The organism is Streptomyces sp. NPDC103540 (genome assembly GCF_055584445.1).
The window spans coordinates 1-57,671 of the sequence record NZ_JBVJMA010000016.1 but is presented as its reverse complement, the minus strand read 5'-3'; the positions used below and the strand labels follow the sequence as shown (position 1 = coordinate 57,671).

At 73.6% G+C, this 57,671-nt stretch carries 24 protein-coding genes and 1 pseudogene (1 of these 25 running past the window's edge); 8 read left to right on the top strand and 17 right to left on the bottom strand.

All coding sequences use genetic code 11. The features are described 5' to 3' along the window. On the bottom strand, positions 1–314 hold the 5' portion of the coding sequence (locus ACZ6ZI_RS31760; RefSeq protein WP_469526622.1) for an AMP-binding protein. 1,069 nt of this gene lie to the left of the window's left edge; only the first 314 of its 1,383 coding nucleotides appear in the window; the start codon lies at positions 312–314; its stop codon lies off the left edge, out of view. Positions 315–573: 259 nt separating this feature from the next. Continuing rightward, positions 574–1,788 carry an RNA-guided endonuclease InsQ/TnpB family protein gene (locus ACZ6ZI_RS31755; protein WP_469526620.1) on the bottom strand — a complete coding sequence of 405 codons (1,215 nt, stop codon included), beginning with the start codon at positions 1,786–1,788 and terminating at the stop codon, positions 574–576. Positions 1,789–1,931: 143 nt separating this feature from the next. On the opposite strand from ACZ6ZI_RS31755, the gene ACZ6ZI_RS31750 reads away from it, so the two are divergent. After that, entirely contained in the window at positions 1,932–2,423 is a 492-nt protein-coding gene (locus tag ACZ6ZI_RS31750; RefSeq protein ID WP_469526617.1) for an anthrone oxygenase family protein, read from the top strand. 159 nt (positions 2,424–2,582) lie between these two features. Then, positions 2,583–3,968 (top strand): serine hydrolase domain-containing protein, encoded by a 1,386-nt coding sequence (locus tag ACZ6ZI_RS31745; RefSeq protein WP_469526614.1) that lies wholly within the window; start codon positions 2,583–2,585, stop codon positions 3,966–3,968. A 54-nt stretch (positions 3,969–4,022) separates the two neighbouring features. Here ACZ6ZI_RS31745 and gdhA read toward each other — a convergent pair whose 3' ends face one another. The 5 genes from gdhA to ACZ6ZI_RS31720 all read right to left on the bottom strand — a co-directional run bounded on the left by gdhA (position 4,023) and on the right by ACZ6ZI_RS31720 (position 8,663). After that, the gene (gdhA, locus tag ACZ6ZI_RS31740; protein ID WP_469526610.1) at positions 4,023–5,393 is read right to left on the bottom strand and encodes an NADP-specific glutamate dehydrogenase; all 1,371 of its coding nucleotides are present in this window, start codon (positions 5,391–5,393) and stop codon (positions 4,023–4,025) included. A 38-nt stretch (positions 5,394–5,431) separates the two neighbouring features. Further along, positions 5,432–6,034 (bottom strand): NADP(+)-dependent, decarboxylating phosphogluconate dehydrogenase, encoded by a 603-nt coding sequence (locus ACZ6ZI_RS31735; protein WP_469526608.1) that lies wholly within the window; start codon positions 6,032–6,034, stop codon positions 5,432–5,434. Positions 6,035–6,295: 261 nt separating this feature from the next. Continuing rightward, complete coding sequence (locus ACZ6ZI_RS31730) at positions 6,296–7,036, bottom strand: 4'-phosphopantetheinyl transferase family protein (RefSeq protein ID WP_469526606.1); 741 nt, start codon at positions 7,034–7,036, stop codon at positions 6,296–6,298. After that, the gene (locus tag ACZ6ZI_RS31725) at positions 7,033–7,875 is read right to left on the bottom strand and encodes a metallophosphoesterase family protein (RefSeq protein ID WP_469526604.1); all 843 of its coding nucleotides are present in this window, start codon (positions 7,873–7,875) and stop codon (positions 7,033–7,035) included. Before ACZ6ZI_RS31725 ends, ACZ6ZI_RS31730 begins: the two co-directional genes overlap by 4 nt. Further along, on the bottom strand, positions 7,875–8,663 hold the full coding sequence (locus tag ACZ6ZI_RS31720; protein ID WP_363056457.1) for a thioesterase II family protein: 789 nt from the start codon (positions 8,661–8,663) through the stop codon (positions 7,875–7,877). The genes ACZ6ZI_RS31725 and ACZ6ZI_RS31720 overlap by 1 nt, the downstream gene beginning before the upstream one ends. A gap of 463 nt (positions 8,664–9,126) precedes the next feature. On the opposite strand from ACZ6ZI_RS31720, the gene ACZ6ZI_RS31715 reads away from it, so the two are divergent. Next, a complete protein-coding gene (locus ACZ6ZI_RS31715) occupies positions 9,127–10,560 on the top strand; it encodes an APC family permease (protein ID WP_469526603.1) in 1,434 nt (477 codons plus the stop codon). A 105-nt stretch (positions 10,561–10,665) separates the two neighbouring features. Here the strand turns inward: ACZ6ZI_RS31715 and ACZ6ZI_RS31710 are convergent, their stop codons facing one another. The 3 genes from ACZ6ZI_RS31710 to ACZ6ZI_RS31700 all read right to left on the bottom strand — a co-directional run bounded on the left by ACZ6ZI_RS31710 (position 10,666) and on the right by ACZ6ZI_RS31700 (position 13,584). Continuing rightward, complete coding sequence (locus ACZ6ZI_RS31710; protein WP_469526601.1) at positions 10,666–10,965, bottom strand: hypothetical protein; 300 nt, start codon at positions 10,963–10,965, stop codon at positions 10,666–10,668. A gap of 15 nt (positions 10,966–10,980) precedes the next feature. Next, complete coding sequence (locus tag ACZ6ZI_RS31705) at positions 10,981–12,573, bottom strand: acyl-CoA carboxylase subunit beta (protein WP_363056463.1); 1,593 nt, start codon at positions 12,571–12,573, stop codon at positions 10,981–10,983. Positions 12,574–12,738: 165 nt separating this feature from the next. Beyond that, positions 12,739–13,584 (bottom strand): NAD(P)H-binding protein, encoded by an 846-nt coding sequence (locus ACZ6ZI_RS31700; RefSeq protein ID WP_469526598.1) that lies wholly within the window; start codon positions 13,582–13,584, stop codon positions 12,739–12,741. A gap of 147 nt (positions 13,585–13,731) precedes the next feature. Here ACZ6ZI_RS31700 and ACZ6ZI_RS31695 point away from each other — a divergent pair, with 147 nt between their 5' ends. Further along, positions 13,732–14,499, top strand: a complete 768-nt coding sequence (locus ACZ6ZI_RS31695) for an SDR family oxidoreductase (RefSeq protein WP_363056467.1) — start codon at positions 13,732–13,734, stop codon at positions 14,497–14,499. Between the two features lie 211 nt (positions 14,500–14,710). Here ACZ6ZI_RS31695 and ACZ6ZI_RS31690 read toward each other — a convergent pair whose 3' ends face one another. From ACZ6ZI_RS31690 to ACZ6ZI_RS31665, 6 genes are all read right to left on the bottom strand, one after another. Then, on the bottom strand, positions 14,711–16,348 hold the full coding sequence (locus ACZ6ZI_RS31690) for an FAD-binding oxidoreductase (protein ID WP_469526596.1): 1,638 nt from the start codon (positions 16,346–16,348) through the stop codon (positions 14,711–14,713). A 354-nt stretch (positions 16,349–16,702) separates the two neighbouring features. After that, complete coding sequence (locus ACZ6ZI_RS31685; RefSeq protein WP_469526594.1) at positions 16,703–18,367, bottom strand: AfsR/SARP family transcriptional regulator; 1,665 nt, start codon at positions 18,365–18,367, stop codon at positions 16,703–16,705. 362 nt (positions 18,368–18,729) lie between these two features. Next, positions 18,730–20,289 (bottom strand): aspartate aminotransferase family protein, encoded by a 1,560-nt coding sequence (locus ACZ6ZI_RS31680; protein WP_469526592.1) that lies wholly within the window; start codon positions 20,287–20,289, stop codon positions 18,730–18,732. 10 nt (positions 20,290–20,299) lie between these two features. Beyond that, entirely contained in the window at positions 20,300–21,916 is a 1,617-nt protein-coding gene (locus ACZ6ZI_RS31675; protein ID WP_469526589.1) for an MFS transporter, read from the bottom strand. A 35-nt stretch (positions 21,917–21,951) separates the two neighbouring features. Beyond that, entirely contained in the window at positions 21,952–22,797 is an 846-nt protein-coding gene (locus ACZ6ZI_RS31670) for an alpha/beta fold hydrolase (RefSeq protein WP_363056476.1), read from the bottom strand. 2 nt (positions 22,798–22,799) lie between these two features. After that, a complete protein-coding gene (locus ACZ6ZI_RS31665) occupies positions 22,800–24,167 on the bottom strand; it encodes an FAD-dependent oxidoreductase (RefSeq protein ID WP_469526587.1) in 1,368 nt (455 codons plus the stop codon). A gap of 332 nt (positions 24,168–24,499) precedes the next feature. Between ACZ6ZI_RS31665 and ACZ6ZI_RS31660 the strand changes: the two genes are divergently transcribed. The 3 genes and pseudogenes from ACZ6ZI_RS31660 to ACZ6ZI_RS31650 all read left to right on the top strand — a co-directional run bounded on the left by ACZ6ZI_RS31660 (position 24,500) and on the right by ACZ6ZI_RS31650 (position 55,553). Next, positions 24,500–38,245 (top strand): type I polyketide synthase, encoded by a 13,746-nt coding sequence (locus ACZ6ZI_RS31660; protein ID WP_469526585.1) that lies wholly within the window; start codon positions 24,500–24,502, stop codon positions 38,243–38,245. 95 nt (positions 38,246–38,340) lie between these two features. After that, positions 38,341–48,990 (top strand): annotated as a pseudogene (locus ACZ6ZI_RS31655) (SDR family NAD(P)-dependent oxidoreductase); the annotation flags it as partial. A gap of 41 nt (positions 48,991–49,031) precedes the next feature. Further along, on the top strand, positions 49,032–55,553 hold the full coding sequence (locus ACZ6ZI_RS31650; protein ID WP_469526582.1) for a thioester reductase domain-containing protein: 6,522 nt from the start codon (positions 49,032–49,034) through the stop codon (positions 55,551–55,553). Positions 55,554–55,665: 112 nt separating this feature from the next. On the opposite strand, the gene ACZ6ZI_RS31645 is transcribed toward ACZ6ZI_RS31650, so the two are convergent. Beyond that, the gene (locus tag ACZ6ZI_RS31645; RefSeq protein ID WP_469526580.1) at positions 55,666–57,309 is read right to left on the bottom strand and encodes an FAD-binding oxidoreductase; all 1,644 of its coding nucleotides are present in this window, start codon (positions 57,307–57,309) and stop codon (positions 55,666–55,668) included. Positions 57,310–57,534: 225 nt separating this feature from the next. Between ACZ6ZI_RS31645 and ACZ6ZI_RS31640 the strand changes: the two genes are divergently transcribed. Further along, positions 57,535–57,671 (top strand): biotin carboxylase N-terminal domain-containing protein (locus tag ACZ6ZI_RS31640; protein WP_150947481.1); only part of this gene is annotated, 137 nt, incomplete at its 3' end.

Here is a 57,671-nt window from a genome sequence, read left to right as displayed (position 1 = left end):
GCGGGGGCCGGGGCGCGGCGGGCGAAGTCGACGCCCACCTCGACGGCGCCGGAGTCGCGCAGGATGTGCTCGCGTTCGGCGGGGCCCGCGTCGGGGGGCAGCGGGACGCAGGGCACGTGGGCCAGCAGCCCGCCGACGACGGCGGCGACGGTCTCCAGGGAGGCGGTCGCGGTGACGGCGAAGGCGGGGGCTCCCGCGATGTCGGCGGCCACGGCGCCCGCCGCGCCGAGCAGTTCCTCGTACGAGGCGGTGCGGCCGGCGACGGTGATGGCGTCGGCGCGGTCGCCGTACGTCCCGTCCAGGGCGGTCAGCACGCGACAACTCCCTTCCGATGGTGGAGCCCCAGGCTACGCGGACCCCGCCGGAGCCCCGGCCGCGCGGGGGTCGGCGGCGGCGGTGGACGCGGGGCGAGGGCCCGTGTCCGCGAAGGCCCGTGTCCGCGGGGGTTCGCGGGGGTCCGCCGGCCGGAAGCGCCCGTAGGATCGCCCGAAACCACATCGCACGACCGGATTTCGACGACGCGCGGGGGAGCTCCACGTGACTCCTCCCCCTCATGGATGAGGGGGCTTCTCGCTATGCCGGGTTGGCGTCGCGACGGACCAGCCCGGCCCATAGAACGTTGAGAGCGCCCACCGTGTCCGCGTGCGCCTGGTGGTCGCAGCTGACGCAGTGGAACTTGTCCTGTGTGGGCCGGTTCTCCTTGGCGGTGTGCCCGCATTCGGGGCACCGCCGGGAGGTGTTGCGGGGGTCCACAGCGATCACTTCCCGCCCGGCGCTTTCAGCCTTGGCGTTCAGGATCGCGAGGAACACCCCCCATCCGGCATCAGCCATCGAGCGATTCAGGCCGGCCTTCGCGGCGGCCCCGTTGGGCAGGAACATGCCCGGCTGCTCGGGGTCGGGCTTGGGGGCGGGGGCCTTGCTCATGTTGCGGATCTTGAGGTCTTCGTGCGCGATGAAGTCGTGTTCCCGGACCAGGGCAAGCGCGGTCTTGTGAGCGTGGTCCAGGCGCTGACGCCGGACCCTGCCGTGCAGCCTGGCGACCTTCTCGACCGCCCGGCGGTGGTTCGCGGTGCGCTTGTCCCGGCGGACGCGGGGGAACTTGGCGAGTGCCTGCTGTGCGGCGGCGAGCCGGCCGGCGTTGCGGCGGCCGTGGCGCGGGTTGGGTACGAACTCGCCGTTGGAGCCGGCGAGGAACTGGGCTATGCCCATGTCGATGCCGACCACGGACCCGGTCGCGGGCAGCGGCTCGGGCTGGGCCTGCTCGGCGGTAAGCACGACGAACCACTTCCGCCCTTCGCGCTTGACCGACATCGTCTTGACCTTGCCGACCACCGGCCGGTGCCGGTGGACCTTGACGTGCCCGACGCCTTGGAGGCGGACACGGGTAACGGGGTCGTGCGGGGTGGCATCCCAGCGGCAGCCATCGCCGTCCTTGGGGAAGTCCACGGTGTCGAACCGGTTCACGCCCCGAAACCGGGGGTAGCCGGGGGTGTCGCCGGACTTGACCCGGCGGAAGAACGCGGCGAACGCCTTGTCGAGACGGCGAAGCGTCGCCTGCTGCGACGAGAACGACCAACGGCCGTGACGCTCCGGGTCGAACGCCCTGATCTCCTTGAGCTGCGCCGACTGCATCCCGTACTTGATGCTCGTCTTCGAGGCGTGCCGGTAGGCATCCCGACGTTCCTGCAACGCCCCGTTGTAGAGCGAGCAGTGATCGCGGAGCATCTCGCCCAGCGCGATCGTCTGGCCCACGGTGGGCCGCATCAGGAACTTGTACGCACGGATCAACGCGGCCCACCCCCTTCCGACTTCTGCAATCAACCTAGTCGAGGCCACTGACAACGCAGCCGGCTCCGGCGCTCCGCGCCTCCGGGCCAAGGATCGCTTTCACCCCCTGGCTGAAGCCAGGGGTACCCAGCGAAGATCAGAGGATGGAAACGGCACGGTTGGCCTCACTGATCGCGGCGACGATCACCATGGGCCTGGTCAGCGGTCTGTTCTACGGGTTCTCGGTGGCCGTGATGCCCGCCCTGCGCGGCGCGGGCGACCGGACGGTCGTCGAGGTGATGCAGCGCGTCAACGTCTCCATCCTCAACGGCTGGTTCCTGCTCGGCTACCTCGGCGCGCTCGTGTTCACCGGGCTCGCCGTCGGCCTGCACCTGGCGGACGGGGCGCGGGCGGCGCTGTGGCCGCTGGTCGGCGCGTTCGTCGCGTACGTCCTGGCGATGACGGTCACCGGTCTGGTGAACATCCCGCTCAACAACGCGCTGGCACAGGCCGGCCCGCCGGACCGGCTGGCCGACCCGGCGGCGGTCCGCCGCGCCTTCGAGGGGCCGTGGGTACGGGCGAACGTCTGGCGCACGCTGCTGTGCACGCTGGCGACGGGCCTGCTCGCCTGGGCCTCGGTCGTGACGGCGGCGTGAGGGCCGTACCGGTCGAGGCGCCTTCCGCGTAGGCGGGTCCGATCCCGGCGCCCGCCGACCGGGACGTCGCGCGCCCCCCTCTTGCACTTTGTTCAAGTCTTCCCTAACCTCACACTTGAACAAAGTGCAAGCCATCGGGGACCACGGAGGAGCAGCACCATGTCCGAGCAGACGCTGAACGGGTTCGTCCACGCCGCCGCCGAGGAGTTCGGCGTACCGGGCGCGGCCGTGGGGGTGTGGGTGGACGGGCGCGAGCTGTTCGCCTGCCACGGGGTGACGAGCCTGGAGAACCCGCTGCCGGTGGACCGGGACACGATGTTCCTGCTCGGTTCGGTCAGCAAGACGTACACGGCGACCGCCCTCATGCGGCTGGTCGCCGACGGGCGCGTCGAACTCGACGCGCCCGTACGCCGCTACGTGCCGGGGCTGGTCCTCGCGGACGGGGCCGCCGCGGAGCGGATCACCGTCCTGAACCTCCTGAACCACACCTCCGGCCTGGACTGGAACCTCGTCAACGACACCGGCGAGGGCGACGACGCCCTCGCCGCCTTCGTCGCGGAACTGGACGCCCTGGCGCTGATCGCCGAACCCGGCAGCCGGGCCTCGTACAGTCAGGCCGCCTTCAACCTGGCCGGGCGGATCCTGGAGAACGTCACCGGCCTCACCTACGAACGGGCCGTCGCCGCGCTCGTCCTGGAGCCCCTCGGGCTCGCGCACAGCCACTTCGACCCGGCGGTCGTGCTGACCCACCGCTTCGCCGTCGGCCACAACCCGGGCGAGGACGGCTCCCCCGCCGTCGCCCGGCAGTGGAAGGGCACCCGCGCCAACAACCCCGGCGGGGGCATCGCGGGTTCCATCGCCGACCAGCTGCGCTGGGCCCGGTTCCACCTCGGCGACGGCCGGACCGAGGACGGCGAACGCCTGCTGCCCGCCGAGGTGCTGCACGGGATGCGGCGGCCGACGGTGGAGCTGCGCGGCAGCAGCCTCGGGGACGGCTTCGGCATCTGCTGGTTCCTGCGCGAGGTGGACGGGGTGCGCACGATCGGGCACGGCGGCTCGGTCAACGGCCAGTTCGCCGAGCTGCTGATCGTGCCGGAGCGGGGCTTCGCCGTCGCCGTCGCCTCCAACGCGGGCCCGGACGCGGGGCTCCGCTTCAACCAGGCCGTCGTCCGCCGGGTGCTGGAGCACCACCTCGGCCTGGTCGACGCCGACCCCGAACCGTTGCCGTACGACGCGGCGCGGGCGCGGGAGGTCGCGGGGGACTACGCGATCGACGCGATGACGGTGACCATCGCCGCGGACGGGGAGGGGCTGACCCTGGCCGCCGCGATCAAGCCGGAGGTCCGCGCGGCCGCCGGGACGGAACTGCCCCCGGACTACGCCCCCGCCCCCATGGGCCTGCTGCCCGGGGACGGGGACGAGTACGTCGTGCTGGGCGGCGGCCTCTCGGGCCAGCGCGGCTTCTTCACCCGCGACGCCTGCGGCACCATCACCGGCGCCGACCTGGCGGGCCGCCTCTTCCCCCGCACCCGCCCGACGCCGTGACGCCCCCGGGCTCCCGGGCGGCGGCGGACGGGCCGCCGCCCGGGTGGGGGTGGGTCAGATGAGGCCCTGGGCGAGCATGGCGTCCGCGACCCGCTCGAAGCCGGCGATGTTGGCGCCCGTGACGTAGTCGCCCGGGACGCCGTGGCGTTCGGCCGTCTCGTACGCCGTGTCGTGGATGCGGCGCATGACCCCGGCGAGTTCCTCCTCGACCCGGGCGAAGGGCCAGGCCTCGCGGGAGGCGTTCTGGCTCATCTCCAGCGCGCTGGTCGCCACGCCGCCCGCGTTCGCGGCCTTCGCCGGGCCGAAGGCGACCCCGGCCTCGCGCAGGACCCGTACGGCGCCCGGTGTGGTGGGCATGTTGGCGCCCTCGGAGACGGCCTTGACGCCGGCCCGGACCAGGGTGATCGCGTCGGCCTCGGTCAGCTCGTTCTGCGTCGCGGAGGGCAGGGCCACGTCGGTCGGGACGTCCCAGACGCTGCCGCCGGTGACGTAGCGGGCGGAGCCGCCGCGCCGCTGGACGTACTCGCTGACCCGGCCGCGCTCCACCTCCTTGATCTGCTTCAGCAGGGCGAGGTCGAGGCCCTTCTCGTCGACGACGTAGCCGCCGGAGTCGGAGACGGTCAGCACGTGGGCGCCGAGGGCCTGCGCCTTCTCCACCGTGTACAGGGCGACGTTGCCCGAGCCGGAGACGGTGACCTGCTGGCCGGCGAGGTCCTCGCCGCGCTTCTTCAGCATCTCGGAGGTGAAGAGCACGTTGCCGTAGCCGGTGGCCTCGGTGCGGGCGTGCGAGCCGCCCCAGCCGGTGCCCTTGCCGGTGAGGACCCCGGCCTCCCAGCGGTTGGTGATGCGCCGGTACTGGCCGAAGAGGTAGCCGATCTCGCGACCGCCGACGCCGATGTCGCCCGCGGGGACGTCGGTGTGCTCGCCGAGGTGGCGGTGGAGTTCGGTCATGAAGGACTGGCAGAAGCGCATGACCTCCGCGTCGGACCGGCCGCGCGGGTCGAAGTCGCTGCCGCCCTTGCCGCCGCCGATGCCGAGCCCCGTCAGGGCGTTCTTGAAGATCTGCTCGAAGCCGAGGAACTTCACGATGCCGAGGTTGACCGTCGGGTGGAAGCGCAGGCCGCCCTTGTAGGGGCCGAGCGCGCTGTTGAACTCCACCCGGAAGCCGCGGTTGACGTGGACGACGCCCCGGTCGTCCGTCCACGGCACACGGAAGATGATCTGCCGTTCGGGTTCGGCGACGCGCTCCACCATCTTGGCCTCGCGCAGCTCGGGGCGGTCCGCGAAGACCGGGGCGAGCGTCTCGATGACCTCCCGCACGGCCTGGTGGAACTCGGGTTCGCCGGGGTTGCGACGCTGGATGTCCTCCTCCAGCGTGGCGAGCCAGGCGGCCGTGGCGGGGTCCGTGCGGGGTGTCGACGGCATCGTCGGCTACCTCTTCCTCTTCTGCTTCTGCTTCTGCGTCATGCGCCTGATGGTTCGGCTCGATCGGCGGCCCCCAGGGTGGGGAGGGCGCCGGCGCCGTCGGTACGCCCGTCGGTTCGGGTACCGAAGTGGAGGGGTGCGGGAGGTCGCCCGGCCCTGAGCGCATCGTAGGAGGCGAGGGCGGTCGCGAGACAGGGCGCCGGGACGCCGGCCCGCGCGGCGGCGGCCACCACCGTGCGCCAGGAACCCTGGGCCTCGCCGAGGACGCGGACGAGGTCCTCGTCCGCGAGGAGCCCGGCCGCGTCCCGGCCCGAGGCGCGCAGGATCACCGTGGAGGCGTACAGCGCCTGTTCCACCTGTACGGCGAACCGTGCCGCGTCCTCGGGGTGCAGTTCGGTGCGCGCCGGGCCGGGAAGGCGTCGGGCCACGGCGAGCGACTCGGCCGACAGGTACGGGACTCGGGTAGGGGCCTCGACGGTGGGGGGTAGGTCGAGGCGGCCGGCGTTCCAGGTACGGAAGGTGGCCTCGATCGCGGCGGGGTCGAGGCCGACGACGTCGCGCAGCAGGGCGTGGGCCTCGGCGACGAGCCGCGGGTCGGTGCCGTTCGGGGTGACGGTGGGGGTGCCGTCGGGGGCGGGCATTGCTCCGTCAACTCCTGGGCTCGGGGCTCGGGGAGGGCTCGGGTGGCTCGGGGAGGGGCTCTGTGAGGGGGGCGCGCGGGTCCGTGGGTTCGCCGTGCGACCGGGTCTCCGTGCGACCGGGTCGCCGTGCGGTCGGCCCCGTGCGGCCGGGTCGCCGTGCGGCGCGCGGCCCGGGACGTCCGGCTCCCCGGGGGTGGGAGCCGGACGCGGCGGGCGCGGCGGTGCGGGCGGTGCGGGTTCCGCGCGGCCATCGGAATCGTTCTAGGCCCCGCCCACCGTCGGGTCATCGCCCGCCCACCGTCCGGCGGACGGCCCGGGGGCGCTCAGGGCGGGGGTCGGGGCCGGGATGGTGATGGCGGTGACGATGAGGCCGTCGCGCACGAGCCAGCTGCCGTGGAAGGTGTCCAGTCGGACCCCTCCGACGACCGGTCCGGGGACCAGCAATCGGGCCCGGAAGGTGGACCAGGCGGGGTCGACGGTGATCTCGGCGTCCTCGAAGTCCAGCCACCGTCCGGTGAGCGGGTACCAGACCTTGTACACGCTCTCCTTGGCGCTGAACACGAGCCGTTCCCACTGGACGTCGGGCCGTCGGGCGGCGAGCGAGGGCAGCCAGGCGCGTTCCGCCTCCACGGTGACGAGCTCCGCGACGCCGGCGCTGCGCAGGGGCCGGTTGGGTTCGGCGTCGATGCCGATCGCCGCGGCCCGGTCGGCGGGGGCCACGACGGCGGCACGGTAGCCCTCGCAGTGCGTCATGGCGCCGACGAATCCGGCGGGCCAGCGGGGCGCTCCCTTCGGGTCACGCAGGATCGGCGCGGGTTCTGCGCCCAGTTTCCCGAGTGCCTCGTGCGCGCAGCGGCGTACGGTGGCGAACTCCCCGCGCCGGCCCGCCTGGGCTCCTTCGACCAGGAGCGCCTCCTCGGGAAAGAGGTCCGCGAGGGCGCCGGGTTCGTCTCCGAAGGTCTCGACGGCGACGGTGCCGGGTTCCAGCAGTTCCTCGATCACGTTCCCTCCGCCAGGATCCGTACGGCGCCGGCCGGGGCGGCGGCGCGCTGCTTCCACTCCCGCGGGTAGCCGAGGGAGACCTCGTGGTGCGGGATCCCGTCCTGCCGGATCAGGCGGGGGATGTGCAGGTGTCCGTAGACGACGGCCGCGGCGCGGAAGCGCACGGGCCAGTCCTCGGTGGCCTCGGTGCCGCACCACAGGGCGAATTCCGGGAACCGCAGGATCCGGGTGGGTTCGCGGACGAGGGGATAGTGGTTGACGAGGACGGTCGGCAGGTGGTCGGGGATCTCGGCGAGCCGTGCGGCGGTGTGTTCGACGCGTGCCCGGGACCAGGCCTGGCGGCTGGGGTAGGGGTCGGGGTGGAGGTAGAACTCGTCGGTGCACACGACGCCGGCCCGGTCGGCGATCTCCATCGCCTCCTGGTGGGTGCGGGCTCCGGCGGGCCGGAAGCTGTAGTCGTAGAGGAGGAAGAGGGGGGCCACGACGACGGGGCCGCCGACTCCCTCCCACACCGGGTAGGGGTCCTCGGGGGTGGTGACGCCGAGCTTCCGGCAGATTTCGACGAAGTGCAGGTAGCGGGCCTCGCCGCGCAGTTGGACGGGGTCGTCGGGGGTGGTCCACAGTTCGTGGTTGCCCGGTGCCCAGACCACCTTGGCGAAGCGGTCGCGCAGCCGGCCGAGGGTCCACTCGAAGTCCTCGGCGGACTCGCTGACGTCACCGGCGAGCAGCAGCCAGTCCTCTTCCGTCTCGGGCCGCAGGCCGTCGACGATCTTCTTGTTCTCGTCGTGGCGGACGTGCAGGTCGCTGATGGCCAGCAGCCTGCCGGAACCTGTCGGCATCAGGCCGCCCCCAGTGCGTCGACGCGGCCCCGGCGCAGGGCGGCGCGGACGACCGCGGCGACCTGGGGAACGCTCTGGTCGAGGTAGAAGTGTCCGCCGGGCATGATCCGCAGGTCGCTCTCGGCGGTGGTGTGCACCCGCCAGGCGGCGGCGTCCTCGACGGGGACGACGGGGTCGCGGTCGCCGACGAGCACGGTGAAGGGGACGTCCAGGGTCCGGCCGGGCCGCCAGGCGTAGGAGCCTATGGCCTTGTAGTCGGCGCGCAGCGGCGGCATCACCATCTCCAGCAGGTCGGGGTCGTCGAAGACCTTGCCGACCGTGCCGCCGAGCCTGCGGATCATGGCGATCACCTTCTCGTCGGTGTCGAGCCGGTCGCTGGCGCTGCCCAGCGGGGTCGGCGCGAACCGTCCGGAGAGGAAGAGGCGTTCGGGGGCGGGCAGTTCGCGTCGGGCCAGCTCGCGGGCGAGTTCGTAGGCGAGGACGGCGCCCATGCTGTGCCCGAAGAAAGCGTACGGGCGTCGGTCTCCGGGGTGGGTGGTGACTCCGTCGAGTTCGGGGGCGAGTTCGTCGGCGAGCGCGGTGACGAGCCGGTCGATGTCGTCCACCGCGGGTTCCATGCGGCGGTCCTGACGTCCGGGGTACTGGACGGACACCACGTCGAACTCGGGGGTCAGCTCCTGGGACAGCGCCAGGAAGGCGCTGGCCGCGCCGCCCGCGTGGGGGAAGCAGATCAGACGGGTGTCGCTGTCGGGTGCCGGACCGAACCTCCGAAACCAGTCACTGGCCATGTGTCTTCTCTCCTTCAGCGTCTTGTCGACTCGGTTTCCAGGGTCCGTCGAGCCGCTGGACCGGCGGTCGAGGGGTACCGGACGGCAAGTCCAGGCGGCTTGGTCCGGTTGTCGGGGCGCGGTGCGGGAGCGGTACGGCGGTGGTGTGGGGACGGTCCGGTCGTGGTGCGGTCCTGATCAGGGCGGGGTGCGGTTTCGCTCCGGGCGCGGTGCGCCGGCGGTCCAGGGACGGTGGGGGGCGAGGGGGAGGCGGCTGTGGGCGCGCGCGAGCGGGCGGTGGGCGGGGGGTTACCGCGCCGTGAGACGGCCTGGCCAGACTTCATCCGTTTCTCGCCACTCCCCCGACGCTTTTTCCCCTCGCTCCCTTCCGCCCTTGGAGGCGCCTGTCATGTCCACTCCAGACTTGTCCACTCCAGACACTGAGGCCCGGAGACTGACCAGAGGTCAGATCGTCGGCCTCGCCGTGGCCAGCATGATCCCCGCGGTCGGCCTCGCCGCGGTGCCGGCCCTGATGTTCGTCTCGGCCGGGAACGGCAGCTGGCTCGCGGCCCTGCTGTCGGCCGCCGTCACCACCTTCGTCGGCCTGTCGGTCATCACCTTCGCCCGGCGCCACGTCGCGGGCGGCTCGCTCTACTCCTACCTCTCGCTCGTCTTCGGCCCCTGGGCCCGCCTGCTGGCCGCGGCCGCCCTGCTGCTCGGCTACGCCGCGATGATCGCCGGCATCACCATGGTCATCGGCGTCTACGTCGGCAGCTTCCTGCTGTCCCAGGGGTACGCGGGCGGCCTGGAGCTGCCCGTACAGCTCGCCGTGTACGCCGTCGCCCTGCTGATCGCGGTGTTCTTCGCCCGGCGCGGGGTGGACGTGTCGGTGCGCGCCGCCGTGGTGCTGATGGCGGTCGCGATCCCCGTGGTCGCCGTCGTCGTGGTGGCGAGCGCGGGCACAACGGGCCTGCACCTCGGTGAGCAGCTGTCCTTCGAGGGCGGCTTCTCCTTCAGCGGCGTCTTCCAGGGCATGGCGGCCGGGGCCACCTTCCTGATGGGCTTCGAGAGCTGCGCGGCCCTCGCGCAGGAGACCAAGGACCCCAAGCGGGACGTGCCCTTCGCGGTGCTGGGCATCCCGGTGCTGCTCGGCGTGGTCTACCTGCTCGCCACGATCCTCCAGGTGCCCGGCCTGTTCGCCTCGGCGGACAGTCTGGCCCAGGGCATGTCGCCGGCGGCGGCGCTGGCGTTGAACGCCGGTCTGGGCGAGACGTTCGCGAGCGCCACCGACCTGGTGCTGGCCGTCGCGACCTTCGCCGGGCTCATCGGCTTCGTCAACTTCGGCGCCCGCTTCGTGGCCACCCTCTCCGACGACGGCCTGCTGCCGCGCCGGGTCGGACGCCCGGACCCGAAGCACGGTTCGCCCGCGACCGCCGTGGTCACCCTGTCGGTGATCGGCTTCCTGGTGCTCGCCGTCGCGGTGATCGCCTACCCGGAGTCGCTGCTGTCGGTGTACTCGGCGCTGGCGACCCTGATCGTCTACCTGTGGGTGTTCCCCTACGTGCTGATCTGCGCGGCCCACGTGACGCTGCTGGTCCGCGAGCGGGCGCGGCGCCCGCTGTCGTACCTGGCGGCGGTGCTCGGCGCGGCGGCGATGGCCTGGGTCTACCTCAACGGGTGGATCAACCCGCCCGCGGCTCCCGTGGACTCCATGTCCTGGGTGGCGCTGGCCCTGATCGCCGTGACCCTGGTGGCCCTGACGCTCGGTCGGCGTTCCGCCGCCGGCGCCGGCCGCGCGCCGGCCGCCGTACGGCCCGAGGCGGCCGAGGCGGCCGAGGCGGCCGAGGCGGCCGAGGCGGGCGCGCAGGGCGTACCTGCGCCCCGGGCGGCGAGCGACGCGGACCGCGTCCGCGCCTGAGCCCCGGCCCGAGCGCCTGCCGGGGCCGTCGAGGACGGGCCCCGGTCCCACCGCCGTGAGCGGGGGAACCGGGGCCCGGTCGCCGTGCGGGGTGCGGTGCGCGGATCAGGCCGAGTTGCGCCAGGTCGGCTGCGCGCCCGCGGCCCAGGAGGTCGCCGCGCGGCGGCGGGCCGACGAGGGGGTCCAGCGGGCCGCGGCCCGCGCCTGCTCCTCCTCCGCCGCCCGGACCGCCTCGGCGGTGCGGGCCGCGAGGACGGCCGAGAGGACCACCGCGAGGGCGGCCACCTCGTGCGCGTCGGGCGAGCCGCTGGTGATGCGCCAGGCCGGTGCGGAGAGGATCTCCGACGTGGCCCGCTCGTCGGTGTCGCGCGCTGCGCCGCCGACCGCTCGGAGTGCCGTTGCCATCGGGTTTCTCCCTCTCTACTGGGGCTGGTTGCCGTGCTTGCGGCTCGGCAGGGGGGCGTGCTTGCCGCGCAGGACCTCCAGGGCGCCGATCAGCGCCGAGCGGGTCTCCGCCGGGTCGATGACGTCGTCGACGAGGCCGCGCTCGGCCGCGTAGTACGGGTGCATCAGCTCGTCGCGGTACTCGTCGATGCGCGCCGCGCGGGTGGCCTCGGGGTCGTCGGAGGCGGCGATCTCGCGCCGGAAGACGACGTTGGCCGCGCCCTCGGCGCCCATGACCGCGATCTCGTTGATCGGCCAGGCGAGGGCGATGTCGGTGCCGATGGAGCGGGAGTCCATGACGATGTAGGCGCCGCCGTACGCCTTGCGCAGGACCAGCGAGATCCGCGGGACGGTGGCGTTGCAGTAGGCGTAGAGCAGCTTGGCGCCGTGCCGGATCACACCGTTGTGCTCCTGGTCGACGCCGGGCAGGAAGCCGGGCACGTCGACCAGGCTGACCAGCGGGATGTTGAAGGCGTCGCACATCTGCACGAAGCGGGCGGCCTTCTCGGAGGACTCGATGTCGAGGACACCGGCCATGTTCTGCGGCTGGTTGGCGACGATGCCGACGACCTGGCCGCCGAGTCGGGTCAGCGCGCAGATGATGTTCGGCGCCCAGCGCTCGTGGACCTCGAAGAACTCCCCGTGGTCGGAGATCTCCTCGATGACCTTGTGCATGTCGTACGCCCGGTTGGGGTCGGCCGGCACCAGGTCCAGCAGCGACTCCGTACGGCGGTCGTGCGGGTCGTCGGCGGCCTCGGCCGGCGGCAGCTCCCGGTTGTTGGAGGGCAGGTACGACAGCAGGTGGCGGACCTCCTCCAGGCAGTGCTCCTCGTCGTCGTACGCGAAGTGCGCGACGCCGGAGACGGAGGCGTGCACGTCGGCGCCGCCGAGGCCGTCCTGGGTGATCTGCTCGCCGGTGACGGCGGCGACCACGTCGGGGCCGGTGATGAACATCTGCGAGGTGTCGCGGACCATGAACACGAAGTCCGTGAGGGCCGGGGAGTAGGCCGCGCCGCCCGCGCAGGGGCCCATGATCACGCTGATCTGCGGGATCACGCCCGAGTTGCGGACGTTGCGCTGGAAGATGCCGCCGTAGCCGGCCAGCGCGGTGACGCCCTCCTGGATGCGCGCGCCCGCGCCGTCGCAGAGGCCGACGATGGGGGCGCCGGCCTTCTCGGCGAGGTCCATCAGCTTGTGGATCTTCTGGGCGTGCGCCTCGCCGAGGGCGCCGCCGAAGATGCGGAAGTCGTGGGCGTAGGCGAACACCGGGCGGCCGTTGACCTGGCCCCAGCCGGTGACGACGCCGTCGCTGTGCGGCTTCTTGTCCTCCAGGCCGAAGCCCGTGGCGCGGTGCCGGCGGAAGGCCTCGACCTCGGTGAAGGTGCCCTTGTCGAAGAGCAGCTCGATGCGCTCGCGGACGGTGAGCTTGCCCTTCTTCTTCTGCGCCTCGGTCGCCCGCTCGCTGGGACCGGCCTCGACCGCCTCGCGCAGCTCGGAGAGTTCCGCCACCCTCGACGCCATGGTCGCGGCCGCCGGAGGTCCGAGCGGCGCTTCCTCGACGATGCTCATGCTTGTCCTTTCGAAGAGAACTTCCCCCGTCGCGCACGTCAACGCGGCAGACGCAGCACATCCTGGCCAGTCCGGATACAGGTCCCCTCGAACCGCTCTGGAGGAGGGGACCCGCTCCAGGACCGCTCAGGCCCCCGGGAAGTCCTTCGTCGGGCGGACGAGCGCTCAGGCGCGCCAGGCTCCGGCGGCCGCCGCGTCCTTGACGAAGTCCGCGAAGTCGCGGGCGTCACGGCCCAGGGCGCGCCGGACCCCGTCGCTGACCTTGGCCTCGCCGCCGCCGGCGACCGGGTTCAGGGCCGCCGCCCACAGGGTCGCGTCGGGGGCGGAGACCCCCTGGGCGACGAGTTCGGCCACGAACTCCTCGACGGTCAGGGCCGAGTAGACGGCCTTGCGGCCGCCGGCGGCCGCGATGAGGGAGAGCGCCTCGTCGAGCGCGACGGGGCGGGGCCCCGACAGCTCGTAGATCTGCCCGTCGTGGCCGTCCTCGGTCAGCGCGGCGACCGCGACGGCCGCGATGTCCTCGACGTCGATCCAGGTGGCGACGCCGTCGCCCGCGGGCAGCCGCAGCTCGCCGGCGAGGACGCCCTCGTTGAAGAAGCCCTCGTCGAAGTTCTGGGCGAACCAGCCCGGGCGCAGGATGGTCCAGGCGAGGCCGGACTCGCGGACGGCGGCCTCGCCGGCGAGGAAGGCGTCGCTGGTGGAGGGGTCCTCGCCGTAGTAGCCGGGGGTGTCGACGCCGCGCGCCGAGAGCAGCACGAGGCGGCGCACGCCGGCGCGCGCCGCGTGCTCGGTCAGTTCCCGGGTGCGGGGGGCGGTGTCGTTCTGGACGATGTAGACGCCGGAGACGCCCTCCAGGGCGGGGCCCCAGGTGGTCTCGTCGAGCCAGTCGAACCGGGTTTCTCCCTTTCGGGACGCGGACCTGACCGGAATTCCACGCTCCGTGAGTTGGCGCACGACCCGGCGGCCGGTCTTTCCGGTGCCGCCGATAACAAGTACGGGATTCTCGTTCATGTGGCTGATGGTAGATCAGGGAATTGCCGCCAAATACCCGACGATGAGCGTCCGATGACCATCCGGTGGGGCCCCGCGGGCACCATCGCACTTGCGACCCCACTCCGCAGCGGCCGCGTCTGACATAAAGAATCGGGAGCTACCTGAATGACTGCCCTCACGAACAAGACTGCTCTGGTCACCGGTGGCAGCCGGGGCATCGGCCGCGCCATCGCCCAGCGGCTCGGCAAGGAGGGCGCCCTCGTCGCCCTGACGTACTCCAGCGACGAGGCCGCCGCCAAGGAGACCGTCGCCTCGATCGAGGCCGCGGGCGGCCGCGCCTTCGCCTTCCGCTCCGCCCTGGGCGTCGCGGGCGACGCCGACGCCCTGTGGGAGGCCTTCGACGCGGAGATCGGCAAGCACTCCGACACCGCGGGCCTGGACATCCTGGTCAACAACGCCGGCATCGCGGGCCCGGGTCTGATCCACGAGGTCACCGAGGCCGACTACGACAAGGTCTTCGCGATCAACGCCAAGGCTCCCTTCTTCATCATCCAGAAGGGCCTGGAGCGCCTGCGCGACGGCGGCCGCATCATCAACATCTCGTCCGGCGTCACCAAGGTCGCCTTCCCCGGCATGACCTCCTACGCCGCGAGCAAGGGTGCCGTCGAGGTGCTCACCCTGACCCTCGCCCAGACCCTGGGTTCGCGTCAGATCACGGTCAACGCCGTTTCCCCCGGCACCATCGAGACCGACATCCACCCGTGGATGGCCGACCCGGCCGCCAAGGCGCACGCCGCCGGCTTCTCGGTCTTCAACCGCGTCGGTCAGCCGGCCGACGTCGCCGACGTCGTGTCCTTCCTGGCCTCGGACGACTCCCGCTGGGTCACCGGCCAGAACATCGACGTCTCCGGCGGCTCCGGCCTCGGCATCTGACGCGGGGTCCGTCGTCCGCGCACGGTCGGCTCCCCGGGCCGCCGTCTCTCCCCCGCACCGGGGGAGGCGGCGGCCTTCGTCGTGCCCGCGGGGCGTGCCCCCGGACGCCGGTCCGGACACGGGTCGCGGGGTACCGGACGCGGGAAGGCCCCCGGCCCGAGGGGATCGCCCTCGGGCCGGGGGCCCGTCACCGCCGACCGATCGGGAACCGTCAGGTGTTCCGGATCGACAGGGTGTGCCGGAAGATGTTCTTCGGGTCCCACTTGTCCTTGGCGGCCTGGAGGCGGCAGTAGCCGTCCTTGAAGTACAGGTGCTCCCAGCCGACGCCCGAGGTGTTGAGCGCCGGGTCGGCGAGGTCCGCGTCGGCGTAGTTGATGAACGCGCCGTCGTTGACGCCGCCCGGACGCGGGACGCCGCCGGTGCCGGCGTACACGTCGCGGTAGAACTCGCGGATCCACGCGAGGTTGGCCGCGTCCTCCTGGGGGGTGGCCCAGAGGTTGACGAACAGCATCTTGATGACGGAGTCGCGCTGCGCGGTGGCGGTGGCCGAGGAGGCGGGCAGGTTCGCCGCGCCGCCGTACCCGGCGATCTCCACGAGGGCCGCGGAGTTGTTGTAGTCGGTGCGCGTGAGGTGCTTCCAGAACGCCTTGATCTGGTGGTCCGGCATGGCCCGGCGCAGGTAGGCGGACTTGGCCTTGAAGCGGCCCTTGCCCTCGAAGCCGGAGCCGCCGAGGCCCGGCCAGTGCAGGACGTTGTACAGCCAGTCCACGCGCTGGCGGGTGTCGACGCGGTAGGTCAGACCCGTGCCGGCGACGATGGCGGCGAGGTAGTTGTCCAGGAGCGCGTCCGCGTTGGGCAGGGCGGTGTCGATCTGCGAGCTCATCAGGAACTCGCCGGCCAGCTTGTGCCGCGGCTTGATGGCGCTGAACAGCTTCGCGTACGGCGAGGTGGCGGAGGCGTTGTTCTCGTGCCAGGCCGTGAAGTTGCGCAGCAGGCGGGTGAAGGCGGCCTCGGTCATGCCGTTCCAGGAGAAGGCGACCTCGGAGACGATCAGCTCGCGCGGGGCCTTCGGCAGGAGGGTGGCCGGGTCGTTGCCCGTGGCGCCCGGGGTGCGGAACCACCAGCGGGTGACGATGCCGTAGCTGCCGCCGCCGGCGCCGGTGTGCGCCCACCACAGTTCGCGGTTGGGGTCGTTGGCCTCGCGGGTGGCGACGATCTTGCGGGCCACGCCGCCGGCGTCGACGTGCACGATCTCGATGGCGTACAGGTGGTCGACGGTGACGCCGTGCGAGCGGGCCAGCGGGCCGTAGCCACCACCGGGTATGTGGCCGCCGACCGAGACGGTCGGGCAGGTGCCGCCGGGGATCGTGACGCCCCAGTTGTTGTAGAGGGTCTCGTAGACGCTGCCGAGCTGGGCGCCGGCGTCGACGGCGATCGCCCGGCGGGCCGAGTCGTGCGAGATTCCGGTCATGGCCGAAATGTCGATGAGGACGCGGATGTTGGCGTTGCTCGTGAAGTCCTCGTAGCAGTGGCCACCGCTGCGGACGGTGAACCGCAGTCCCTTGTCGAGGGTCTCCTGCACGGCCTGGAGGACCTGGTCCGCCGTGCTCGCCACGAGCACGTAGTTCGGCGTGCCGACCCAGCGCCCGTTGGCGCCGGCCACCAGGGCCGCGTAGCGCGGGTCGGACGGCAGGACCGTGACCAGCTGCGACGAGGCGATGGCGGCGGCGGCCGTCGGCTCCGCGGCGAACGCCTCACCCGCCCAGCCGCCCAGGGCGGGCAGGGCGAGAGCCGCACCGCCGGCGGCCGCAGTGTTTCTCATGAACACGCGGCGGGAAACTCCGGTCATTCCGTGTACCTCCACGAGGAATTGGTTCTCGAGTGCGGAACTCGACATCACGCCGCACACCTGCTGGAGGCGGGGTGGAATCAATGGCCGTGAGTCCCTGTGAAACCACAAATTATCGGCCAGATTCCATCGTCGAGTAATCCTTGACCAATTCCGGTTGTGAAGGCGGTTCGAGACGGGACGGAGCGGCTCGAAAAGCGTCTCAGAGGGCCCGGAACGCGGTCGGGCCCGGCGGCCGGGCCGGCCCGCCTCCCGCGGGTGCGCACGGCCGGCCGGCCCGGGACCCGCAGGTCCGGACGGGTACGGCGGGTGCGGGCGGGCCGGGCGGGCCGGTCGGGCCTGGGCCCGGCCGGTTCAGACGGCCCAGACCCCGGCCAGCGCGGTTCCCGCGAGCCGCTCGTGCGCCGCGGTCTGTCCCAGTGCCTCGCGCGTGGCGTCGCAGAGCTGGATCTCGCCGGCGGGGGACAGTTCCAGCAGGCACTGGCAGGTGTCCAGGAGCGCGCCGTTGACGGTCGGCGCGGCGGTGGGGTCGTCCGGCCGGAAGCGCACGAGCGCGTTCCCGGTGGCGACGGCGGCGTGCAGGGTGAGGCCCTGCCAGGGGGTGGGGTTGAGGCCGGCGTCCGTCGCGGGGTCGGTGAGCCGGTCGCGGATGGCGGCCGCCGCGCGCACGGCCCGTTCGGCCGTGCCCTCCTCGCCGCCGGCCCGGAACAGTCCGAGCGAGACGGCCCCGATCGAGGTGACCGCGTCCCCGCCGAAGCGTTCGATGCGCTGGCGCGCGATGGCGTTGACGCTCTCGAACATCTCGTCCAGGAAGTCGGGGGCGGCGCCCGCGAGGTCCGGGGTGATCCGGGTCTGGACGAGGAGCACGCTGATGCGCTGGCGCTCGGTGACCACCGGTCGGGGAGCGGGCTGCCGGCGGACCGGCGCCCCCCTGGGCTGCGTCGGGCGGTCGGCCGGCAGCATGCCGCGGGGGTGGGTCGGGACGGCCGCCAGCATGCGCCGCCGGTCCTCCGGGCGTTCCTCGCGCGGGTCCTCGTAGCGCTCGACGGGGTGGGGCGCCGGGCGTTCGACCCCGTACGGGTCCGGGACGCGTTCGCCGTGGCGCTCCGGGTGGAGGGCGGTGGCGTCGACGCCGGTCGGCGCGGCGGCGGACGGGACCGGCAGCCGGGTCGCCGCGTGGGCGGTCGCGCCCTGGGCCACGATCGCGTCCTCGCGCCGGCGCACCTGGCCGCCCGGTACGCCGACGGGTGCCGGACCGCCGAGGATGACCGCGGCGGGGGCGAGGTTGAGGGCGGGGTCGTGGGCGAGGATCGCCTGCTGGAGCCTGCGCAGCTCGTGGCCCGGCTCCAGGCCGAGGTCCTCGACGAGGGTGGCGCGGATGCGGTTGTAGACGCTGAGCGCGTCGGCCTGCCGGCCGCAGCGGTACAGGGCGAGCATCAGCTGGCCGGAGGAACGCTCGCGCAGCGGTTCGGCCTCGACCGTGGTCTCCAGCTCGCCGAGGACGGCGTAGTGCTGGCCGCAGCGCAGCTTCGCCTCGAAGTAGTCCTCCAGGACGTCGAGCCGGGTGTTCTGCACGGCCGTCAGCTCGGGCCACATCGTGCCGGTTTCCACCAGGTCCGACAGGACCGGTCCCCGCCACAGTTCCAGGGCCTCGCAGAAGAGGTTCGCCGCCTCGTGCGGGGCGCCGGCGGCGAGGCGGGCCCGGCCCTGGCGCACGCGCTGACGGAAGAGGTGCAGGTCGACGTGGTCGGGATCGACGCGGATCATGTACCCCGGCGCGCGGGTGACGAGTTCGGCGGGTGCCCCGTCGCCGCCGGGCGCGCACTGGTTCAGCATGCCGCGCAGTCCCCACACCGCGTTCTGGAGGATCTTGCGGGCCGTCACGGGTGCGTTGTCCGCGCTCCACAGCGCGGTCAGCAACTGGCTCGTGGGGACGACCTGGTTGGCCTGTAAGAGCAGGTATCCCAGCGTGGCACGCGGCTTGGTTCCACCGAGCGGTACGGGCTGGTCAGCGGACATCACTTCCAACGGACCCAACATCCGAAAGCGCATAACTCCCCCGGTCCTGCGAGCTGATACGTCATGCTCACTCGTTCAGGAGATTACAAACCAACACTCCGGTTTGTCAAAAGTGTTGTTCGGTACGCTTCTCCACCGCAAGGCCGGTCGAACTTCGAGCGGAGCGCCGGTTTCTGAAAAACCAAAGGCCAGAGGGCCCGGGATGGGGGATTCCCGGGCCCTCTGGCGGTGCTGCGACCAGGGGGGAGGTCGCATCACTGTGGGGTGGCTCACACGCTGGATCGGGGTTTCGTGGCCGAAAAAAGACCTTGAGGGCCCCTCAAACAGCACAAGCGGTTTGGTTTAGGTGTACCCCGCACCCGTCACGCGACCGGCGCGAGGCTCGCCCCGTCCGTGTCGCGGATGATCACGCAGACGTCGCGCAGGGCCGCCTCCAGCCGGTCGATCTCCTCGTCCGTGAGGTAGACGGACGGTTCGAAGCGCAGCGTGTTGACCGCGCTGGAGGTCGGGAACGTGCGGATGCGGTGCGCCCGCAGGATGTGTCCCGAGACGAAGTACCCGAAGAACCCGCTCTGCGCGACGCCCCGCAGGATCTCGGCGTCGGCACCCGACTGGTCGTGGAACTCCAGGCCCAGCATCAGGCCCCGGCCGCGCACCTCCTTGACCGTGTCGGGGAAGTCGTCGCGCACCGAGCGGAGCATCGACAGGAGCTTCTCGCCGCGCTCGGCCGCGCGGCGGTAGACCTCGCCGTCGCCGCGCTCCATGATCTCCAGCACCTTGAGGGCGATGAAGCAGGAGAAGCTGTCCTTGGCGAAGGTCGAGCTGTGCGCGAGCTCGAACTGCCCGTGGTAGAGCGGCTTGCGCACGAGCATGACCGCGGCCTTGGCGATGCCGCCGCCCAGGCTCTTGGCCAGGGTGTAGTAGTCGCCGCGCAGACCGAGCTGCGTGGCGGCCAGGAAGGTGCCGGTCCGGCCCATGCCGGTCTGCACCTCGTCGATGACGACGGGGATCGAGGCCTCGGCGCAGACCTCCTGGATCTCGCGCGCGAACTCCGGGGTCAGCTCGTGGATGCCGCCCTCGCCGAGGACCGGCTCCAGGACGAAGGCCACGAACAGCGGGAAGTCCCGCTCGACGACCTGGACCTGACCGCCCTCGACGACCAGGTCGAGCAGCTGCGCCCGCTCCTCGTCGATGATCTTGCGCAGGGCGCCCGGCTGGTCGCGGGGGACGAAGCGGGACTGCGCGGCGAGGGCCTTGAAGGGCAGCCGGTAGCCCTCGTTGTGGGTGAGCTGCACGCTGCCGGCGAGCTTGCCGTGGAAGCCGCCCTCGGGGACCAGGAAGACCGGCTGACGCGCGGCCTGGGCCTCGTTGCGGGCGACGACCTCGGTGACGAGGTCCTCGATGGTGGAGGCGACGCCGGGCGCGACGGTGGCCTCGCCGGCGGTGACGCGGGTGAGGACCTCCTCCACGTTGGCGGCGATCTCCTCGGTGAGGGCCGCCAGGCGCAGGCCGCGGTCGAGCTCGGCGTGCTTCATGGCGGCCTCGACGGCCTCGGCGCCGCTGTTGGCGAAGATGGCGTAGTACTGCTCGTCGTCCCCGCGCTCGCGCTGGAGGATCCGGTTGAGGACCTCGGCGACGTCGTTGGCGTAGGGGTGGCGGGAGAACTGCGCGTGGACGGGCGTCTGCGCGTCCAGCAGCTCCTTGGCGTAGGCGTTGATCTCGGGGTTGTTGTGCCCGAGCATCAGGGAGCCGTAGCCGCCGACGTAGTCGAGTACGGGGATCTCCTCGCCGTTCTCGCCGCGGCGGTAGAGGGTGTTGCCCTCGCCGCGCACGTAGTCGGCGTCGAGACCGCCGGAGGCCAGGACGCCCAGCAGGAACGGCTCGGCGAACTCGGCGTTGGCCGTGGTGGATTCGGTCGTCATGTCAGTCCGTTCAGGCGCTGGTGGTGGACTCTTCGCGGGCGGCCGGGGCCGGGGCCTCGGCCGGGGCCTCCTCCGCCGGGGCCTCGGCGGCACCGATCGCGGGGATGTGGCGCAGCAGGGACAGCACGATGACGGCGGTCACGGCGGCGAGGCCGGCGCTGACCCAGGCCGTCGCCTGGAACCCGGCGGTGAAGGCGTCGCGGGCGACGCTCACCAGCTGGGCGCCGAGGTCGGCCGGGAGCGAGGCGGCGGCGTCGGTGGCGCCGCCGACCGTGTCGCGGGCGGCCTCGGCGGCCTCGGCGGGCAGGCCCGCCGGGACGTTCTCGTCGACGTGGCCGCGGTAGACGGCGACGGCGATGGATCCCGTCACGGCGATGCCGAGCGCGAGGCCGAGGTCGTAGGCGGTCTGACCGGTGGCGGCGGCGCCGCCGGCCTTCTCCGGCGGCGCGGCGCCGGCGGCCAGCGAGGTGCCCAGGACGCTGATGGGGGCGACGCCGAACATGATGATGGCGAGGCCGATCGCGGCGGGCAGGATGCCGTCCTCGTTGTGCTCGGCGATCCCGGTCAGCCAGAAGCCGATCAGGGTGACGACGAGGCCCGCGGTGATGACGTAGGCGGGACGGATCCGCTTGGCGAACACCGGGGTGAGCTGCGAGCCCAGGATCAGGCCGGCGGCTCCGGGCAGCAGCCACAGACCGGCGGCGAGCGGGCTGAGCCCACCGGCGACCAGCAGGAACTGCGGGACGAGGTACTCGACGCCGTTGAGCGCCATCATGCCGAACAGCAGGGTCAGCAGGGCGCCGGTGAAGGCGCGGGTCTTGAACAGCCGCATGTCGAGCAGCGGGGTGTCCAGGGAGTTCTGGCGGCGCACGAACGCGACCGTGAAGGCCGCGCCGATGAGCAGGGCGGCGACGTTGACCACGCTGAAGCCGCTCTCGGCGAACTTCTTGACGGCGTAGACGATCGGCAGGATCGCGGCCAGGAAGAGCACCACGCTGGCCAGGTCGATCCGGCCGGCGCCCGGGTCCTTGTACTCGGGCAGCAGCACCGGCGCGAGGATCAGCGGCACCAGCATGACCGGGACGCCCATCAGGAAGACGGAGCCCCACCACCACTGGTCGAGCAGCACACCGCCGATGACGGGGCCGATGGCGATGCCGACGGACAGGGCCGTGACCCAGGTGGCGATGGCGGTCGCCCGCTGACGGGCGTCCTTGAACATGTGGATGATCAGCGAGAGCGTCGACGGGAGCACCGCCGCGCCGGCCACACCCAGCAGGGCGCGCGCGAAGATGAGCATCTCCGGGCTGGTGGAGTACGCGGCGAGCAGCGAGGCGACGATCACGCCGACGGAGCCCAGGATCAGGAGCTTGCGGCGCCCGATCCGGTCCCCGAGGGTTCCCATGACGACCAGGAAGCCGCAGGTGAGGAACCCGTAGATGTCCGTGGTCCACAGCAGCTGGGAGCTGGTGGGCCGCAGGTCGGCCGTGACGTACGGGGTGGCCAGCCACAGCACGCCGAGGTCGGCCGTCATCAGAGTCACCGGCAGCAGCAGGACGAGGAGTCCGAACCACTCCCGCGGCCCGGCCCGCAACTCCACCGCGGGGGCGGCGGTGTTCGAAGACATGGTTATCCCTTCATCAATGTTCTTTTCTGGAGTCGCTAGGGGGCCGTGCGAACCCGCCGGATGATCTCCGCGGCGACCGTGTCGGGGTCCTGCTGCGGCTGCCAGTGGGAGGTCTTCTCCAGGGTCACCAGCCGGTAGGGGCCGGTGACGTGGTCGGCGGTCTTCTCGACGGCCAGTTCGCTCACGGCCGTGTCGGTACGGCTGTAGACGAACGTCGTCGGGACGGTGACCGGGCCGAAGCCGAGGTCGTCGCCGAGCAGGTTGTTGGCCCGGTACCAGTTGAGGGCGGCGTCGAGCACGCCCGGCGCGCGGTGCGTGGTGACGTACCGCTCGATCTGGGCGTCGGTCAGGACGCCCTCGCCGGCCTGGGTGAACCAGGCGTACAGCTGAGCGCCCCCGTCGGCGAGGAAGTGCGCGGCGGCGCCCTCGGAGACGAGGAACTCCACGTACTGGGAGCTGTGCTGCTGCTCCTCGTCCACGCGGTAGGCGTGCTGGTACGCGTCGAGGTGCGGGATGGCCAGGGCGGTCAGCGTGCGCACCCGGTCGGGGTGGTGGGCCGCCAGGTACCAGGCCACCGCGGCGCCCCAGTCGTGGCCGACGACGTGGGCGGAGGTGATGCCCAGGGCGTCGAGGACGCCGAGCGCGTCGGCCGCGAGGTGTTCGAGGCGGTACGCCTCCACCTCGGCCGGGCGGGCGCCGTCGGAGTAGCCGCGCTGGTCGGGGGCGATCGTGCGCAGTCCTTCGGCGTGCAGCAGCGGGGCGGTCTCCGTCCAGGACTCCTTGTTGTGCGGGAATCCGTGCAGGAGCAGGACGGGGTCTCCGTCGGCCGGTCCGCCCACCTCGACGTCGAAGGTGAGGTCGCCCAGGGTGATCGCGGTCATGGTCACGCCTGCGTCGACGCCGCGGCGATGGCGGCCTCGATCTCGGGGTCGTGCAGGACGGCCGGGGAGTCGACGAGGCCGATGACGCGGGAGTAGGCGCGGGCGACGGCGGCGTCGCGCGAGGCGGCCTCCTGGACCTGCGCGATGAACGCGTGGGCCTGCTGGACCTCCTCGGTGCGCTCGCCCTCGACCTCGGGGAAGCTGAGGTCGGCGCCGACGGCCATCTCCCAGCAACCGTCGACCGCGTCGGCGGCGAGGTCCTTGAAGTAGGCGATCGGGTCGGGGCGCCGCGACTCGGCCGTGTGGCGGCGCAGGACGAGGGAGCCGAGGGCGGAGACGGTCATGCCCTGGGCGTAGCTCGGGTTGAAGGAGCAGACGGCGTCGCCGATGACGAGCAGACCGGTCGGGAAGTCCGTCAGGCGCTGGTAGTGGCGGCGCAGGTTGGTCGGGAACTTGTAGGCGACCGGCTCGTCGAGCGGCTCGGAGGCCTGGAGGACCTCGTAGATGTCGGGGGCCGCGAGCGACTTGATGAAGTCGAGGAAGCCCTCGGGGGTGGTGGCCGGGTGGTCGCCGAGGATGCCGTAGGCGGTGACGATGGAGCGGCCGCCGTCGATCTTCTGGCAGATCGCGCCGCGCGGTATGCCGGCGGAGGCGACGGTGTTGATGGAGATGTTGCCCTCGAAGGCCTCGTCCGGGACCCGGTAGTAGCGGGTGGTGTAGCCGAGGCCGATCTTGTGCTTCTCCTCCTCGACGGCGGCGAAGCCGAACTCCTGGAGCCACACGGAGGTGCGCGAGCCGCGGCCCGTGGCGTCGACGACGAGGTCGGCGGCCAGGGTCTCCTCGGTGCCGTCCTGGCGGCGGACGACGACCCCGGTGACCTCGCGGCGGTCCTCGGTGGTGGTCAGGCGCAGGATGTCGGACTGCTCCAGGAAGGAGACCTGGGGGAGGGCGAGCACCCGGTTGCGGATGTGGCGCTCCAGGAAGGGGCGGCTGGAGGTGAGGGCGAAGAGGCCCGACTCGACCTTCTGGAGCCGCTTTCCGTTGATGATCCAGCGGACGTCGTCGGCCACGTCGCCGAGCTGGGCGCCGGCGGCCTTCATCTCCTCGGTGAGGCCCGGGAAGTACTCTTCGGCGATCTGCTGGCCGCGGGCGAGGAGGCCGTGCAGGTGGTGGCCCTGGGGAAGGCCGCGGCGCAGGTCGTTGGGACCGGTCAGCTCGTCGCGGTCGACGACGACGACCTCGGCGAAGTTCTCGGAGAGGGCGCGGGCCGAGAAGAGGCCGGCGATGCTCCCGCCGAGGACGACCGCGCGACCTCCGGTCACGTTTCCGGCGGATCCGGGGGTGACCCCTTGGGAAGATGCAGCACTCACAGCGATCAGCTCTCCTTGAATTCGCATATCACTACAGCCCACCTCGAGCCCGCGGAATCCAAATGCGGGACACCTCCCGACATTTGCTTCGCGTAAGCCCGCACCGAAGGTATCCGCAGGCGTTCCACCGGCCGCTCATTGCGTGGCAACGGGCCGCTCATCAGGCGTTCCAGCGTGCGGAGTTACCGGTCCATGACTGTTCGTGAACCTGCCTTTACTAGCCTGTCGAGGACTGGATTTTCGTGGCTTGACACGGGGCCGGACATCCAGCAGGCGGTGAATCCAGGCGCAGAATTCCCAGGCGCTGTAATCCCAGGAAAGGGCAGCCGAGCGTGGTGACCAGTGAGCAGAATCCTGTAGCAGCCGGGGCGCGCACCGAGAAGGTGCAGCAGATCGCTGTCGTGGGGCTGTCCTGCCGGCTTCCCGGAGCCGAGAGCCCGGCCGCGTTCTGGGAGCTCCTGCGGAGCGGGTCCGGCGCCGTCGCCGAGATCCCGCCGGGCCGCTGGGGCGTGCCGCGGGACGGTTCGGCGGCCCCGGGCGACGGCCCGGGGCGCGGTGCGTTCCTGGACGGCGTGGACCTCTTCGACGCCCGCTTCTTCGGCATCTCGCCGCGCGAGGCCGCGGCCATGGACCCGCAGCAGCGCCTGGTGCTGGAGCTGGCCTGGGAGGCGCTGGAGGACGCGGGCATCGTCCCCGCGACCCTGCGCGGCAGCCGCACCTCGGTGTTCGTCGGCACGCTGCGCGACGACTGGACGAACCTGCTGTACCAGTACGGCACGGAGGCCATCACCCAGCACACGATGACCGGCGTCAACCGCGGTGTCATCGCCAACCGGGTCTCCTACTACCTGGGCCTGACGGGTCCGAGCCTGACGGTGGACTCGGCGCAGTCCTCCTCGCTGGTCGCGGTGCACCTGGCGTGCGAGAGCCTGCGGGCCGGCGAGTCGACGACGGCGCTGGCGGCGGGTGTGAACCTGAACCTGCTGACGGAGAACGCCACCACGGAGGAACGGTTCGGCGCGCTCTCCCCGAACGGCGTCACCTACACCTTCGACGCCCGCGCCAACGGGTTCGTCCCCGGCGAGGGCGCCGGCGTCCTCGTCCTGAAGCCGCTGGAGGCGGCCCTCGCCGACGGCGACCGCGTCTACGGCGTCATCCGCGGCAGCGCCGTCAACAACGACGGCACCACCGCCGGCCTGACCGTCCCCAGCGCGACCGCGCAGGAGCAGGTGCTGCGCCTGGCCCACGAGCGGGCCGCGCTCACCCCGGACGAGCGGGTCCAGTACGTGGAGCTGCACGGCACGGGCACCCCGGTCGGCGACCCCATCGAGGCGACCGCGCTCGGCGCCGCGCTCGGCGCGGACCGGCCGCAGGGCGACCCGCTGCGCGTCGGCTCCGTGAAGACCAACATCGGGCACCTGGAGGGCGCCGCGGGCATCGCGGGCCTGATCAAGACGCTGCTGTCGATCCACCACCGCGAACTGCCCCCGAGCCTGAACTTCGAGACCCCGAACCCGGCCATCGCGCTCGACGAGCTGGGGCTCGCCGTGCACACCGAGCACTCGGCGTGGCCGCACCCGGAGCGTCCGCTGGTCGCCGGCGTGTCCTCCTTCGGCATGGGCGGCACCAACGCCCACGTCGTGGTCGTCGAGGCCCCGGCCGTCGTCGGGACGACGGGCTCTCGGGCGGGCGCGGAAACCGACGGGTCGGTCCTCGAGCCCGCCGCCGCCCTGCCGTGGGTGCTGTCCGCCCGCTCCGACGAGGCGCTGCGCGCCCAGGCCGCCCGGCTGGCGGACTTCGCGGCCGCCGAGGGCGCCCCGGGCACCGCCGAGACCGGTTTCGCGCTCGCGACCACCCGTACCGTCTTCGACCGCCGCGCGGTCGTGGTCGGCTCCGACCGGCAGGCGCTGCTGGAGGGCCTGCGGGCGCTCGCCGAGGGCCGTCCGGGCGCCGGCGTCGTACGGGGCGAGCCGACGACCGGCTCCACCGCGTTCCTCTTCACCGGCCAGGGCGCGCAGCGCGCCGGGATGGGCCAGGAGCTGTACGCCGCCTTCCCGGTGTTCGCGGAGGCCTTCGACGCCGTCGCCGCCGAGCTGGACCCGCTGCTGGAGCGTCCGCTGTGGGAGGTCATCGCCTCGGGCGAGGGCCTGGACGACACGGGCAACACCCAGCCCGCCCTGTTCGCCGTCGAGGTGGCCCTCTACCGGCTCGTCGAGTCCTGGGGCGTCACCCCGGACTTCGTCGCCGGTCACTCCATCGGCGAGCTGGCCGCCGCGCACGTCGCGGGCGTCCTGGACCTCGCCGACTCCGCGCGGCTCGTCGCCGCCCGCGCGCGGCTGATGCAGGCGCTGCCGACCGGCGGCGCCATGATCGCCGTGGAGGCGACCGAGGAGGAGGTCCTCCCGTTCCTGGAGGGCCTGACGGACCGGCTGTCGATCGCCGCCGTCAACGGACCGCGGTCCGTGGTGGTCTCCGGCGACGAGGACGCGGCCGTCGACGTGGCGCTGCGGATCGCGGCCCTGGGCCGCAAGACGAAGCGCCTGAGCGTCTCGCACGCCTTCCACTCCCCCCACATGGACGGGATGTTGAAGGAGTTCCACAAGGTCGCCAAGGAGCTGACCTACGCCGAGCCGCGCATCCCCGTCGTCTCCACCCTCACCGGCCGGCCGGCCGCCGGCGACGACCTGCGCACCCCCTGCTACTGGACCGACCAGGTGCGCGGCGCCGTCCGCTTCGCCGACGCCGCGAACTCCCTCGCGGAGCTGGGCGCCGACGTCCTCCTGGAGATCGGCCCCGACGCCGTCCTGTCGGCCCTGACCGAGGGCACCGCCACCCTGCGCGCGGGCCGCCCCGAGGTGCAGGGTCTGCTCGCCGCCGTCGCGTCCCTCTTCGCCCGCGGCGCGGACCTCGACTGGGACGCCGTGTACGCGGGCCTGGGTCACGAGGCCGGCCGCGCGCCGCGCACCGCCCTGCCGACGTACGCCTTCGAGCGCCGCCGGTACTGGTTCGACGCCACCGCCCGCAAGGAGGCCCCGGCGCTCGCCGCGGCCGGCGCCGACGACCGGTCCGCGGAGGGCGGCGACGCCCCCGAGGCGGTCCCGCACGGCGAGCTGGGCCGCCGCCTGGCCGCGCTGTCCGAGGGCGAGCGCCGTCGCGTGGTCTCGGAGCTGGTGACCTCGCACGTCTCGGCGATCCTGGAGTACGGGCCGGGCGAGGTGCTGGAGCAGCGCACCCCGTTCCAGAAGCTCGGCTTCTCCTCGATGATGACCACCGAGCTGCGCAGGGCGCTGGCCGAGGCCACGGGCCTGCGGCTGCCCGGCGGGCTGCTGTTCGACCACCCGACCCCGCAGGCGCTGACCGAGTTCGTCGAGGCCGAGCTGCTGGGCGCGGCGGAGGCCGCGGAGGAGTTCACCCGTCGCGCCGACGCCGACGAGCCGATCGCGATCGTCGGCATGGCCTGCCGCTTCCCCGGTGGCATCGCCTCCCCGGACGCGCTGTGGGACCTGGTGGCGCGGGGCGGCGACGCCGTCTCCGGCTTCCCGGTCAACCGCGGCTGGCCCGAGGACCTCTACGACGCCGACCCGGACCGGCCCGGCAAGTCCGCCGTGCGCCACGGTGGTTTCCTGCACGACGCGGGCGAGTTCGACGCCGCCTTCTTCGGGATCTCCCCGCGCGAGGCGCTGGCCATGGACCCGCAGCAGCGGCTGCTGCTGGAGACCGCCTGGGAGGCCGTCGAGCGTTCCGGGATCCGTCCCGAGGACCTGCACGGCACCCGTACCGGCGTGTTCGTCGGCGCGACGGCGCTGGAGTACGGGCCGCGCATGTACGAGGCCCCCGAGAGCGTCCAGGGTTCGATCCTGACCGGCTCCACCAGCAGCGTGATGTCGGGCCGGATCGCCTACCAGCTGGGCCTGCTCGGCCCGGCCGTGACCACCGACACCGCCTGTTCCTCCTCGCTGGTCGCGCTGCACCTGGCGATCCGCTCGCTGCGTTCGGGCGAGACCAACCTGGCGATCGCGGGCGGCGCGACGGTCATGTCCTCCCCGGGCATGTTCGTGGAGTTCTCCCGCCAGCGCGGTCTGGCCCCCGACGGCCGCTGCAAGTCCTTCTCGGCGGACGCCGACGGCACCGGCTGGGCCGAGGGCGTGGGCCTGCTCCTCGTGGAGCGGCTCTCCGACGCCGAGCGCAACGGGCACACCGTCCTCGCGGTGCTGCGCGGTTCCGCCATCAACCAGGACGGCGCCTCCAACGGTCTGACCGCCCCGAGCGGCCTCGCCCAGCAGCGGGTCATCCGCCAGGCGCTCGCCGACTCCGGTCTGGACACCTCGGACGTGGACGCGGTCGAGGCGCACGGCACCGGCACGAAGCTGGGCGACCCGATCGAGGCCGAGGCCATCATGGCCACCTACGGCAGCGCCCGCGAGGACCGCTCCCCGGTGTTCCTCGGCTCCCTCAAGTCGAACATCGGCCACGCGCAGGCCGCGGCCGGCGTCGGCGGCGTCATCAAGATGGTCGAGGCGATCCGCCACGGCGTCCTGCCGCGCACCCTGCACGCCGACACCCCGTCGACGCACATCGACTGGTCGGCGGGGTCGGTGGAGCTGCTCACCGAGGAGCGGGCCTGGCCCGAGACGGGCCGGCCGCGCCGCGCGGCCGTCTCCTCCTTCGGCATCAGCGGCACCAACGCCCACGTCGTCATCGAGCAGGCCCCGGCCGCGGCCCCCGCCGCCGGCCGGACGCCGGACGCCGCGCCCGCCCCGGCCGCCGCGCCCGCCGAACTGCCCGCGCCGTGGCTGCTGTCGGCCCGTACGCCGCGGGCGCTGCGGGCGCAGGCCGAGCGGCTGCGCGCCGCCCTCGCCGACGACGCCGGTGTCGACGCCTCCGCCGTCGGGCGGGCGCTCGCGAGCACCCGTACCGTCTTCGAGGAGCGGGCCGTCGTCCTCGCCGAGGACCGGGCCGGCCTGCTGGCCGGTCTCGAAGCCCTCGCCGCCGGCGCCGCCGACGCGGCCGTGGTCACCGGCAGCACCGCGAACGCCGGCCGCACCGCGTTCCTCTTCACCGGTCAGGGCGCCCAGCGCCCGGGCATGGGCCGCGAGCTGTACGAGCGCCACCCGGTGTTCGCCGCCGCCCTGGACGAGGTGTTCGCCGCGCTCGACGCCCACCTGGAGCGTCCGCTGCGCGAGGTCGTCCTCGCCGCGGAGGGCAGCCCCGAGGCCGCCCTGCTCGACGAGACCACGTACACCCAGCCCGCGCTGTTCGCGATCGAGGTGGCCCTCTTCCGGCTGCTGGAGCACCACGGGGTCGTCCCCGACCTGCTGGCCGGCCACTCGATCGGCGAGCTGTCCGCCGCCCACGCCGCCGGCGTCCTGTCGCTGGACGACGCGGCCGCTCTGGTGGCCGCGCGCGGCCGGCTGATGCAGTCGGCCCGCTCCGGTGGCGCGATGATCGCCGTCCAGGGCACCGAGGAGGAGGTCGCCGCCTCCCTGGCGGGCCACGAGGACGCGGTGTCGATCGCCGCCGTCAACGGCCCGGCCTCCGTGGTGATCTCCGGTGACGAGGACGTCGCCGAGGCCGTCGCCGCGCGGTGGCGGGAGCAGGGCCGCAAGACCAAGCGCCTGACGGTCTCGCACGCCTTCCACTCGCCGCACATGGCGGAGGTCCTCGACGAGTTCCGCGACGTCGCCGCCTCGCTGACGTTCTCGGCGCCGACCGTTCCGGTCGTCTCCACCGTCACCGGCCGGCTCGCCACGGACGCCGAGCTGACCTCGCCCGACTACTGGGCGCACCAGATCCGCGCCGCCGTCCGCTTCCACGACGCCGTCCTGGAGCTGGCCGCGCAGGGCGCGACCGTCCTCGTCGAGGCCGGTCCGGACGCGGTGCTGACCGCGCTGGCCCAGGGCGCGCTGGAGGACGCCCCCGTCGTTGCCGTGCCGCTGCTGCGCGCCGGCCGTCCGGAGGCGCGGACCCTGACCGAGGGCCTCGCCCGCGCGCACACCGCCGGCGCCCCGCTGGACGCGGCGACGTTCTTCGCGGCCGGGGCCGCCGCCGACCTGCCGACGTACGCCTTCCAGCGGGAGACGTACTGGCTGTCGCCGACCGTCCCGACCGACGCGCGCAGCCTGGGCCTGGACCCCTCCGAGCACCCGCTGCTGTCCACCACGGTGGAGTTCGCGGACCGCGAGGACGCCCTGTTCACGAGCCGGATCTCGGTCGGCGGCCACCCGTGGCTGACGGACCACACCATCGGCACCACGGTGCTGGTGCCCGCCACCGGCTTCCTGGAGCTGGCGGTCGCCGCCGGCGACCACCTGGGCTTCACCCGCGTCGAGGAGCTGACGCTGGAGGCGCCGCTCGCGCTGATCGGCCGCGAGCCGGTGCGCGTGCAGGTCGCGGTGGGCGCCCCGGACGCCTCCGGTGTCCGCCCGTTCTCCATCCACGCCCGGCCCGACGGCGGCGAGGACCAGGAGAAGCCGTGGACCCGGCACGCGACGGGCGCGCTGGCCGAGGCCCGCGACCCGCAGGCCGACGCCGGCCTGACCGAGTGGCCTCCGGCCGGCGCCGAGGCGCAGCCGCTGGAGGACGTCTACGAGCGGCTCAGCGGGCTCGGTTACGCGTACGGGCCGGCCTTCCAGGGCCTGCGGGCGTCCTGGCGCGACGGCGAGGACCTGTACGCCGAGGTGCGCCTGCCCGAGGAGCAGCGCGAGAGCGCCGCCCGCTTCGGGGTGCACCCCGCGCTGTTCGACTCGGTGCTGCACCCGCTGGTGCTGGACGCGGCCGCGCCGGGCGACTCCGACCGGATCCGGCTCCCGTTCGCCTGGTCGGGGATCTCGCTGTACGCGGCGGGCGCCGCCGAGCTGCGCGTGCGGATCTCCCCCGTCGGCACCGACACCTACCGGCTGACGCTGGCCGACGCGGCGGGCGCGCCCGTCGCGGAGGTGGAGTCGCTGACGCTGCGTCCGGTCGCGAAGGAGCAGCTGACCGCCCCGTCCGCGGACGGCGGCGACGACTCCCTGTACGCGGTGGAGTGGGCGGCCGTGGCGACCCCCGAGGGCGCCGAGGCCGACTGGTCGCGGGCCGACTCCGCCCTCGCGGACGTCGAGGCCGGGCGGGACGTCCTCGTCCGGGTGGCCGGCGCGGGCGACGGGATCGAGGGCGCGCACCGCACGACCCTGGAGACCCTCGCGCTGGTCAAGGAGTGGCTGGCGGACGAACGGTTCGCCGAGTCGCGGCTGGTGCTCGTCACCTCCGGCGCGGTGGCCGCGCCGGCGGGCGCGGACGTCACCGACCTGGACGCGGCCCCGGTGTGGGGCCTGGTCCGCTCGGTGCAGTCCGAGCACCCCGACCGGCTGGTGCTGGTCGACGCCGACCCGTCGGCGGACGACGCGCTGATCGCCGCCGCCCTCGCCACCGGGGAGCCGCAGCTCGCCGTCCGGGACGGCGCCCTGTACGCCCCGCGGCTGGCCCGCGCGGCGGCGACCGCCCCGGCGGAGCCGGTCCTCGACGGGAACGGCACGGTCCTGGTGACCGGCGGCACGGGCGGTCTGGGCGCGCTGTTCGCCCGGCACTTGGTGACCGGGCACGGCGTACGGCACCTGCTGCTGTCGAGCCGGCGCGGTCCGGCGACCCCGGGCGCGGACACCCTCGTCGCGGAGCTCTCCGCGCTGGGCGCGGAGGTGCGCGTGGTCGCGGCGGACGCCGCCGAGCGGGCGTCGGTGGCGGAGCTGCTGGCCGCCGTCGACCCGGCGCACCCGCTGACGGCCGTGGTGCACACCGCCGGTGTGCTCGACGACTCGACGGTGGAGTCCCTCACCCCGGAGCAGGTCTCCGCGGTGCTGCGGCCGAAGGTGGACGCGGCGTGGAACCTCCACGAGCTGACCGAGGGCCTCGACCTGGCGGCGTTCGTCCTGTTCTCCTCCGTGTCCGGTCTGACGGGTACGGCGGGCCAGGCCAACTACGCCGCCGCGAACACCTGGCTCGACGCGCTGGCCGCGCACCGCCGGGCCTCCGGCCTGGCCGCGACCTCGCTGGCCTGGGGTCTGTGGGACTCCAGCCACGGCATGGGCGCGGGCCTCACCGAGGCCGACCTGGCGCGTTGGGACCGGGCGGGCATGACGCCGCTCACCCCGGAGCAGGGCCTCGCCCTGTTCGACGCGGCCCTGGCCGGTGAGCGGCCGCTGCTGGTGCCGGTGGCCCTGAACCTGGGCCGCTTCCGTACGGCGGCCGAGCTGCCGCCGGCCCTGTACCGGGGGCTGGTGCGCACCCGTACCCGCCGTGCGGCGCAGGCCGGCGCGGCCGGCGCCGGGGACTCGGGCTGGAGCCGGCAGATCGCCGCTCTCGCCGAGGACAAGCGCGCGGACGCGGTGCTGGACCTCGTACGGTCGACCGTGGCCTCGGTGCTGGGGCACGCGGGCGCCACGTCCATCGACCCGCAGCGGGCCTTCAGCGACATCGGCTTCGACTCGATGGCGGGCGTGGACCTGCGCAACCGGCTCGGCGCGGCCACCGGGCTGCGGCTGCCGGCGACGGCGGTGTTCGACCACCCGACCCCGGCCGCCCTGGCGACGTACGTGCTGTCGAAGGTGTCGGCGGAGGCGGGCGGCGCCCCGGCGAAGGCCGTGAAGGCCCGTGCGAAGGGTGCCTCGGACGAGCCGATCGCGATCGTCGGCATGGCCTGCCGCTTCCCGGGCGGGGTGAACTCCCCGGCCGACCTGTGGCGGCTGGTGGCCGACGGGGTGGACGCGGTCAGCGGTTTCCCCGTCAACCGCGGCTGGGACCTGGACAACCTGTACGACCCGGACCCGGAGCGCACGGGCACCAGTTACGTCCGCGAGGGCGGCTTCCTGCACGAGGCGGACCTCTTCGACCGGGAGTTCTTCGGGATCTCCCCGCGCGAGGCGACCGCGACCGACCCGCAGCAGCGCCTGCTGCTGGAGACGGCGTGGGAGACGTTCGAGAGCGCGGGCATCGACCCGGCGCTGGTGCGCGGCTCCAACACCGGTGTGTTCACGGGCGCCATGTACGACGACTACGCGTCGCGGCTGAGCGCCACCCCGGAGGAGTTCGAGGGCTTCCTGCTCGCGGGCAACCTCTCCAGCGTCATCTCCGGGCGACTGTCCTACACGTACGGTCTGGAGGGCCCGTCGCTCACCGTCGACACGGCCTGCTCCTCCTCGCTGGTGGCCATGCACCTCGCGGCGAGCGCCCTGCGCTCGGGCGAGTGCGACCTGGCGCTCGCGGGCGGTGTCACCGTGATGAACAGCCCGCACACCTTCGTGGAGTTCTCCCGGCAGCGCGGGCTGTCCCCCGACGGCCGCTGCAAGTCGTTCTCGGCGAGCGCGGACGGCACCGGCTGGTCGGAGGGCGTCGGCCTGCTCCTGGTGGAGCGGCTCTCGGACGCCAGGCGCAACGGGCACCGGATCCTCGGCGTGATCCGCGGCACCGCCATCAACCAGGACGGCGCCTCCAACGGTCTGACCGCCCCGAACGGTCCGGCCCAGGAGCGCGTCATCCGCCAGGCCCTGGCGAACGCCGGTCTGAACCCGGCGGACGTGGACGCGGTCGAGGCGCACGGCACCGGCACCACCCTCGGCGACCCGATCGAGGCGCAGGCCCTGCTGGCCACCTACGGCCAGGACCGGGCGGAGGACCAGCCGCTGTACCTGGGCTCCCTCAAGTCGAACATCGGGCACAGCCAGGCCGCGGCCGGCGTCGGCGGCGTCATCAAGATGCTGGAGGCGATGCGGCACGGCACCCTGCCGCGCACCCTGCACGTGGACCGGCCCTCCCCGCACGTGGACTGGGAGGCGGGCGCGCTGTCGCTGCTGACGGAGGAGACCCCCTGGCCGGAGCACGACCGGCCGCGCCGGGCCGGCGTGTCCTCGTTCGGCATCAGCGGCACCAACGCCCACGTGATCATCGAGCAGGCTCCGGCGGCGCCCGCCGAGCGGCGGCCCGCGCCGGCTCCCGAGGCCGCGCGCGTCCTGCCGTGGCTGGTGTCCGGCAAGGACGAGAAGGCCGTCCGGGCGCAGGCCTCGCGCCTGCACCGGTTCGCCCTCGACCACCCGGAGCTGTCGGCGGCCGACATCGGCTTCTCGCTGGCGACCGGCCGCGCGGTCCTGGAGCACAGCGCGGCCGTGGTCGGCGCCGACCGGGAGTCCCTGATCCGGGGCCTGTCGTCGCTGGCGCACGGGGAGTCGGCGAGCAACGTCGTACGGGGCCGCTCGGCGCGTCCCGGCAAGACGGCCTTCCTCTTCACCGGGCAGGGCAGCCAGCGCCTGGGCATGGGCCGGGAGCTGTACGCGACGAACCCGGTGTTCGCGAAGGCCCTCGACGAGATCTGCGACCGTTTCGACGCGGAGCTGGCGCGGCCCATCAAGGAGGTGCTGTTCGCGCCGGAGCACTCGGCGGACTCGGCGCTGATCGACCAGACGTCGTTCACGCAGGCCGCGCTGTTCGCCATCGAGGTGGCCCTGTACCGGCTGTTCGAGCACCACGGCTTCACCCCGGACTACCTGCTGGGACACTCCATCGGCGAGGTCACCGCCGCCTACCTGGCGGGGGTCCTCGAACTGGGCGACGCCTGCTGCCTGGTCGCCGAGCGCGGCCGGCTGATGCAGGCCGCCCGCGAGGGCGGCGCGATGGCCGCGGTCCAGGCGACCGAGGAGGACGTGCGCGCCTCGCTGGCCCCGTACGGGAACGCGGTGTCGATCGCCGGTGTCAACGGCCCGAACTCGATGGTGATCTCGGGTGACGCGGACGTCGTCGACGAGGTCTGCGACGCCTGGCGGGCGAAGGGCGCCCGCACCAAGCGGCTGCCGGTCTCGCACGCCTTCCACTCGCCGCACATGGACGAGGTGCTGGAGGAGTTCGTGGAGGTGGCCTCGGGGCTGACCTTCCGCGAGCCGCGCATCCCGGTGGTCTCCAACGTCACCGGCACCCTGGCCACCGTCGAGCAGCTGACCTCCCCGCAGTACTGGGCCACGCACATCCGTGAGGCCGTGCGCTTCGCGGACGGGGTCCGCTACCTGGAGGCGCAGGGCGTCACCGACTTCCTGGAGCTGGGCCCGGACGGGGTGCTGACGGCTCTCGCCCAGGGTTCCCTGGAGCAGGAGGCGGGCGCGCTGGCGCCGGCCCTGCGCCGGGACCGGCCCGAGGGCGAGAGCGTGGCCGGGGCGATGGCGCTGCTGCGGATGCGCGGCGCCCGGCCGGACTTCGCGAAGCTGTTCCCCGGTGCCCGTGCGGTCGACCTGCCGACGTACGCCTTCCAGCACGAGCGGTACTGGCTGGACGACCCGCAGACCCCGGCGGACGCGGCCGGGCTAGGTCTGGCCGCGACCGGCCACCCGCTGCTGGGCGCCGCCGTGGCGAGCGCGCACCGCGACGAGTACCTGTTCACGGGGCGGCTCTCGCGCCGCACGCACGGCTGGCTGACCGAGCACGCCGTGCACGGCACGGTGCTGGTCCCCGGTACCGGTCTGGTGGAGCTGGCCGCCCGGGCGGGCGAGCAGCTCGGTGTGGAGCGGGTCGAGGAGCTGATGCTGTCGGCTCCGCTGGTCCTGCCCGAACAGGGCGGCGTGCAGGTGCAGGTCGTCGTCGGCGAGGCGGACGGCGCGGGTCGGCGTACGGTCGAGGTGTTCTCGCGGCCCGACGACGGCGACGTGGCGGCCGACCGGCCGTGGACGCTGAACGCGAACGGTGCGCTGGCCCCGGCGGGCGCGGTCTCCGAGGGGCTGACGGCCTGGCCGCCGGCCGGTGCCTCCGAGGTCTCCCTGGAGGGGGTCTACGAGCGTCTCGACGCCCTGGGCTACGCCTACGGGCCGGCCTTCCAGGGCCTGTCGCGGCTGTGGACGCTGGGCGAGGACGAAATCTTCGCCGAGGTGCGGCTGCCGGACGCGCAGCGCGCCGACGCGGCCCGGTTCCTGCTGCACCCGGCGCTGCTGGACGCGGCGCTGCACCCGCTGCTGCCGGGGGTGGCCTTCGAGTCGGGTCAGGCCCGACTGCCGTTCTCCTGGGCCGGGGTGAGCGTCCACGCGGTGGGCGCCTCGGTGCTGCGGGTGCGCCTGGCCCTGTCGGGTCAGGAGACGGAGACCCTCCAGGCCTCGCTGACGGTGGCCGACGGCACGGGCGCCCCGGTGGCCTCCGTGGAGTCGCTGCTGCTGCGCCCGGTGTCGAAGGAGGCGCTGCGCGAGGCGGCGTCGACGGCCCGGGACGGGTTGTTCCGGGTGGTGTGGAACGCGCTGCCCGCCGCGACGGGCTCCGCGGACGCCTCGCGGTGGGCCGTGGTCGGTGACGTCACCGTCGCCGGTGCCTCCTCGTACGCCTCCCTGGAGGAGGTGGCGGCCCTGGAGAGCGTGCCCGCCACGGTGGTGCTGGCTGCGGCCGGCGCCGGCGGGGACGTGGTGGAGGGCGCGCGGCGGACGCTGCGCGAGGCCCTCGCGACGGCGAAGTCCTGGCTGGCGGACGAGCGGTTCGAGGACTCCACCCTCGTGGTGGTGACGCGGGGCGCCATCGCCACCGCCGCCGGCGAGCCGGTGACGGACCTGGCGCAGGCCGGTGTCTGGGGTCTGCTGCGCGTGGCGCAGACGGAGAACCCGGGCCGGATCGTCCTGGTCGACCTCGACGGGTCCGTCGGGGACGCCCTGCCGGCCGTGCTCGCCTCGGGCGAGCCGCAGGTCGCGGTGCGCGGTACGGAGCTGCGGGTGCCGCGCCTGGCGCGGACCCGGCAGGACGAGGCGGCGGCGCAGCCGCGCTGGGACCGGGGCACGACCCTGATCACCGGTGCGACGGGCGCGCTGGGCGGCGTCCTGGCCCGGCACCTGGTCACCGAGCACGGCGCGCGGCACCTGCTGCTGCTCAGCCGCAGCGGTCTGACCGCGGCGGGCGCGACGGAGCTGCGGGACGAGCTGACCGGGCTCGGCGCCGAGGTCACCGTCGCCGCCTGCGACGTGACGGACCGGGAGTCTGTGGCCGGGGTGCTGGCCGCGATCCCGGCGGAGCACCCGCTGACGGGCGTGGTGCACACGGCCGGTGTCCTGGACGACACGGTGCTCTCGGACCTGACCCCGGAGCGGCTGGAGAAGGTGCTCGCGCCGAAGGTGGACGCGGCCTGGAACCTGCACGAGCTGACGAAGGACCTCGACCTGTCGGCGTTCGTCCTCTACTCGTCCATCGCGGGTCTGATCGGCAACGCCGGCCAGGCCAACTACGCGGCGGGCAACACCTTCCTCGACGCCCTGGCCCAGTACCGGCAGGCGAACGGCCTGCCCGGCACCTCGCTGGCCTGGGGCCTGTGGGCGCAGGCCTCCACCATCAGCGGTTCGCTGGAGGAGGCCGACCTGCGGCGCCTGGCGCGGCTCGGTCTGCTGCCGCTGTCCTCGTCGGACGCCATGGACCTCTTCGACGCGGCCCCCGGCACCGGGGAGCCGGTCCTGGCGGTCACCCGACTCGCGCTGGAGGCACTGCGCAAGCAGGGCGACCGGCTGCTGCCGCTGCTGCGGGACCTGGCTCCGGCCGGTCCGCGCCGCGCGGTCGCGGGTGGCGGCGCCGGGTCCGGCGCGGAGGGCGGTCCCTCGCTGGCGGAGCGCCTGGGCGCGCTGCCGGAGGAGGAGCGGGTCACCGCGCTGACCGACCTCGTACGGGCCCAGGTGGCCGCGGTGCTCGGCCACGCCGACCACAGCGGCATCGACGCCGACCGGGCCTTCCAGGAGCTGGGCTTCGACTCGCTGACCGCGGTCGAGCTGCGCAACCAGCTCAACGCGGCGACGGGTCTGCGCCTGCCCAGCACCCTCGTCTTCGACTACCCGAACCCGGCCGCGCTCGCCGCGTACCTGCGCAAGCAGATCACGGTGGAGGACGTGTCGGCGGCCGCCCCGGTCCTGTCGGACCTCGACAAGCTGAAGTCCGCGATCCAGGCGGCCGCTTCGGACCGCGACGCCTTCGACCAGATCACGGGCCGGCTGCGGGAGCTGCTGGACATCGCCGACACGGCGGGCGGCGGCAAGGCCGAAGAGGACGCGAACGCCGACCTGGACGACGCGAGCGACGAGGAGCTGTTCGCGCTCCTCGACGACCTCGACTGAGCCGGAAGCCGCAGACCGGTATGCGAACCCTCCATTCATCATCACCCAGCCACATCACGTCGGGGAGCTGAGATCACGTGGCGAACGAGCAAGAACTCCGGGAGTACCTCAAGCGGGCGATCGCCGATGCCCGGGACGCGAAGAAGCGTCTGCGCGAGGTCGAGGACAAGGCGCAGGAGCCCATCGCGATCGTCGGGATGGCCTGCCGTTACCCCGGCGGGGTCGCCACCCCCGAGGACCTCTGGCAGCTGGTCACCGACGAGGTGGACGCGGTCAGCGGCTTCCCCGTCAACCGCGGCTGGGACCTGGAGCGGCTGTACGACACCGACCCGGACGCGGCCGGTACCTCGTACACGGCCGAGGGCGGCTTCCTGCACGAGGCCGACCGGTTCGACCCGGAGTTCTTCGGGATGTCGCCGCGCGAGGCGCTCGCCGTGGACCCGCAGCAGCGCCTGCTGCTGGAGACCACGTGGGAGGCGTTCGAGCGGGCCGGCATCGACCCGGCGTCGCTGCGCGGCAGCCGTACCGGCGTCTTCACCGGTCTGATGTACAACGACTACGGCTCGCGGCCCGACCTGCCCGCCGAGGGCAACGAGGGCTACCTGTTCAGCGGCAGCGCGGGCAGCATCGCCTCGGGCCGGCTCGCGTACACCTTCGGCCTGGAGGGGCCGACGGTGACCGTCGACACGGCCTGCTCCTCCTCCTTGGTGGCCATGCACATGGCGGCGAACGCGCTGCGTGCCGGCGAGTGCGACCTCGCGCTCGCCGGCGGCGCGGCCGTCATGTCGACGCCGACCGCGTTCATCGAGTTCTCCCGGCTGCGCGGTCTGTCGGCCGACGGCCGCTGCAAGTCCTTCTCCGAGCACGCGGACGGCACCGGCTGGGCCGAGGGCGTGGGTCTGCTGCTGGTGGAGCGCCTCTCCGACGCCCGCCGCAACGGGCACCGGGTGCTGGCGGTCATCCGCGGTACGGCCGTCAACCAGGACGGCGCCTCCAACGGGCTGACCGCCCCGAACGGTCCCTCGCAGGAGCGCGTGATCCTCCAGGCCCTGGCGAACGCCGGTCTGACCACGGCCGACGTGGACCTGGTCGAGGCGCACGGTACGGGCACCTCGCTGGGCGACCCGATCGAGGCGCAGGCCCTGCTGGCGACGTACGGCCAGGACCGGCCGTCGGACCGGCCGCTGTACCTGGGCTCGCTGAAGTCGAACATCGGGCACAGCCAGGCCGCGGCCGGTGTCGGCGGCATCATCAAGATGGTGCAGGCGATCCGGCACGGGTTCATGCCGAAGACGCTGCACGCCGAGGAGCCCTCGTCGCGGATCGACTGGGAGGCGGGCGCCGTCTCGCTGCTCCAGGAGGCCCGGCAGTGGCCCGAGACGGGGACGCCGCGCCGTGCGGGCGTGTCCTCGTTCGGCTTCGGCGGCACCAACGCCCACGTGGTGATCGAGGAGGCTCCGGTCGAGGAGCCCGTGCGGGACGCGGACGAGGCGGCGCCGGTCGCGCCGGCCGCCGCGACCGCGACGACCGCCGTGCCGGTGGTGCCGTGGGTGCTGTCCGGCAAGACCGCCGAGGCCGTGGCCGGTCAGGCCGCGCGCCTGCTGGCGTACGCCGAGGGCGGCGCGGAGCCGGACCCGGCCGAGGTGGGCCGGGCGCTGATCGGCCGGCGGGCGCTGTTCGACCACCGTGCGGTGGTGGCGGGCGCCGACCGTGAGGCCCTGCTCGCGGGTCTGCGGGCGCTGGCGGCGGGCGAGGTCTCGCCGGCGGTGGTCCAGGGTGCGAAGGCCGCCGGGAAGTCGGCGTTCCTGTTCACGGGTCAGGGCGCGCAGCGCGTCGGGATGGGCGAGGAGCTGTACGCCTCCTTCCCCGTCTACGCCGCCGCCTTCGACGCCGTCACCGCCGAACTCGACCGACACCTGGAGCGTCCGATCCGCGAGGTCATCACCTCCGGCGAGGGCCTCGACGAGACCGGCAACACCCAACCCGCCCTCTTCGCCGTCGAGGTCGCCCTCTACCGCCTCATCGAGTCCTGGGGCGTCAAGGCCGACTACCTCGCCGGCCACTCCATCGGCGAGATCTCCGCCGCCCACATCGCCGGCGTCCTCACCCTCCCCGACGCCGCCAAACTCGTCGCCGCCCGCGCCAGGCTCATGCAGGCCCTGCCCACCGGCGGCGCCATGATCGCCCTCCAGGCCACCGAGGAGGAAGTCCTCCCGCTGCTCGAAGGCCTGGCGGACCGGCTGGCCATCGCCGCGATCAACGGGCCCTCGTCCGTCGTGATCTCCGGCGACGAGGACGCGGCGCTGCACGTGGCGGAGCGGTTCGAGGCGCAGGGTCGCAAGACCAAGCGGCTGAGCGTCTCGCACGCCTTCCACTCCCCCCACATGGACGGGATGCTGGAGGAGCTCACCGCCGTCGCCGCGAGCATCACCTACGCCGAGCCGCGCATCCCGGTCGTCTCCACCCTCACCGGCGAACTCGCCACCGGCGACGACCTGCGCACCCCCGCCTACTGGGCCGACCAGGTCCGCGGCGCCGTCCGCTTCACCCACGCCGTCCGCACCCTGGAGGCCCTGGGCGCGAGCACCTTCACCGAGATCGGCCCCGACGCCGTCCTCACCGCACTCGCCGCCGGTTCCGTCGAGGGCGCCGGCAACGTCCTCGCCGTCGCCACCCTGCGCGCGGGCCGTCCCGAGGCGCAGCAGCTCGTCCTGGCCGCCGGGCAGCTCCACGCCCGTACCGGCAGGGTCGACTGGGCCGCGTACCTGGGCGCGCCGGAAGGGGACTCCCCCGACCTGCCGACGTACGCCTTCCAGCGCGAGCGCTACTGGCTCGACCGGGTCGAGGCCGCCGCCGACGCGACGGGCCTGGGCCTGAGCGCGACGGACCACCCGATCCTCGGCGCCACCCTGGACCTGGCCGACGGCGAGCAGACCCTGTTCACCAGCCGGCTGTCGCTGCGCTCGCACCCCTGGCTCGCCGACCACGCCGTCCTCGGCACGGTCCTGCTGCCGGGCACCGGCTTCGTCGAGCTGGCCGTGCTGGCCGGCGAGCGGCTCGGCACCCCGCAGATCGAGGAACTGACCCTGTCGGCGCCGCTGGTGCTGCCCGAGAGCGGCGGTGTCCAGCTCCAGCTGGTGGTGGGCGAGGCGGACGGCGCCGGCCGCCGCGCCATCGACGTCTACTCCCGCCACGACGGCGACGCCGCCGACGCCCCCGCCGAGGCCCGCCCGTGGACCCTCAACGCCAAGGGCCTGCTGGCCCCGGCCGGCGGGTCCGGCGGCGAGGCCCTGATGGTGTGGCCCCCGGCCGGGGCCACCGAGGTCTCCCTGGAGGGGGTCTACGAGCGGCTCGCCGCCCAGGACTACGCGTACGGGCCGGCCTTCCAGGGCCTGCGCCGCGCCTGGAAGGGCGACGGGCAGATCTTCGCCGAGCTGACGCTGCCCGACGCGCAGCGCGCCGACGCCGGCCGTTTCCTGTTGCACCCCTCGCTGTTGGACTCCGCGCTGCACCCGCTGCTGCCGGGTGTGGTGGACGAGGACCGGGTGGCGCTGCTGCCGTTCTCCTGGTCCGGGGTGAGCGTCCACGCGACCGGCGCCGCGACGCTGCGCGTGCGGATCACGCTGACCGGCCCCGAGGTGGCCTCGCTGACGGTGGCCGACGGTACGGGCGCCCCGGTGGCCACCGTCGAGTCGCTGCTGCTGCGCCCGCTGTCGAAGGAGGCGCTGCGCGAGGCGAACTCCGCGGCCCGCGACGGCCTGTTCAAGGTCGCCTGGAACGCGCTGCCCGCCGCGGGCGCGGGCTCGGTCGACACCTCCGGTTGGGCCGTCGTCGGCGACCTCACGGTCGCGGGCGCCGCCTCGTACGCCTCCCTGGAGGAGGTGGCGGCCCTGGAGAGCGTGCCCGCCACGGTGCTGCTGGCCCTGGAGCCGGTCGACGCCTCGGCGTCGGTGCCGGTCGCCACGCACGAGGCGGTGCGGGAGCTGCTGGCCACGGCGCAGTCCTGGTTGGCGGACGAGCGGGTCGCCGACTCCACCCTCGTGGTGGTCACCCGGGGCGGCCTCGCCACCACCGTCGGCGAGCCGGTCACCGACCTGACGCACGCCGCCGCCTGGGGTCTGCTGCGCGTGGCGCAGAGCGAGAACCCGGGCCGGATCGTCCTGGTCGACCTGGACGTCTCCGACCCCCGCTTCCCCGTGGCCGCCGTGGCCTCGGGCGAGCCGCAGGTCGCGGTGCGCGGTACGGAGCTGCGGGTGCCGCGGCTGGCGCGCACGCAGCAGGACCCCGAGGCGCGCACGGCCCGCTGGGACCGGGGCACGACCCTGATCACCGGTGCGACGGGCGCGCTGGGCGGCGTACTGGCCCGGCACCTGGTCACCGAGCACGGCGCGCGGCACCTGCTGCTGCTCAGCCGGCGCGGCATCGAGGCGGCGGGCGCGGCGGAGCTGCGCGACGAGCTGACCGGGCTCGGCGCCGAGGTCACCGTCGCCGCCTGCGACGTCGCCGACCGGGCGGCGCTGACCGCCGTGCTCGACGCGATCCCGGCGGACCGCCCGCTGGGCGCGGTCGTGCACACGGCCGGCGTGCTGGACGACGGCCTGCTGTCCTCGCTGACCCCGGAGCGGCTCGCGAAGGTCCTCCAGCCGAAGGTGGACGCGGCCTGGAACCTGCACGAGCTGACGAAGGACCTCGACCTGTCGGCGTTCGTCCTCTACTCCTCGATCGCGGGCCTGATCGGCAACGCCGGCCAGGCCAACTACGCGGCCGGCAACACCTTCCTCGACGCCCTCGCCCAGTACCGGCAGTCCCGGGGCCTGCCCGGCACGTCGCTGGCCTGGGGCCTGTGGGCGCAGGCCTCCACCATCAGCGGGCAGCTGGAGGAGGCCGACCTCAAGCGCATCGAGCGCACCGGTCTGCTGCCGCTGTCCTCGGCGGACGCCATGGACCTCTTCGACGCGGCCCCCGGCACGGGTGAGGCGGTGCTCGCCGCGACCCGGCTGAACACGGCCGCGCTGCGCAAGCAGGCGGACGGACCGCACCTGCTCTTCCGCGGGCTGGTCACGGCCGCCCCGCGGCGGGCGGCGGCCTCCTCCCAGGCGGCCGGCGGTTCCTCGCTGGCCCAGCGCCTGGGCGGGCTGTCGCCGGCCGAGCGGGACCAGGCCCTCACCGACCTGGTGCGCTCGCAGGTCGCGGCGGTCCTCGGGCACTCCGACCACAGCAGCATCGACGCCGAACGCGCCTTCCAGGAGCTGGGCTTCGACTCGCTGACCGCCGTGGAGCTGCGCAACCAGCTGAACTCCACCACGGGCATGCGGCTGCCGAGCACCCTCGTCTTCGACTACCCGAACCCGGCGGCGCTGGCCGCGCACCTGTCGTCCGAGCTGTTCGGCGGCGAGCAGGGCGCGGCGCCGGTCAAGGTGGCGGCGGACACCGGTTCGCTGGAGCCGATCGCGATCGTCGGCATGGCCTGCCGCTACCCGGGCGGGGTGTCCTCCCCGGCCGACCTGTGGAAGCTGGTCTCCGAAGGCACGGACGCGATCACCCCGTTCCCGTCCAACCGCGGCTGGGACCTGGACAACCTCTACCACCCGGACCCCGACCACACGGGCACCACGTACGCCCGGGGCGGCGGCTTCCTGCACGAGGCGGACCTGTTCGACCCGGAGTTCTTCGGGATGTCGCCGCGCGAGGCGCTGGCCACCGACCCGCAGCAGCGCCTGCTGCTGGAGACGGCCTGGGAGACCATCGAGAACGCGGGCCTGGTCCCGGCCGCGCTGCGCGGCAGCCGTACCGGCGTGTTCGCCGGCGTGATGTACCACGACTACGGCTCCGGTCTCGCGACGATCCCCGAGGACCTGGAGGGCTATCTGGCCAGCGGCAACGCGGGCAGCGTCGCCTCGGGCCGCGTCTCGTACAACCTGGGTCTGGAGGGTCCGGCGGTCACCGTCGACACGGCCTGCTCCTCGTCCCTGGTGGCCCTGCACATGGCGGCGAACGCGCTGCGTTCCGGTGAGTGCGACCTGGCGCTCGCCGGTGGGGCGACGGTCATGTCGACGCCGACGACCTTCGTGGAGTTCTCGCGTCAGCGCGGGCTGTCCCCCGACGGCCGGTGCAAGCCGTTCGCGGCCGGTTCCGACGGCACCGGCTGGTCGGAGGGTGTCGGCCTGCTGCTCGTGGAGCGGCTCTCCGACGCCGAGCGCAACGGACACACCGTCCTCGCGGTGATCCGGGGTTCGGCCATCAACCAGGACGGCGCCTCCAACGGGCTGACCGCCCCCAACGGCCCCTCCCAGGAGCGGGTCATCCGCCAGGCCCTGGCCAACGCCGGTCTGGACACGGCCGACGTGGACGTGGTCGAGGCGCACGGCACCGGCACCACCCTCGGCGACCCGATCGAGGCGCAGGCGCTGCTGGCCACCTACGGTCAGGGGCGTTCCGAGGACCGGCCGCTGTGGCTGGGCTCGCTGAAGTCGAACATCGGGCACACGCAGGCCGCGGCCGGCGTGGGCAGCGTCATCAAGATGATCGAGGCCATGCGCCACGAGGTGCTGCCGCGGACCCTGCACGTGGACGCGCCGTCCGGGCACGTCGACTGGGAGGCGGGCGCCGTCTCGCTGCTGACCGAGGCGCGCGCGTGGGAGTCGTACGGGCGTCCGCGTCGCGCGGGCATCTCCTCGTTCGGCATCAGCGGGACCAACGCGCACGTGGTGATCGAGCAGCCCGCGGCCCGGCCGGAGCCGGCGCGGGAGGCCGGCGAACCGCTGCCGGTGGTGCCGTGGCTGCTGTCCGGGAAGACCCCCGAGGCGGTCACCGCGCAGGCGGAGCGGCTGCTGGAGGCGGCGTCCGGGGCGGAGCCCCGGGACATCGGTCTGTCGCTGGCGACGGCCCGTTCCCTGTTCGAGCACCGGGCCGTGGTGGTCGGCGCCGATCGTGAGGCCCTGCTCGCGGGTCTGCGGGCGCTGGCGGCGGGCGAGGTCTCGCCGGCGGTGGTCCAGGGTGCGAAGGCCGCCGGGAAGTCGGCGTTCCTGTTCACGGGTCAGGGCGCGCAGCGCGTCGGGATGGGCGAGGAGCTGTACGCCTCCTTCCCCGTCTACGCCGCCGCCTTCGACGCCGTCGCCGCCGAACTCGACCGACACCTGGAGCGTCCGATCCGCGAGGTCATCACCTCCGGCGAGGGCCTCGACGAGACCGGCAACACCCAACCCGCCCTCTTCGCCGTCGAGGTCGCCCTCCACCGCCTGATCGAGTCCTGGGGCGTCAAGGCCGACTACCTCGCCGGCCACTCCATCGGTGAGATCTCCGCCGCCCACATCGCCGGCGTCCTCACCCTCCCCGACGCCGCCAAACTCGTCGCCGCCCGCGCCAGGCTCATGCAGGCCCTGCCCACCGGCGGCGCCATGATCGCCCTCCAGGCCACCGAGGAGGAAGTCCTCCCGCTGCTCGAAGGCCTGGCGGACCGGCTGGCCATCGCCGCGATCAACGGGCCCTCGTCCGTCGTGATCTCCGGCGACGAGGACGCGGCGCTGCAGGTGGCGGAGCGGTTCGAGGCGCAGGGTCGCAAGACCAAGCGGCTGAGCGTCTCGCACGCCTTCCACTCCCCCCACATGGACGGGATGCTGGAGGAGCTCACCGCCGTCGCCGCGAGCATCACCTACGCCGAGCCGCGCATCCCGGTCGTCTCCACCCTGACCGGCGAGCTCGCCACCGGCGACGACCTGCGCACCCCCGCCTACTGGGCCGACCAGGTCCGCGGCGCCGTCCGCTTCACCCACGCCGTCCGCACCCTGGAGGCCCTGGGCGCGAGCACCTTCACCGAGATCGGCCCCGACGCCGTCCTCACCGCACTCGCCCAGGACACCCTGGACGCGGCGGTGGCCGTGCCGCTGGTGCGGCGGGGCCGGCCCGAGGGGGAGACCCTCCTCGCGGGCGTCGGCCGGCTGCACAGCCGGGGCGTGCGCGTCGACTGGGAGGCCTACTTCGCCGGTTCGGGCGCCCTCCCGGTGGCCCTGCCGACGTACGCCTTCCGCCACGAGGCCTTCTGGCTGAAGGGGTCGGGCGCCGCGGCGGACGCCGGGTTCGGTCTGAACCCGACCGGGCACCCGCTGCTCGGCGCGGCCGTCACCATCGCGGGCTCCGACCAGGTGCTGTTCACCTCCCGGCTGTCGGTGCGCAGCCACCCGTGGCTGGAGGGGCAGGCCGTCTTCGACGCCCCCGTGCTGCCGGGCTCCGCTCTGGTGGAGCTGGCCGTGCGGGCGAGCGACGAGCTGGGCCTCGGCGGTCTGGCCGAGTTGGACCTGAGCGCCCCGGTGGTGCTGCACGGGGACGCCGCGCTCCAGCTCCAGCTGGGCGTGGGCCCGGTGGACGGGGAGGGCCGCCGGCCGTTCACGGTGCACACCCGCGCGGACGAGGCGGAGGCCGCCTGGACGGTCCACGCCCGCGGTCTGTTCGAGACCGTCGCCGCCGGTGCGCCCGCCGACCCGGTGGGCGAGGCCGCGGAGACCGCCCTGTCGGAGGAGCTCCTGCCCGACGCCGCCGCCTACGAGCTGCACCCGGCGCTGCTGGAGGCGGCCGTCGCCGCCGCCGCGGGCACGGGCGCGGCCGGTACGACGCGGATCCCGGCGCGCTGGGAGGACGTACGGCTGTACGCGAGCGGTGCCACGACCGTGCGGGTGCGGATCGCCCCGCTGGAGGGTGACCCGCAGGGCGCCGTGACGGTGACCCTGGCCGACGCGCAGGACCGGGCCGTCGCCTCGATCGGGCGGCTGGTCTTCCGGGACGTGCCGGACGCCGAGTTCGCCGCGTCCGAGGGCGGCAGCAGGCCGCTGTTCCAGGTCGACTGGGTGGCGAGCGCCCTGGCGGAGCCCGCCGAGCGGATCCGTTGGGGTGTGCTGGGCGGCGGCGCCGCCGAGCAGGCCTCCTTCGACGGCCCGTCCTTCGAGGACGTCGCGGCCGTCGGGAAGGCCGCCGACGCGGGCGCGGCCGTGGACGCCGTGCTGGCGTGGGCCGTCGCCGACGGCCCCTCCGACGACGTGGTGGGCTCGGCCCACTCCGCCGCGCGGGGCGCGCTGGCCCTGCTCCAGGACTGGCTGGCCGACGACCGGTTGGAGGCCACCCGTCTGGTGGTCGTCACCCGGGGCGCGGTCGACGCCGGCGCCGGGGTTCCCGAGCCCGCGTCGGCGACGGTGTGGGGTCTGCTGCGCTCGGCGCAGGCAGAGGCCCCGGACCGGGTCGTGCTGGTCGACCTGGACCACCCGGGCGACGCGACCGTGCCGGTCGGTGCCCTGTCCGCGGTGCTCGCCTCGGGTGAGCCGCAGGCGGCGGTGCGCGGCGGCGCGGTGCTGCTGCCGAGGCTGCGCCGGCTCGCCGCCGGCGACGCCCGGGCCGTCGAGGCCGGGGCGCGGGCGACGGCGTGGGACCCGGAGGGCACGGTGTTGATCACCGGTGGCACCGGCGCGCTGGGCGGCCTGTTCGCCCGGCACCTGGTCGCCGAGCACGGGGTGCGCCACCTCGTCCTGGCGAGCCGGCGCGGCCCGTCGGCCCCCGGGGCCGGGGAGCTGCGCGAGGAGCTCGCCGCCCTGGGCGCCGAGGTCACGCTCGCGGCGGTGGACGTCTCCGACCGCGCGGCGCTGGCGTCCGTACTGGCGGCCGTCCCGGCGGAGCACCCGCTGAAGGGCGTGGTGCACACGGCCGGTGTCCTCGACAACGGTCTGATCGCGGCACTGAGCCCGGACAGCCTGGACGCCGTGCTGCGGCCGAAGGCGGACGCGGCCTGGCACCTGCACGAGCTGACCGCGGACCTCGACCTGTCGGCGTTCGTGCTGTTCTCCTCCAGCGTCGGTGTCATCGGTGGCCCCGGCCAGTCCAACTACGCGGCGGCCAACGCCTTCCTGGACGGGCTCGCCGCCCACCGGGCGGGCCTCGGACTCGCGGCGACCTCCCTGGCGTGGGGCCTGTGGGGCCTGAGCTACGGGATCAACGCGGGACTGGACGAGAACGACCTCAAGCGGTTCGGCCGCGAGGGCTTCAAGCCGGTGTCGCCGAAGGAGGGCACCGCGCTCTTCGACTCGGCGCTGGCGATGAGCACCTCGGCGGTCGTGGCGCTGCCGGTCGACCTGTCCGCGATGCGGGCGCACGGCCTGGTGCCGCCGGTGTTCCGCTCGCTGGTGCGGGTGGCGAACCGGCGGGCCGCGCAGTCCGGCGGGGCTTCCGTCGAACTGCTCTCGACCCGGCTGGCGGGGCTGTCCCCGCTGGAGCGGCAGCAGGCGGTGCTGGACCTCGTCCGGTCCGAGGTGGCGACGGTACTGGGCCACGCCGGACAGGACGCGGTGCAGGCCGACCGGGCCTTCCAAGAGATGGGCTTCGACTCGATGACGGCGGTGGAGCTGCGCAACCGGCTCAACGCCGCGACGGGGGTGCGCCTGTCCGCGACCGTGGTCTTCGACCACCCGAACCCGACGGCGCTCGCCGAGCACGTGCTCGGCGAGGTGGCGCCCGACGGCGCCGGCGAGGGCGAGGAGCCCGCGCTGGCGGAACTGGACCGGCTGGAGGCGGCGCTCGCCGCCCTCGCCGAGGACAGCCGTACGCGCTCGACGGTCTCCGTCCGCCTCCAGACCATCCTGTCCCGACTGAACGAGACGGCCGGCCCGACGGGAGGCTCCGACGACCTCGCCGACACGATCGAGTCCGCCTCCACGGACGACCTGTTCGATTTCATCGACAACCAGCTCGGCCGTTCCGCGAACTGACGGTCCCGACGTACGCAGCTCTGAGGAGAAGTTGATCTCTCATGTCCAATGAGACCCAGCACAACGGACCGGCAGCGTCTTCGGATCCCGCCGCGTCCAAAGAACAGAAGATGGTCGAGTACCTGAAGTGGGTCACCACCGACCTGCAGAAGGCGCGCAAGCGACTCGCCGAGCTGGAGGCCGGCACCGACGAGCCGGTCGCCATCGTCGGTATGGCCTGCCGTTTCCCGGGCGGGGTGACCTCGCCCGAGACCCTGTGGAAGCTCGTCACGGACGGGGCCGACGGGATCACCGACTGGCCCGAGGACCGCGGGTGGGACATCGACGCCATCTACGACCCGGAGCGCGGCAAGCCCGGCAAGTCGTACACGAAGAAGGGCGGGTTCCTCGACGGGGCGGCCCTCTTCGACCCCGGCTTCTTCGGGATCTCGCCGCGCGAGGCCCTCGCGATGGACCCGCAGCAGCGCGTGCTGCTGGAGACCGCGTGGGAGACCTTCGAGCAGGCGGGCATCGACCCGAACTCGCTGCGCGGCACGCAGGTCGGTGTCTTCGCGGGCGTCGTGGAGCAGAGCTACCTGGGCCTGGAGGGCCCGGAGGAGCTCGAGGGCTACCTGATGACCAGCAAGCTGAGCGCGGTGGCCTCGGGCCGCATCGCCTACACCTTCGGCTTCGAGGGGCCGGCCGTGTCCGTGGACACGGCGTGCTCCTCCTCGCTGGTGGCGCTGCACCTGGCCGTGCAGTCGGTGCGCAAGGGCGAGTCGACGATGGCGCTGGCGGGCGGTTCGACCGTCTCCGGCCACCCGAGCGGGTTCGTCGACTTCTCCCGGCAGAACGGGCTCGCCGAGGACGGCCGCATCAAGTCCTTCGCGGCGGCCGCCGACGGCACCGCCTGGTCGGAGGGCGTGGGCCTGCTCCTCGTCGAGAAGCTGTCGGACGCGCGGCGCAACGGCCACGAGGTCCTGGCGATCATCCGCGGCACCGCCGTCAACCAGGACGGCGCGTCCAACGGTCTGACCGCCCCCAACGGCCCCTCCCAGGAGCGGGTCATCCACCAGGCGCTCGCCTCCGCCAAGCTGTTCGCCTCCGACGTGGACGTGGTCGAGGCGCACGGCACCGGCACCCGGCTCGGCGACCCGATCGAGGCGCAGGCGCTGCTGGCGACGTACGGGCAGAACCGTCCGGCGGACCAGCCGCTGTACCTGGGCTCGCTGAAGTCCAACATCGGGCACAGCGTCGCGGCGGCCGGCGCGGGCGGCGTGATCAAGATGATCATGGCGATGCGGCACGGGGTGCTCCCCAAGACCCTGAACATCGACGAGCCCACCCCCATGGTCGACTGGGAGTCCGGCGCGGTCTCGCTGCTCACCGAGGCCCGCCCGTGGCCCGAGTACGGGCACGCGCGCCGGGCGGGCGTCTCCGCGTTCGGCGTGAGCGGCACCAACGCCCACGTCATCCTGGAGGAGCCGCCGGCCCCCGAGGCGGCCCCGGCCGCCGAGGGCGAGGGGGCCGCCGAGGCCGCTCCCACGCACGTGCTGCCGGTCCTCCCGTGGGCGCTGTCGGCCAAGACCCCCGACGCGCTCGCCGGGCAGGCGGCCCGCCTCCTCGCCCACGTCGAGGCCGACCCGACCCGCTCCCCGCTGGACGTGGCGTTCTCGCTGGCCACCGGCCGCGCGGCGCTGGAGCAGCGCGCGGTGGTCGTCGGCGCGGACCGCGACGCCCTGCTGGACGGCCTGCGGTCGCTGGCCGCCGGCGAGCCGGCTCCGGGCATCGTCCGCGGTACGAAGGCGGGCGGCCACAACGCGTTCGTCTTCACCGGCCAGGGCGCCCAGCGTGCCGGGATGGGCGAGGACCTGTACGCGGCGTTCCCCGTGTACGCGCGGGCCTTCGACGCCGTCGCCGCCGAGCTGGACAAGCACCTGGACCGTCCGATCCGCGAGGTCATCGTCTCCGGCGAGGGCCTGGACGAGACGGCGTACACCCAGCCCGCGCTGTTCGCGGTCGAGGTGGCCCTCTACCGGCTGATCGAGTCCTGGGGCATCCGGCCCGACCACCTCGCCGGGCACTCGATCGGCGAGCTGACGGCCGCCCACATCGCCGGGGTCCTCGACCTCGCCGACACGGCCAGGCTGGTCGCGGCCCGCGCGCGGCTGATGCAGGAGCTGCCCAAGGGCGGCGCCATGATCTCCCTCCAGGCCACCGAGGAGGAGGTCCTCCCGCTGATCGTGGGCCTGGAGGACCGGCTCGCGATCGCCGCGGTCAACGGCCCGACCTCGGTCGTCGTCTCCGGCGACGAGGAGGCGGCCCTCTCGGTCGCCGCGAAGATCACCGAGCTGGGTCGCAAGACCAAGCGCCTCACCGTCTCGCACGCCTTCCACTCCCCCCACATGAACCCCATGCTGGAGGACTTCCGGAAGGTCGCGGCCGGCCTCACCTACAACAAGCCGCAGCTGCCGGTCATCTCCACCCTCACCGGCAAGCTCGCCACCGGCGACGACCTGCGCACCCCCGCCTACTGGGTCGACCAGGTCCGCGGCGCCGTCCGCTTCACCGACGCCGTCCGCACCATGGAGGGCTTCGGCGCCACCACCTTCACCGAGATCGGCCCGGACGCCGTCCTGTCGACCCTGGTGCGCGACACCCTCTCCGACGTCGCGGCGGTCCCGCTGCTGCGCCGCGGCCTGCCCGACTCCGAGACCCTCGTCGGCGCGCTCAGCCTGCTGCACGCCTCGGGCGTGGGCGTGCGCTGGGAGGGCTTCTACGCCGGCACGGGCGCCACGCGCACCGACCTGCCGACGTACGCCTTCCAGCACGAGCGGTACTGGGTCGAGACCACCGGGATCGTCGCCGACGCCTCCGACCTCGGTCTGGAGGCCGCCGACCACCCGCTGCTCGGCGCCTCGGTGGCCATCGCCGGAGCCGACCAGGTGCTGTTCACCAGCCGGTTGTCGCTGCGCACCCACCCGTGGCTCGCCGACCACGTCGTCCTCGACCAGACGCTGGTGCCCGCCACCGCCCTGGTGGAGATGGCGATCCGGGCCGGCGACGAGCTGGGCCTGAACGTCCTCGACGACATGTCGATCCTCGGCCCGCTGGCGCTGCCCGCGAAGGGCGGCATGCACGTCCAGGTCAGCGTGGGCTCCGCGGACGGATCCGGCCGCCGCGAGGTCGCCGTCTACTCCCGGCCCGACAACGCCGACGTGCCGTGGACCCTCAACGCCCGCGGCCACCTGAGCTTCCAGGGCACCGGCGAGCCGTTCGAGCTCACCGAGTGGCCGCCCGCCGGCGCGCGGGAGGTCCCGCTCGACGACGCGTACGAGAAGCTCGCCACGCAGGGCTACATCTACGGCCCGGTCTACCGGGGTCTGGACGCCGTCTGGAGCGTGGGCGCGAACGAGGTGTACGCGGAGGTCAGCCTGCCCGACGGCGCGCGGACCAGCCCGGCCGGCTTCGGCCTGCACCCGGCCCTGCTGGAGGTCGCCCTGGCGGCGTCCTGCCTGGCCAGCTACGGCACCGTGCCCGAGGGCGCGGTGTGGATCTCCACCGACTGGAAGGGCGTACGCCTCCACGCGACGGGCGCCTCCCGACTGCGCGTGAAGCTGACGGTGGACGCCGACGGCGGGCTGCGCGTGCAGCTCGCCGACCAGAGCGGCGGGCCCGTCGCCTCCGTCGACACGGTGGCCTGCCGCGCCATCGCCGTCGGCGAGGTCTCCAACGCCCTGGCCCGCAACCGGGACTCCCTCTTCCACGTCGACTGGGCCCCGTACCCGCTCGTCGCGACCGGCGACACCACGCACTGGGCCACCCTGGGCAAGGACGGCTTCGGCGACCGCCGCTTCACCGACGTCGCGCGGGTCGCGCGGGTGGTCGGCGCCGGCGAGCGCGTCGACGTGGTCCTGGCCCGCCAGGAGACCCCGGACACCGGGGACGGCGTCCGCGACGTGCACACCGCGTCGCACGTCGCGCTGGACCTCGTCCAGGACTGGCTGGAGGACGAGCGGCTGACCGAGACCAAGCTGGTGGTCCTCACCAAGGGCGGCGTCGCCGTCGGCGAGGAGGACGTCACCGACCTGGGCGCGGCCACCGTCTGGGGCCTGCTGCGCTCGGCGCAGTCGGAGAACCCCGGCCGCATCGTGCTCGTCGACCACGACCTCGACCTCGACGACCCGGCCACCGAGCCGTTCGCGATACTGGCCCAGGTCGTGGCCTCGGACGAGCCGCAGGCGGCCGTCCGCGGCGGCCGGGTCCTCATCCCGCGCCTCGGCCGGATCTCCGACGCGGACACCGCGCCGACCGGCACGTGGGACCCCGAGGGCACCGTCCTGATCACCGGTGGCACCGGCAGCCTGGGCGGCCTGTTCGCCCGGCACCTGGTCACCGAGCACGGCGTGCGGAACCTGCTGCTCACCAGCCGGCGCGGCCTGGCCGCCGACGGTGCGGGCGAGCTGGCCGCCGAACTCACGGCGCTCGGCGCCCGCGTGACGATAGCGGCCTGCGACGTCGCCGACCGGGAGGCGCTCGCCGCCGTCCTGGCGGAGATCCCGGAGCAGTACCCGCTGCGCGGCGTCCTGCACACCGCCGGTGTGCTGGACGACGGTCTGATCGGCTCGCAGACCCCCGAGCGGCTCTCCGCGGTGCTGCGGCCCAAGGTCGACGCCTCGTGGAACCTGCACGAGCTGACGAAGGACCTGGACCTGACGGCGTTCGTGCTGTTCTCCTCGATCGCCGCGGTCGTCGGCGGCCCCGGCCAGTCGACGTACTCGGCGGCCAACCACTACCTGGACGGCCTGGCGCAGCACCGCCGGGCCCAGGGCAAGGCCGCGACCTCGCTGGCCTGGGGCCTGTGGTCGCAGACCAGCGGCATGACCGGCCACCTGGACCAGGCCGACCTCCAGCGCATCGCCCGCAGCGGTTTCCGCCCGGTCGAGTCCGAGCAGGGCCCCGCCCTCCTGGACATCGCGCTGACGATCGGTCACGCGGCCCTGGTCGCCACCCCGATGGACCTGGCCACCCTGCGCGAGCAGGTCCAGGTTCCGGTGCTGCTGAGCAAGCTGGTGCGCACGCCGGTCCGCCGGGCCGCGCAGAACACCTCGGCGAGCACGGAGACCCTGGCCGACCGGCTCGCCGCCCTGGAGCCGCACGAGCGGGAGGCCGCCGTCCTGGAGGTCGTCCTCGCGCAGGTCGCGGCGGTGCTCGGACACTCCGACACCTCCGGGATCAGCGTCGACCAGCCCTTCTCGGCGCTGGGCTTCGACTCGCTCACCTCGGTCGAGCTGCGCAACCAGCTGGGCACCGCCACGGGTCTGAAGCTGCCGCCGACGCTGGTCTTCGACCACCCGACACCGACCGCGCTCGCCTCGTTCCTGCACGGTGAGGTCGCCGAGTCCGGTGGCCGCAAGGGCACCGACTTCGCGGCGGAGATCGTCCTCGCGGACGACGTCCGGCCCGCGGCGGAGGTCGTCCTGACCGCCACCGACCCCAAGGAGATCCTGCTGACGGGGGCCAGCGGCTTCCTCGGCGCGTTCCTCCTGCGCGACCTGATGCGCACCACCACCGGTCACGTGCACGCCCTGGTGCGCGGCGAGGACGCGGCGAGCGCGCTGGAGCGGCTCAAGGCCAACGCCCAGTGGTACCGGGTGTGGGACGAGATCGACGAGGACCGCCTCACGGTGGTTCTCGGAGACCTGGCGGAGCCCCGCCTCGGGCTGACCGAGGAGGCGTTCGACGCCCTGTCCCGCAAGGTCGACGTGGTCTACCACAACGGCGCCCGCGTGCACTGGCTGCACCCGTACGAGACCCTCAAGGCCTCGAACGTCACGGGCACCGAGGAGGTGCTGCGGCTCGCCGCGCGCCACCGCACGGTCCCGGTGCACTACGTCTCCACGGTGGGCGTCTTCGACGGGGTGCGCGAGCCCGGCGTCCCGCTGAAGGTGACCGACCCGACCGGCCCGGCGGAGAACCTGCCCAGCGGCTACCTGCGCTCCAAGTGGGTCGCCGAGCAGGTCATCGGCCTGGCCCGGGACCGGGGCCTGCCGGTGTCGATCTACCGCGTGGACGTGATCTCCGGCGACCAGGTCAACGGCGCCTGCCAGACCCGTGACTTCGTCTGGCTGACCCTCAAGGGCCTGGTGCAGTCCCGTAGCGTCCCCAAGGGCACCGAGGGCCGCTTCCACCTGCTGCCGGTCGACTACGTCAGCGCGGCCATCACCGGCATCTCGCGCCGGCCGAACACGGTCGGACGCACCTTCCACCTCTTCAACCAGAGCTCGCTGTCGCTCAGCCGCTGCGCGGAGTTCCTGCGCGGCGTCGGCTACGAGCTGGACGAGGTGGACCGCGAGACGTGGGACGCCACGGTCAAGGCGGGCGACAACGCCCTGCTGCCGCTGCTCGACGCCTTCGAGATGATGACGTCGGACACGGACGGCTTCTACCCGCCGATCGACACCACCGAGACCGCGGCGGCGCTGGAGGGCACCGGCATCGAGATCCCCGTGCTGACGAAGGAACTGTTCGAGCTGTACGTCGACTTCTTCGTCCAGGAAGGCCACTTCCCGGCGGCCCCGTGACGGGGGACGCCCACGGAAAGCCCCGCCGGCCTCGGGCCGGCGGGGCTTTCCCGCGTGTCGTGCGGTGCGCGGTGCACCTGCGGTGCGCGGTGCGCGGTCGTGCGCGAGCGGGCTACGGGAGCCGGATGCTCAGGCGGTGCGAGAAGACGTTGCGCGGGTCCCACTTGGCCTTGACCTGCTGGAGCCGCGGGTAGTTGCCCTTGAAGTACAGCTGGTGCCAGGGGGTGCCGGAGGTGTTGAGGGCCGGGTCGGCGATGTCGGCGTCGGCGTAGTTGATGTAGCAGCCGTCGTTGACTCCGCCGGTGCGCGGCACGCCGCCGGTGGAGGCGTAGACGTCGGCGTAGGCCTCGCGGACCCAGCGCTTGTTGGGCTCGTCCTGCGTCGGGTCGGTCCACAGCGCGCAGTAGAGCATCTTGGCGACGGAGTCGCGCTGCGCGGTGGCGGTGTCCGCCTCGCCCACCTCGTTGATCCTGCCGCCGAAGCTGACGATGGCGGCCATGCCGTAGGGGCCCGCGTAGTCGTCGCGGGTCAGCTGGCGGTAGAGGGCCTTGAGCTGGTCCTGCGGCATGGTCTTGCGGACGTAGGCCGCCTTGGACTTCCAGCGCGGGACGGCGGCCTCGACGAAGCCGGACCATTCGGTGACGGCGTACAGCCACGGCGCGCGGTAGCGGTCGCCGACGTTGTAGCGCACGCCGGTGCCCTCGGAGACGGCGGCGAGGAAGCTGTCGAGCAGCCCCTCGGGGTCGGGGGCGCCGGCGTCCACCTGGGTGCTCATCCGGAAGTATCCGGCGGCCTTGTGCATGGCCTTGAACTGGCTGTAGAGGAAGCGGCCCGGGGAGTCGGGGGCCGAGTTGGCCTCGTGCCAGGCGGTGAAGTTGCGGGCGAGGCGGGTGAAGCTCGCCTCGTCCAGGTCGGCCCAGGACCAGCTGACGTCGGACAGCAGGACCTCGGAGGGCGCCTTGGGCAGGAGCCGTGAGGGGTCGTTGCCGGTGGCGCCGGGGGAGCGCAGCCAGTAGCGGGTGACGACGCCGAAGTTGCCGCCGCCGGCGCCGGTGTGGGCCCACCACAGTTCGCGGTTGGGGTCGTTCTGCTCTCGGGTGGCGACGACCTTGCGGGCGCGGCCGTGGCGGTCGACGTGGACGACCTCGACCGCGTAGAGGTGGTCGACGGTCAGGCCCCGGGAGCGGGACAGGGCGCCGTAGCCGCCGCCCTGGATGTGGCCGCCGGCGCCGACGGTGGGGCAGGTGCCGCCGGGCAGGACGACGCCCCAGCGCTTGTAGAGGGTGCGGTAGACGGTGCCGAGGAGGGCACCGGGCTCGACGGCGATGGCGCGGCGCTCGGGGTCGTAGGAGATGTCGTTGAGGCCGGACATCTCGATGACGACCTTCACCTCGGAGTTCGTGGTGAAGTCCTCGTCGCAGTGGCCGCCGCTGCGGACGACGACCTTGAGGCCCTTGTCGACGGCCTCCTGGACGGCGCGCACGACCTGGTCGGTGGAGCTGACGATGCGCACGTAGTCGGGGGTGCCGACCCAGCGCTGGTTGGAGCCCGATATGAGGCCCTTGTAGCGGGGGTCGGACGGCGTGACGGTGATCGGGGCGGCGGCCGCGCGGGCCGCGACCGCTTCGGGGCCTTCGGTGACGGGGGCCGCCTCGGCGGCTCCGGCGGCCGAGACCACGCCGACCGCGGGAAGGGCCAGGGCCCCTCCGGTCAGCGCGGCGCCTTTCATGAGACCCCGACGGGACACATCGGACATGACCGCATACCTCCATGGGACGCGAAGAGATGAGCTGTGGGCAAAGCGAGGGCCGGGCCACCCGATCACAGCCCGGTCACCAGGCGTTCTCTGGCGGTCCTCATCCGCTGATTACCTGCCGGTGGGCCGCCGGCAAGCGTCCGGCGTTACGTTCGATCAGTCCTGGGTTCGAATTCGGACCGGTCCGGATAAACGGTTCTGTCAACCGAGTTGAGGAGAGCGTTCGTGCGTAAGGTGCTCATTGCGAACCGTGGCGAGATCGCCGTTCGCGTTGCTCGGGCCTGCCGGGATGCCGGGATCGCGAGCGTAGCCGTCTACGCCGATCCGGACCGGGACGCCCTGCACGTCCGCGCGGCAGACGA

Bases quoted from the DNA above. Each gene is read 5' to 3' on its own strand.
- ACZ6ZI_RS31750 (WP_469526617.1), top strand. From the start codon at position 1,932: ATGGAAACGGCACGGTTGGCCTCACTGATCGCGGCGACGATCACCATG.
- ACZ6ZI_RS31745 (WP_469526614.1), top strand. From the start codon at position 2,583: ATGTCCGAGCAGACGCTGAACGGGTTCGTCCACGCCGCCGCCGAGGAG.
- gdhA (WP_469526610.1), bottom strand. From the start codon at position 5,393: ATGCCGTCGACACCCCGCACGGACCCCGCCACGGCCGCCTGGCTCGCC.
- ACZ6ZI_RS31735 (WP_469526608.1), bottom strand. From the start codon at position 6,034: ATGCCCGCCCCCGACGGCACCCCCACCGTCACCCCGAACGGCACCGAC.
- ACZ6ZI_RS31725 (WP_469526604.1), bottom strand. From the start codon at position 7,875: ATGCCGACAGGTTCCGGCAGGCTGCTGGCCATCAGCGACCTGCACGTC.
- ACZ6ZI_RS31720 (WP_363056457.1), bottom strand. From the start codon at position 8,663: ATGGCCAGTGACTGGTTTCGGAGGTTCGGTCCGGCACCCGACAGCGAC.
- ACZ6ZI_RS31710 (WP_469526601.1), bottom strand. From the start codon at position 10,965: ATGGCAACGGCACTCCGAGCGGTCGGCGGCGCAGCGCGCGACACCGAC.
- ACZ6ZI_RS31705 (WP_363056463.1), bottom strand. From the start codon at position 12,573: ATGAGCATCGTCGAGGAAGCGCCGCTCGGACCTCCGGCGGCCGCGACC.
- ACZ6ZI_RS31700 (WP_469526598.1), bottom strand. From the start codon at position 13,584: ATGAACGAGAATCCCGTACTTGTTATCGGCGGCACCGGAAAGACCGGC.
- ACZ6ZI_RS31695 (WP_363056467.1), top strand. From the start codon at position 13,732: ATGACTGCCCTCACGAACAAGACTGCTCTGGTCACCGGTGGCAGCCGG.
- ACZ6ZI_RS31690 (WP_469526596.1), bottom strand. From the start codon at position 16,348: ATGACCGGAGTTTCCCGCCGCGTGTTCATGAGAAACACTGCGGCCGCC.
- ACZ6ZI_RS31685 (WP_469526594.1), bottom strand. From the start codon at position 18,367: ATGTCCGCTGACCAGCCCGTACCGCTCGGTGGAACCAAGCCGCGTGCC.
- ACZ6ZI_RS31680 (WP_469526592.1), bottom strand. From the start codon at position 20,289: ATGACGACCGAATCCACCACGGCCAACGCCGAGTTCGCCGAGCCGTTC.
- ACZ6ZI_RS31675 (WP_469526589.1), bottom strand. From the start codon at position 21,916: ATGTCTTCGAACACCGCCGCCCCCGCGGTGGAGTTGCGGGCCGGGCCG.
- ACZ6ZI_RS31670 (WP_363056476.1), bottom strand. From the start codon at position 22,797: ATGACCGCGATCACCCTGGGCGACCTCACCTTCGACGTCGAGGTGGGC.
- ACZ6ZI_RS31650 (WP_469526582.1), top strand. From the start codon at position 49,032: ATGTCCAATGAGACCCAGCACAACGGACCGGCAGCGTCTTCGGATCCC.
- ACZ6ZI_RS31645 (WP_469526580.1), bottom strand. From the start codon at position 57,309: ATGTCCGATGTGTCCCGTCGGGGTCTCATGAAAGGCGCCGCGCTGACC.